Consider the following 47,847-nt stretch of genomic DNA (forward strand, 5'->3'; position numbering starts at 1 on the left):
TATGTGGTATTTGCATAACCATTTTGTGTGCGCAAGGCTCTGTGTCTTTGTTGCCATATAAAATCACCTTTCTTTTGTATATAATGCGGCTTGAACACCTACATTATACTTAAGCAAGGTGATTTTTTTGTATAACTTTCGTTGCCGCACCCGCATAGCGGGTGGTTTTATGATTCGCGACTACGTCGCGAACCAGTCTAAAGACAATAATAAAAACGACTACTTTCACAGGATCATACCTGATTCAGTAGTCGTTATTTATAAAGTATATTAGTTTAAAGCTTTACTATTGTCAGTCATCATCGTAAGATGCTATTTCATCAATAGGTTTGACTATAATTATACTTCTGTTTTTTTCAATTGGTCATTACCAACGCCTGTTTTTTGAAGAATCAATAGGATGATACTCATTGCCATGCCTACTACAGTCGCAAGGCCCATGCCTTTCAACACAACAGGACCTACAGCAAGTTCAGCACCGCTAAGGCCTACAACAAGGATAACAGATGTTAAGATCATGTTCACAGGATTTGTATAATCTACCTTGCGTTCTACAAGCATGCGCAAACCGGATGCTGCAATGATACCGAACAAGAGAATGGATACACCCCCCATAACCGGTACTGGGATAGCATGGATAAGAGCAGCTACTTTACCTACAAAGGAGATAATCATAGCAAGAACAGCAGCACCGCCGATAACCCATACACTGAAGCAACGGGTGATAGCGAGTACACCGATGTTTTCACCATATGTCGTATTTGGTGTAGCACCAAAGAAACCAGATAAAATATTCGCAAGACCATCACCGAGCAAAGAACGTTGTAAGCCTGGTTCTTTCATCAAGTCTTTGGATACGATGTTACTAGTTACAACCAAGTGACCTACATGTTCTGCAAATACTACAAAGAGTGCTGGCATAATCATGATGATTGCATTGATATCAAATACAGGCATGCCATAGAACTGCGGTAAGGAGAACCAAGGTGCAGCCTCTACGCTAGAGAAATCAACAACACCCATAAAGGCGGATAATATATAGCCGGAAACAACGCCAATCAAAACAGGGATAACTGCTAAGAAACCACGGAACACAACAGTACCAAGCAAGGTAACAACTAAGGAAAACATAGAAATAAATACAGCTTGGCTGTGGCTCATGCCCAAATCTTGATTACCAATAAGGCCAGACATGCTCATCGCTACTGGTGCCAATTCCAAACCAATAATAGCAACGATAGCACCCATGGCAGCCGGTGGGAATAACTTATCAATCCAACGCGTACCAATATAGCGAACTAGAACAGATAAAATCACAAAGGATAAACCAAATACAACGAAGGCACCTTTAGCTGCCTCATAACCGAGGCCGGCAGATAATACACCAGCTACAGGAGCAATGAAAGCAAAGCTAGAACCGAGGTATGCAGGGATTTTACCTTTACATACGAATAGGTATAGCAATGTACCGATACCATTCATAAATAAAGCTGTTGCAGGATCTACCTTTAACAAATATGGTACTAATACAGTAGAGCCAAACATAGCAAATAAATGTTGGAAACTAAGTGGCAACATACGCCCCCAAGACGGGCGCTCTTGAATATCAATATAATCCTTCATTTTTTCCTCTCACCACAATAACAACACTAGGTTCCAACGCTATACCCGGTATGATATAGCATTGGATTTTACACATATATGTTACTCTTATGAAACATAAGAATTACACATCAATTTTTAGGTCTCGGACGTCTACGCGTTGGTCTTCTAGGCTCTCTAGGTCTAAACGGACCAGGCATTTCAGTCTTGTCTGTTTCTTGAGTCGCCTTAGGTTTGAAGCGACTTTGTGTCTCTTCACGCAAGGATGGTAAATCCTCAGTCGTACCAACTTGTTTTACCCCTTCTACATTACGGCGACCAACACTAGCTAACAAGCCTATGGCCATAAAGTTCATTAACAATGAAGAACCGCCATAACTAATAAATGGCAAAGGCACACCTGTTACCGGCATAATACCGCAAACCATGGCAATGTTAAATAATGCTTGTCCACTGATGAGCAAGGTTATCCCCATCGCTAACCATTTGCCAAATTCATCGCGAGATCGATTAGCAATGCGGAATCCAAAGAATGTAAAAGCTGCCACCAAAAGAACTACAAAGACAGCTCCAACAAAGCCCATTTCTTGAGCCCACACGGCAAATGCAAAGTCTGTATGTGCTTCTGGCAAGTAAAAGTACTTAGATGTACCTTGCATAAAGCCTTCCCCAAGAATACCGCCAGAACCTACGGCCAAAAGGCCTTGCACCGTTTGATAGCCCATATCTTGAGCATGAGGCCAAGGGTCGAACCAAGACTGAATCCGTTCCCAACGATACGGTGACATACGAGCTGCAATAAAGCCTATCACACCAGCTACAGCAAAGGCACCACCAAAGAACTGACCATCAAAACCTGCTAAATAAATTAATATGAAGGAGAACCCAAAGATTAGCACAGTTGTCCCCATATCTGGTTGCAAGATTGTTAACACTGCAAAGATGATAGGCCAAACTAACATTGGCAACATATAACCTACGCGTTCACTCACATAACCTTGTAAGTTTGTGAGTGGATTATTATATCTTGATTTACCCCATTTTCTCATGGTACTCAATTTAGCGGATGTCCATATTATGGCAGCTAACTTGGCAAATTCCGACGGCTGTATCGATACAGGACCGATAACAATCCACCGACGCGCACCATTAATGACAGAGCCCGCCACAAGAACTAACACCATGCCTATTAGGGTTGCAATCATTATGCGTTGCAACATATGTGGCTTTTGTAGTTGTCTATAGTCATACCGATATAAAATAACACCTATTGCCATTGAAAGAAATAGGAAACCTATATGTTTTGAAAAGTACCCTAAAAGCCCTGTATTTTCGTAAATAGAGCTAATATAGGTGGCACTGAAGATATTCACACTACCTATAATCGTGATGAGCAATATAGGTAAGAGCATACCTTGTAAATCATTTTTAAAGAGTGAGCCCCACCGACTATCCCCCTTATTCGGTGTTTCCATGTTAAGCCTCCTTTTGTACTTTTGGCTTAATTGCTTCTAAGCGAAAAATAGGTTGCCCTTTAGCACTAAACTTTTCTTCATACTCAGTTTTTACATTTGGAAGGTCTGTACTATGTAAATCATAGGTTACATTTTTAAGTTCCCATCCGCATTCTTTGAATTCTTCAAGAGAGAACATAAATAAGCCTTCATTATCAGTTTTAAAGTGAACCTCACCACCGTCTTTTAAAAGACGAGCATAACGATCGAGGAATGTATGATATGTGAGGCGACGCTTAGCATGTTTTGCCTTAGGCCATGGGTCACAGAAGTTGATATAGAAGCGATCTACTTCACCTGGCGCAACAATCTCTTCAATACCAGCAATATCAAAGAGAGATACCTTAGCATTATCTCGTTCTGCTTCAAAAATCTTTTGTGCTGCGTAATAAATTACCCCAATTTGCACTTCAAATCCTACGAAGTTAGCATCTGGATACGCTTCGGCCATACCCGCAATAAAGCGTCCCTTACCTGTACCAAGCTCCATATATAATGGTCGTTCAGGATGTGCAAACAACTCACGCCATTTACCCTTATACTGCTCTTGACCAGATAAAATAATATGAGAGTCATATTCGTGGATAGCTTCATCAATCCACGGTTTCCTACGAAGGCGCATACTTTCTCCTTACATCTATATTAATTATTAATTATATCTATTATTACAGGTCATATACCTATCTTATTAATTATAGAAAAGGGGGCGTTAAACGTCAATTATATTTCCCTTTTCTACATATGATTTAGAACATAAAAAGACCTACCTCCGAAGAAGTAGGTCTAAATGATATTAGAAAATCAAAGTTTCAAGATTTTCAATTTGATATTTGCTGAGGCCAAGCTCAGATAAACTCTTTTCAGATGCAGCGAATAGATTATTTTTACCTACACGCGTACCTAAAGCTGCGGCAGCGACCAATTCACGGTCTAATTTACCTAGGCGAGAACGATTGCGATTTTGTGGTTTCGGCTTCTTCATACGGAACGTATTATATTGAACCCCTTCCTTAGCGTCCTCAGGCTTCTGCTTTGTTAAAGCAGCCCCATTAGTGCCATTCCCCAATAAAGCACTAAGTCCTGTTTGCTTAGGAACCATTTTTTCGTAATCAGCACCAAACTCAGGGCGCTCTTCACGCAATTGATCGAATGTAGCTAGAGCTGCATTCATTTGCTTCAAACCAGCAGCAGAGTAAAGTTGACGAATCGCAATACTCACCTCTTGCGGTGTCAACGTACCTCGCTCAATAGCAGAAGCGATTGTACTTTTCAACGCACCTTGATCACCGGACGCTGTATAGCGACCGATATCAACTAAGTCTTTTTGACGTGCATTGAGTTCTTTAGGCGTATATATATTTATCTCAGATATAGACGGCGCCTGCTTAGAAGGCTGTTCTCCCGCCCCATTAGCCTCAGACATATAGCCACCGGCGACGATGGCCACGGCTAATGTTAAGGTTAATACTTTTTTCAACGTCTTAGAATCTCCCTTTTCATTAATACTTACTTATATAATACTGTGATATTTCTGTACATTAACAACAAACTTGTTCTACTGTAATACATACTGTAGATAATATTATATAATACTTCATCTAATTTTTATAGTCCTATTCGAAAAAAATCTATAATCTTTTAACATTTTTTATATTTTTATAAAATATAACATTAAAATAATGCAGTAGAAATCGGAAATTCACTAGATTCCTACTGCATTTATAGAGAGAATTATTTATTTAATATTTTATCAAACTAAACGGATAAAATTTGTTTGGCATCAGCCACAATCTGTTCTAAAGAAACTCCATTGTCTCTTAACAGTTCAGTTGCATCATAACGATCGTGGAACTCTTTAGCAATACCTTCACCACGGCGAGTTACTTGAGATTTATGTAAAATACTGTAATCTGTCGTATCAACCACACCAGTAGATACAAACTCACCTACAGGAACACGAATGGCTACAGGATGATCCTGTTGATGTACGGCATATTCCGTCATAGCCAATAGTTCTTCATTATTGGTAGGTGCTAAATTGACGAGCTTGTGCCGTTAGATCTGTTAATTCAGTAAGGGATAAGCCTTTTAAATCGGCTGGAGATTTTATATCAATTAAGTTCATATGTGTTCCTTTCATTAGGTGTCATATAACAATACAACCTCTAGAATTTGTATTGTATTACTAACCGTGCTATACTGTATGTCCAGCATGTAATAAGTATAGAACTTAAAGTTAGGTTTAAGTCAAGCGAGAACGTAAAACTTAACTCTAACCTTAAAAATATACGTATATTATACGCTTAATACATTACTCCTGACACTAAATCTTTTACGAATTTAATATGAACCCAAAAGGAGGTCCTATGACATATACTGTTGGCGAAATCGCAAAAAAACTAAATGTTGCACCTTCTACATTACGTTATTATGATAAAGAAGGCTTATTGCCCTTCGTAGAACGTTCTGCTGGTGGTATTCGTGTATTCCATGACGAAGACATGGATTGGTTAGAATTGATTGAATGCATGAAGCATACAGGTATGCCTATTAAGGAAATAAAACATTTTATCGACTACTGCGTCGAAGGTGATAGTCGCATTAATGAAAGATTATCTATTATTAGAAATCAACGAGATCGCGTATTAGTAGAAATCGAACACCTACAAGCACGCTTGTCCATGCTAGAATTTAAAACATGGTTTTACGAACAAGCTAAGGCTAATGGAACTACTAGCTTTTATGAAAGCTTAACACCTGATGACGTTCCTGTAGAGTATCATAAATACTTTGAACGCAAATGGCGCGCTGATAAAGAAGCCGCTGAAAAAGGTGAATCACCTAAAAAATATAGAGCTGTATAACAAAGAGGAGCTATCCAACGGATAGCTCCTCTTTTACATTACAAAATGATTATAGAACCGCTTATATTAGCAACGCTAAGAGGCTCTAAGGTTTATTTATTGGGACTTTCAAATATAGTTCTATACCCCTTATCAGTGACAGCAACGATTTGCTCAATCTCCTCTGTAGGATCATCTGTAAACGTAAAGCTTTCACCGGCATCAAATGATGCACTTGTACCACAGGAAGAACTCAAATCGCGTGGCACCGGACGAAGTTCTATATTTGTTACCCCTTCAGGAGCCTCTCGTTTAAAACGAATGGCTCCAAAGTGAGAGTAAAACGTAGCAATATATTTCATAGTCACTCATTTCTAACTCAAGCATTGGCACGTTTTGTATTAACTACAGCAATAATAAATGCTACTACAAAACCAACAACTACAGCAATTTCACCATTTAATGTAGGGCCTGCACCAGAAGCGGCTAAGCCAAAATTATGAGCAAATGCTGCACCAGCCCCGAGGCCAAGTACTGTAACAGCAGAATCGGAATTACCTTCACCAGTCATAATTAATTGACGCAACGGACAACCGCCAAGCAATACGCTACAGAAACCAGCAAGCGCCATGCCTAGGAAGTTCCACAATCCATCTGTATGTGCAATCGGTTGGTTTTCAAAGCCAAGATGGAAATTACCAAAGCTAATATTTACAACGAATACACCAACGAGAACAGCTAAATAACCAAAGATAAGGATAGATTTTTTGAACAAGAATAAATCGCGGAAACCACCAACGGTACAAAGACGGCTAACTTGAGATAAGCCACCTACCACGAGGCCTGCCGCCAATGAAATTAACCAAGGTGCATGCATAGCACCAGGACCTTTTTGACTAAAGAAGATAAATGCTGGAGCCGCTACTACTAAAACTAGCAAACCAACTTGGATAGCAGGCATCATAGCGGACTCTAATTTACTCAATGCATAGGTACGCTGTAAAGAATAACCTTTTTTCAAGAATATAGTACCAAAGCCGATACCACCAGCAAAACCAGCAATGCCGAACAACGCATTTAAGTCACCGCCGCCAAGTCTTAAAATCATACGAATCGGACAGCCGAGGAACATCAAAGCACCAATCATAACAAAGAAGCCGAGAATAAATCGAATAATTGGAGAAGAACCACCTTTGCTTTGGTGTTCACCACGAATCATGGATAATAAATAAGCCCCTAAAATAAGACCGATAATTTCTGGGCGAATGTACTGTACCGGCGCAGCACGATGTAGACCTAGGCCACCGACAGTATCGCGAACAAAGCAAGCAATACAGAAGCCCATATTGCCCGGATTGCCAGCCAATACGAGGAAGCCTGCAATAGCGCCAATAATAAGGCCTGCAATAATTAAATTCCTTTTTTCATGAGACCCACTCATAATAAACTCCTTTCAAACAAACTACACTACAAATGTATGAGTATATACTCCTACCCTATCAAGCATATGACTCATGATATAATAACCATAAATACACCTTGTTATTCATGGAGATTACCTATGGACTATATCTATTTAGATAATGCAAGTACCACGTTTCCTAAAGCACCTAATGTGGCTAATGCCATGGCAAACTATATAACGAACTACGGTATTAATATTAACCGTGGCTCCTATGCTCTCGCCTACGATGTAGAGGATATTATCTATACAACAAGACACCGACTAAATACCTTATTCAACGGCCATGATCCATCGCATGTCATCTTTACGCAAAATGTGACGATGAGCTTAAATATGGTCATCAAGGGCCTATTGAAAGCAGGTGATCATGTACTCGTTAGCTCTATAGAGCACAATGCAGTTATGAGACCTCTTACCCAACTACTGGATAAGGGCATTACCTTTGATATTATTCCTTGTGATGTTACAGGCTCTATTGAAAAAGATGCCATTAAGTCTCTTATCCGTCCAAATACAGTGGCTATTATTACCAACCACGCATCTAATGTATGTGGTACCATACAGCCTATTGAATCAATAGGTGCTATCTGCAAGGCTCATAATCTACATTTCATTGTAGACGCAGCCCAAACAGCTGGTGTTATCCCTATTGATGTGAAAGCATATCATATAGATGCACTTTGCTTTACGGGTCATAAAGGCTTATTGGGACCACAAGGTATTGGTGGCATTATTTTAACCAAAGAAATGGCTCAAATCTTAACACCTCTTATCGCCGGCGGTACAGGCAGCTTTTCACATTTAGAAACGATGCCTACTAACATGCCCGACGCCTTTGAAGCAGGCACGTTAAATCTACCTGGCATTATCGGCCTCAATGAAGGAGTTTCCTACATCGAATCGATCGGCATGGAGAATATCCACAACCACGAACTAGCTTTGACAAAAGCCTTTCTCGAAGGTTTACACTCAATAACTGGAGTTAACATCATCGGCAAACAAGATATCCAAGATAGAACAGCCGTCGTATCCATCACAATTGATGATATGGATGCTGCCAGTATTGCATATGAACTAGAGTCAAAGTATCACATCATGACACGCGTCGGACTACACTGTGCCCCACGAGCACACCAAACGCTAGGTACCTATCCAGAAGGAACTGTGCGATTCTCCTTTGGCTATGCTAACACATATGAAGATGTGGAAACCGCATTATCTGCGCTACATAGAATCCTTAAAAATACTAAATAATACATAATCGTTAAGGCTATATACTCTGGTATATAGCCTTTTATGCTTCTACGCTTCACACAAACGACCAATAGCATCAGCTCTACAACGTTTACAGTGCGTCATCTGCGGCACATAGTGACCAATAAACTGACGCATATTGTCAATCTCTTCTGCAGTCGGTCCTCGATGGTTTTCAAAGGCTGTATCATGAACTGGAATCATAGCAATACAGTTCATCAAATCTACGCCCCATGCTTCTGCTTGTTTAGCGATAGCTGGTACATGGTCCATATTTACATCAGGTACTACTACAGTATTAATCTTAACGATGATGTTCTTTTCCTTTAATTTACGAATACTTTCAGCCTGACGTTCTAATAAGATACGGGCCCCATCAATCCCCTTATAGATGTTCCCATCATAGCGAACCATGGAATACACATGTTTAGCAATCTCTGGATCAATAGCATTAGCCGTAATCGTTACATGAGTAATCCCTAAATCAGCGATTTCATCGACATAATCAGGCACTGCCAAGCCATTACTAGATAAACAGAGCATGACGTGAGGGAAATCTTTTTTTACAAGACGGAATGTTTCAAGTGTCTTATCCGCATCACACATAGGATCTCCAGGTCCTGCAATGCCCACAACAGAAATATCCTTACGTGCATCAAATACCTTATGCACAAAGGCTGCTGCCTCTTGTGGCGTATAAACATGTTGCGTCACGCCCGGTCTATTTTCGTTAGCGCAATCGTACTTGCGATTACAATAATTACATTGAATATTACAATTCGGTGCAACTGGCAAATGTAAACGTCCCCAATTAGCGGCAGCATCCTTGTTGTAACATGGATGATTTTGTAGGAAACTTTGTCCTTGAACTTCTTTCATAATTAACCTTTCCGACCAAATCTAATAGCATCTTTATGGCATACATGCAAACAGTCACCACAGTTGGTGCAATTCATTTCATTTGGTCGTGTACCCATTTCACAAACACGTAGACACGCATCACAATCGTCACAATCACTAGTTTTATATACTTTAAAAATGGAAATTTTCCGTAATAATTCCATTACCCCACCAAATGGACATACAAAGCGACACCAAGCATTGGCGATGATAAGGGAACCAGCAATGATGGACACGACCGTTATAGTGCGAGCCGCCCAATACCATTCGGAGAACTGCATAGATAAAATGACTGCATTAAAATATTCATCGCTCGTCCGAATAGGAATCATAATACGGGGATTACCAAATTTGAAATACACAATAAGACCTAAAATTATAGTAGCTACCATGCCGAGTTGTAGGAATCGCATGTAATGTTTACGATTTCTTAAAGGCCCCATAGATATTTTTCCCAGCATTTGGTTAACCCATCCACTTGGACAGAACCAGCTACAAAATGCACGGCCAAAGAATACGACCATAATTGGCAGAATAATCCACCAAGCATAGAAATATGTCGTAATACGGCCCCAGCAGGTAATCATGGAGCAGCTTTCACAGTTAACAAACGGCACGATATAAGGGCATCGGAATATGCCATAGTACACCCATTTCCCCATAATGAAGAGGAAGATAAACTGTACAATACGACGCCAAAGGGTTAAATTTTTAGGCGCTTGCTTTCCAGATACACCAGAATTACCTTGAGTTCCACAGGTTGCAGATGACGGACAGTGATTACACATCTTTTACACCAAACCTTTCTATCAAATCGAGACCTCTCGCACTATGAACGGATGTGAACCCGTGATTTTCTAAGATTTGTTGTCCTTCTTGGGACCGTGTAAATTCAATATAATCGGCAGCCAATGCACGATCTTGTACATATTTCATTGTATTAATAGTGAAAGTAAGCGGTGCAGGTGGCACAAATTGTGCAGGTATGGAGAAGTACTCTATACGATCCTTGAACCGATCATGTGTGGTAAGGCGTTTTTCAATGATGGATACATCGGCTTTACCTTCTACGAGGTCACACATCATGGAAATTACACAAGCACTTTCAGCCATTAAGTTTTTCATGATACCATCTGTCAAACCAGATAATTTCATGATACCCTTTACAGATGCACTACCTGGTGGAGATGCGCCTAGCGGCAACATAACGCGTACACCAGGCTCGGCCATATCCTTCAAGTCCCGAATCCCTGCCGGATTCCCCTTAGGTGTAACGATAACGTAATCCGTAAAACATAATGGCTCAAAAGCAATACTTACGCCTTTTTTGCGCATATTTTTCGCTAGATCTAAACCACGAGCCCCAAAGACTTCTGTGCGACTCTTCTCAGCCAACAAGGATTTACCAATAGCCCCGGCAAAGGCACCCGTATACTGAATATTGTGCCCCGTGTGCATCGTATACACTTGGTTTAAATCAAGGAACGCTTCGGACAAACCGCCACATGTCCACACTTGTAATGAGTCAGACTGTGTTGGCTTGTAAGCCCCTCGTATAAACGACGGCACCGCTGATGCGGCTGCTAAAGCTAAAGCACCACCAATAAACTGGCGACGGGATATATCCTTTTTCAAAAATCCCATGTACTTACCACCTTTCACTGAACTTTACAGTACTAAGCATATACTCACATTATAGTATAAAAATCATAAGTTTCTCTGATGATATGTATAAGTTTGTTTAATTTGTTTATATCGATTAGTCATGTAAGTACTATGCTTAAAGGTATTATTATAAAATTTTAAGATATATTTCCATATCTATTTTATTGAATATTTATTCTATGCGTTAAATATGCTATTTTGTTAGGTTTAGTGAATCTAAAACTTCCTCTATGCATTCAGTGCATAGTAAATAAGAATAATCAGCTCTATAGACTATATTTAGACGCTTTACAGCACACATCACTCTTTAAGGTTTAAATTTGCTATAAGACAATATGGCCAAAAGAACGCAAAAAGGCGGTACAACCAAATGGTTGTACCGCCTTGATTCATCAATTATTCAGCAGTGAATGGCAATAAAGCAATTGCACGTGCACGTTTGATAGATGTAGTCAATTTGCGTTGATGTTTTGCGCAAGTACCGGAAATACGACGAGGTAAGATTTTGCCGCGTTCAGTCGTAAAACGACGAAGTTTAGCAACGTCTTTATAGTCGATTTGATCGATATGGTCTGCACAGAAAACGCATACTTTTCTTCTTGGCTTTCTGCCTCTATCTCTTCTCATTGCGAATCCTCCTTTTCGAATTAGTAGGAGTCCCTGACACTAGAACGGGATGTTTTCGTCATCGCCGCCTGTACTGAAACTATCAAAATTGGACCCACCTTCGAAAGAATTAGTATTCATATCAAGGGATTGGCCCACAAAGTTCGCTACTACTTCAGTAACGTACCGTTTTTGACCGTCCTGAGTCTCGTAAGAACGAGTTTGCAAACGACCTTCTACAAAGCAACGACTGCCTTTACGAAGATTGCCTGCCGCTTCACCAAGTTTACCCCAAGCAACGCAGTTGATGAAAGCAGTTTGTTCTTTCGTCTCATTTGTTGTGGAATCAATATAGGTGTTTGTAGCAGCTACTGTGAAAGTTGCTACAGCACGACCAGTTTTGGTATAGCGTACTTCAGGATCACGAGCTAAATTACCTAGAATTTGTACAGAGTTCATGTTTTCCTCCAGGCTTTAATTATGCTTCGTGTTTAACAATTAGATGTCTTAGGACTTCATCGTTGATTTTCAATACACGATCGATTTCTTTGATTTCAGCAGGTGCTGCTTCAAAGTTGATCAATACATAGAAACCGTCAGTGAATTTCTTCACAGCGTAAGCAAGACGACGCTTGCCCCAACGATCTACCTTTTCTACTGTGCCGCCTACACGAGCAATTAAAGCTTCTACTTTTTCAATAACAGCGTTAGTTGCTTCCTCTTCAGCTGGTTTCACAATAAACATGACTTCGTATTTGTTCATACAAAATCACCTCCTCTTTCGGACTAATGCCCCTATCGACACATAGGGGTAGGAAGTGCTTACCATCAATAAGCCTTACTATTATAACCTAAAAAAAGAATGAAAGCAAGAGTTCAATTTTAAACCCTTGCTTTCACTAATATTATATACGATTATATTTTTCATCCTCAGGAAAAGCGATAATGGCGCAAATAATAACAAATAATGTAATAACCCCCATCATAGGATCTGCCGTATCGTTTGGTAAGAAGGTAAGCATCAACGATGATACAATACCACTACCATATTGCATAGCCCCTAATAATGCTGCCCCAGAGCCAGCCATTCTACCTGCTCTATCTAAAGCTAATGCATTCGTTACAGCCGCAATGATGCCGTTCATAGAGAAGAATAAAAAACAACCAATAACGATTAACCACAGCGAATGGTAGCCTAAGACAATCAGGCCCATTACAACGGATACACAAATAGCAGCAAATAAGGTGGCAAATCTCAATAATCTATCGAGACGTATAGCACTTACAATGCGTCGATTGATGGCGCTTAATAACATGACACCAATAATATTAACAGAAAAGAGATAACCAAAGTACTCTTTTGGTACCTCATAGACATCAATATATACATAAGGCGAACCTGTTAAAAACGCATAGATAGCAATATAAAAGGAACTGACACATAGCGTATACTTCATAAAGCCTTTATTGCGCAATAAAATCCAATAATTATTATAGGTATGAGCTATAGACTTTTTACTACGTTTCTCTACAGGATGTGTTTCAGGAATGACTAATACGGCAACAAGCATTAAAATACCGATGGCAACAAGCAACCAAAATATGGAATGCCATGTATACCACACTAGTAAATGCCCTGCTAACATCGGCCCTGCAATAGGCGCTATAGCCATAACAATAGCCAAGGTAGATAGCATTTTTGCGGCCTCAGTCCGACCATATAAGTCACGAATCATAGCCCGTGACAACATGGGTCCTACACAGGCACCAAAAGCTTGGAAGACGCGCCAAGCTAGTAATTCCAGCATAGAGGAACTCAAGGCACAGCCTACTGAGCCTATGATAAATAAGACTATCCCTATAATTAGCGGCTTCTTACGACCAATTTTATCGCTAACAGCTCCCCAAAAAAGCTGAGCCAGCGCAAAACCTATTAAGAAACCAGTCAACGTTAATTCTGCATCACCATGGAGATCACGCCCCATCTCTGGCATGGCAGGCAAATAAATATCCGTCGACAACGATGTAAACGCCATCAAAGCACTTAATATAGAAGTAAAAAGCCATCCTTTATTGCTAATCGTCAGCATAAAGACACCACTTTCATATAAAATCGCACTATAATATGTATTTATTTAGATTATATCAAAAACAAAGTTAATCCTATATAGTTTTGATATTTTTCAATAAAAAAGCGTAGTAAAATACTACGCAAAAATTGGTATATAACCAAATGTCAATTCTATTTTTCCTAAAATTACATTGATATACTAATGCTAAGAGTCATCACGTGAGTTAGGCTCATCACCGAAAGGTGGTGATACTATGAGCAAATTCGAAAAGTACTACTTAATTCTTTTTGTAATTTCCATAGCAATATCACTCTTTGCACTATTCAAATAGTATAAAGACAAAAGCCTAACGCAACAGAGTATTCAAAATACTCGCACGCTAGGCAATCATAAGAAAACATTTATAAGATGAGTCTAACGCAACCACACGTTGATGGCTCTCTTTTTATTTATTATACAACATAAATGGAATTTCTTAAAGGAATTATATGATAAATGGCTCTTTATCATTAACGACATAAATATTTCTATTAGGTAGTATTCTCCTTAGTTTTTCAGGGGTATCAGTATGAACCGGAATAACAATATCAGAATCAACCATTTCTATGAACTGAACTAAATCGTCCTTTGAGACATGACCACTGGCATGACATATATAAGATGGATATGTATCTAACAATTCTTTCAATGCTAAATTCTCCTCAATATATCCTGTCCACATAGAATATATAATACGTACATCATCTTTAGGGAACTCTTTAATTTTAGAAATAAAATTTTCTGTCCCTCTTACTAAAGATACAAATCCATGATCCATATAGTATTTAGGATATGTCCCTTTATCAATAACTAATGGGCTATCATGTCTACGATACAAAGAACTTTCATAATATACATTATTAATCACAGTATCTAATATTCTTTTCTGATAAGCATCACAAATGAGTACTTTATCAGTTGGCATATTCTGCCAAATCCCCATAATACGGTCAATATTCGTAGAGGAACTCATAATAAAAACATATTTCCCATCTTGGATATATGAAGAAATATCGTCTAACACTGTGGCTTCAGATATACAATCATCTGCGTCTCTAGACAATGAGGTGCCCTCTGTAATTAATACATCAACCTCACCTATATAGGTGTTAACTAATTTGTCTAATACGTGATGGCGCAACCCATGCATCCGGAAATCACCTGTATATAAGACACGTTTACCTTCTGCTTCAATGACAAACATATAACTATCAGCAGCACTATGGTCGATAACAAGAGGTCTAATATGTATATTTCCAATAGTAAAAGCTTCGCCTCCACGAAATGTATTTGCACCTAATAATCTTAAGTATAAGTTTTTATCTTGATATTCAGCAGCTATCATAGCCACTTCTTTACTTAATTCTCCCATATAGAATGGGATTTCTGGAAGTACAGAGGTTAGTTGTCCTAAGTGATCCATATGATAATGAGAGATTATAATACCATCACAATCTGCTATCCCTTTTGTAACGCCGTCTATATCCAGATTTATAGGTGTATACTTTTCATCTAAACTTAATTCATTACCAAAATCCAGCATAATGCGAGTAGTTGCTGTACTAATTTCTATGGCACTACCACCAATTTGATGAGTACCACGATGGATAATTATATTCATACTTAACCTTTACGAGAAATAGTTAGCAATGTTTCTGCTCGATATAATCGATCAAATTTTCTAGACCAACCTTTTATATTTGTTGGATAAGAAGATTTACTATCTGTATCAGCACGTAATACAACAAATCGAATTTGTTTCAACTTAGGCTCTTGTTCTAAGATTCTGTCACACAAAGTTCGTAAAGAATTACGTTTATCGGAATTAAGTAAATCTTGACACTCTTTATGCTGCTGGCTTTCAACTGTTTTAGACGGATAATTTGCTTTCTTTGTTTTATCTGCTTTATCTTTATTCGGCAAATCTATCCGTAGCATTAAATTTAAGTTTTCTCCGCCATCGTCTTTAGCCCGAGACTTCTCATCAAATAAAATTACTAATTCAGCGTTCTTAGTATGTTTATAATCCTTTAATGCTCTCAATTCAGTTATACCGTTATGATCTTGAGCAGATTCTATCTGATTCAAATCAAATAATTTGTAATATGTATACGCCTCTAAAACACATCGCAGTAAAGTTTCATCGCTCCCAGATGGACGATATTTCAATTCAATTATTGAATAACATTTATCTTTGGAGTTATAACCTAAAAGATCTATTTTGCCATACGAATCACTTAAACTTGCTTTCAGCGGTGTTTGATAATCAAAAATATAACCTAAATCCTTAACGTCACGTTGATAGAATAATAGTTTTGCTAAGATTTCTTCTTTTCGATTACTGCTCTGCAACTTATTTATATCCACACTTTCAGAATGATTATGACCTGTATCAAAATGTTTAGGTCTTAAAGGTTCTAATTCGAGCCATGTTTTAATGTAACCTTTTGATACAAGTGTATCTGCAATAACTTCGCTATATCGAGTATTATTGACTTTTGATTTACCTGTTACATGCCCTTTGTAGTTAATAATAGGTGCTTTATAAAAGTTTGCCGCAAATTTTTGCACCTCTGTAAGCTTTACGTTCTTGTCTTTAGAGCCTTGTTTAACACTAAATATTGTTTCAAAGTCTTTTAATTTATCGCTCCTACTAATTTCTTTGCAAATATTGTTATAAAACTGCTTACAATCAGACATCTCTATTCTCCCTTATCAATAATTTCCCCAATATTAAGAATAACTAGCTTATATGTGATATCCGTTAGATTTATACTATAAATTAATTATATCAGCAAGAATTTTATGAGTAAATGATGAAACGCCCACCTCAAATCAATAATAACTAAAGTTAATGTAAATTTATTATGCTTTTACTATACTATTCACTACGAGTAATAAATTCCCCATATTATAATCTTTTATATTAAAAGTACTTATACTGTTTAGATTAAAGAAAAATTCTATAGAAAATCCTTGCGTCATTATTCTATATAATTTACTATATATAGAGAAATCTGATTATAAAAAGGAGTCATCATGGCTAATATTAATGAAAACTATTTAAACCTACAAGGTTCTTATTTATTTGCTAATATCGCTAAAAAGGTTGCAGATTATCAAGCAGCGCATCCAGATGCAGACATCATTCGTCTTGGTATCGGTGATGTTACATTACCACTTGTTCCAGCAATTATCGATGCTATGAGCAAAGCAGTTCAAGAAATGGGTAAAGCTGAAACATTCCGCGGTTATGGCCCTGAACAAGGTTATGACTTCTTACGTCAAGCTATTGTTGATGGCGACTACAAACCATTAGGTGTAGACATTGCGATTGACGAAGTATTCGTTTCCGATGGTGCAAAATCTGATGTTGGTAACATCCAAGAATTATTCAGCGAAGATAACATCATCGCTATTACTGATCCAGTGTACCCAGTATACTTAGACTCTAACGTTATGGGCGGTCGTACTGGCGAAGCAGTAGATGGTATCTTCCAAAAGGTTGTATACCTCCCTACTTACGCAGAAAACAACTTCTCTCCAGAATTCCCTTCTGAACGTGTAGATATCGTATATCTTTGCTCCCCTAACAATCCAACTGGTACTGTTTTGAGCCGTGCTCGTTTAGCAGAATGGATCAAATGGTGTAAAGATAATGATGCAATTTTGATGTTCGACTCTGCTTATGAAGCTTTCATCAGCACAGAAGACACTGTAAAATCCATCTACGAAATCGAAGGCGCTCGTGAAGTAGCTATCGAGTTCCGTTCCTTCTCCAAAACTGCAGGTTTCACTGGTACTCGTTGTGCTTACGCAGTTGTACCTAAAGAAGTGACTGGTAAAACTAAATCCGGCGAACGCCAAGCACTAAACCCTATGTGGAACCGTCGCCAATGCACTAAATTCAATGGTGTTCCTTACATCATCCAACGCGGTGCTGAAGCAGTATACACAAAAGAAGGCCGCGAACAAACTCGCGCTAACATTGCATACTACAAAGAAAACGCTCGTATTATCAAAGAAGGTCTTGAATCTATCGGCCTTACTGTATACGGCGGCGTTGACGCTCCATACATTTGGCTAAAAACTCCTGGTAATATGACTAGCTGGGAATTATTCGACATCTTGCTCGAACAAGTTCAAATCGTATCTACACCAGGCTCTGGCTTTGGTCCTCACGGCGAAGGCTACCTTCGTTTAACAGCTTTCGGTAGCCGTGAAAATACAATTCGCGCCGTTGAAAGAATTAAAACATTAAAATTCTAATAGGATTATTGCCATACGGTTTACCCGATATAGCACCAATCACTATAGAGACCAAAAGACCGATTGCCCTCTATAATCAGAGGTCAATCGGTCTTTTATATCTCTCATCAATTAATTCTATAGAAAAATATCAAATACCCTACTTTTATGCTATAATAAAAATGTTAATAATTAAATTTCTCAATTTATATAGGAGGCTAATATGAGCAAAATTCGTATTGGTATCGTTGGCTACGGCAACTTAGGTCGTGGCGTTGAAGCATCCGTAAAATTACAACCTGATATGGAGCTTGTTGGTGTATTCTCTCGCCGTAAAGGTTTAGAAACAGTTTCTGGTGTTCCTACATATACTATGGAAGATCTACCAAACTTCAAAGGTAAAATCGATGTTATGGTTCTTTGCGGTGGTTCTGCAACAGACCTTATCGAACAAACTCCAATGGTAACTAAATACTTTAACTGTATTGATTCCTTCGATACACATGCACGTATTCCTGAACATTTCGCAAATGTAGACAAAGTAGCTAAGGAAGCTAAAACTGCTACATTGATTTCTTGCGGTTGGGACCCAGGCATGTTCTCTTTACAACGTGTATATGCTGAAAGCATCTTACCTCAAGGCAAATCTTACACATTCTGGGGCCGTGGCGTTTCTCAAGGTCACTCCGATGCTATTCGTCGTATCGATGGTGTTCTTGACGCTCGTCAATACACTGTACCTAAAGAACAATACCTTGAAGCAATCCGCAATGGTGAAACTCCAGACGTTGATGGCTACAAAGGTCACCTTCGTGAGTGCTATGTAGTGGCTGCTCCTGATGCGGACAAAGCTAAAATTGAAAACGAAATCAAAACTATGGAAAACTACTTCGTAGGTTATGAAACTGTAGTAAACTTCATTTCTCAAGAAGAACTTGATCGCGACCATAAAGGGATTCCACATGGTGGCTTCGTTCTTCGCTCTGGTGAAAGCACTGACGGCACACGTCATGTTGTTGAGTATTCCTTAAAACTTGACTCCAACCCTGAATTCACTGGCTCTGCACTTGTTGCTTATGCACGTGGTATCTACCGCCTTTCTAAACACGGCGGCACAGGTTGCTACACAGTATTCGACATTCCACCAGCTTGGATTTCCACTCATTCTGCTGAAGAATTACGAGCTCACTCTCTATAAGACACAAAATAAAATCCCACACTAGTGTGTGGGATTTTATCTACTTCTATGGTATACTACTTAGAAGAAGTGAGGCGTAGATGTTTTCCGGCGTCAGCTCTCACATCTCTTACTAGTTTGAAAATGTGGCCTGACGACAAAAGGGTCCTTTTCAAAGCCCTGCTACATAAAAGCTAACCTGAGTTAGAAGTCAATTATCTTGCTGCTATGATAATGGTAGCAACTAACATACCAAAAGCTATCATTAAAGATAAAACTTCGTAGGTCTTCATGCTATCACCGCCAATCCTCGAGAAATTGGCAAGACCTGACACATCTAGAGGCCTCGACATCAATATATAATTTGTCGATTTCTATGTAAAGGGATTTAGTGACACTACTAGTCACCAATGTGACTAATGGTGTCACTTTTTTAGTACAAATTTATAGCATCTATATGATATAATATTTATTTGATAGAGTTTCTACGGAAGCTTTCACAAAGAACGAAATCAATTAGTTAATAAAAGGTGGTACCATGAGCACAAATTTAGAAGTAGGCATCGTAGGCCTTCCAAATGTTGGTAAAAGTACATTATTCAACGCCATTACTAAAGCGGGCGCTGAAGCTGCCAACTATCCATTCTGTACAATTGAGCCAAACGTAGGTGTCGTTGATGTTCCAGATAATCGTTTAGCGGTATTGGCTGAAATGTTTGGTTCTAAACGCATCCTTCCTGCTGCTATGCGCTTCGTAGATATTGCAGGCCTTGTAGAAGGTGCGTCCAAAGGCGAAGGTTTAGGTAATAAATTCCTTAGCCACATCCGCCAAGTAGATGCGATTGCACAAGTTATCCGTTGTTTCGATGACCCTAACATCACTCACGTTTCTGGCTCTATCGATCCAATTCGTGATATCGAAATCATCAACACTGAGCTCTGCCTTGCAGACCTTGAATCCGTGGAAAAACGTAAACAACGTATTGAAAAAATCGCTAAATCTGGTGACAAAGATGCGCGTGCTGAGTTACCATTACTAGAACGCATCATCGAAGGTCTAGGTGAAGCAAAACCAGTTCGTGCACAAGGTCTCGAAGAAGAAGAATTAGAAATGATCAAAGAGTTGACATTGCTTACAGCAAAACCATCTCTTTATGTAGCTAACATTTCTGAAGATGAAGTATCTGATTACTCTTCCAATGAATATGTAAAACGTGTTGAGGAATATGCGAAAAACGAAGGCGCTGGCATCGTTGTTGTTTCTGCTCGCATCGAATCTGAAATTGCTGAATTATCTGAAGAAGAATCTGCTGCATTCCTTGAAGATCTTGGCCTTGAAGAATCTGGCTTAACTAAACTTATCAAAGCAAGTTATGCACTCTTAGGTCTTATCAACTATTTCACTGCTGGTGAAATGGAAGCTCGTGCTTGGACAATTGTAAATGGCACAAAAGCGCCTCAAGCAGCTGGTAAAATTCACTCCGATATCGAAAAAGGCTTTATCCGTGCTGAAATCGTATCCTTCGATGACTTACAAGCTTGCGGTAGCCAAAATGCGGCTAAAGAAAAAGGCCTTGTACGCCTTGAAGGTAAAGACTACGTTATGAAAGACGGCGACGTTACACACTTCCGCTTCAACGTATAACACAAATTAATAACAAAAAACCAGTAAATCGATCGATTTACTGGTTTTTTTAATGCTACAAAATAGCTTTTATTTAATTTTATTTATCATCATTGCCCAATGCATTTTTAAGTCCACTAATAGCACCTTCTACAGCATCTTTAGCATCATCTGCAGTCTTTTTGATATCATTAACAACACTATCAGCAGCATCTTTTACTTTTGCTACTGTATTCTCAACAGCGCCTTCTGCTTGCATTTGTTTGTCATCAGTTAATTTACCTGCATTTTCTTTTACTGCACCTTTAACTTGATCTAATTTATCTTCTAATGCCATAATTGTGACTCCTTCCTATTTAATCAAAATATTCATAAATCCCATCAAAAATACAGTATTTATGAATACTTTAGAACTGTTGTATATTTATAATATAGCATTCAATTCTAAAGGTTAAATGAAGAATTTCGATTTAGTTCTCATATATGATCTACTCAACTACTGTTACAATTTCATCCATTGTACGACGTGTTTTATTACGATGTGGTTCTTCGTCTCGGTAACCAAAGGCAGCCATTACAGCAATGCCAAAGTGTTTAGTATCGAACAGGCCAAGTTCATCACCTAAGAGTGCGGTCATGTCATCTTGATTGAAGCCTTCTAATGGACAAGAATCTAAGCCTTCATACGCCGCCATAGTCATCATATTCGCCATAACGATATACGCTTGTTTAGAGGCCCAATCAAAGGCAGCCCGTTCAGACTCAAATGTTTTATAGTCACTTGTAGTAAATTGAGCATATTTCTCACGGTATGCTGCATCTACTTCTGCAGGTAATTGCTTAACTGTTTCTTGAATATAACGTACATAAGAGGAGTCAAACTCTAAGTCCACTTTTTTACGCGCCAAGAAAACTACTACATGACTAGCTTCAAGGCCTGCTAAAATCCCCCAACCATGAGCTTTCATTTTTTCCCGAATTTCTGGATTTTGAATCACCAACAATTGGTAAGCCTCAAAGCCAAGAGATGTAGGAGACAAACGTGCCGCATTAAGAATAGCATTCCAGTCTTCTTCAGAAATCTTCTTCGTGCTATCAAACTTTTTACATGCATAGCGATAGGTCATAGCATATTCTAAATCGTTACGATCCAATTTAGGGGCTGTTAATTTTACATTTTCTATTTCATACTTGCTCATATATACCTCCATAATGATAAAAAATATCATATATCTATGGTACCATAGTTAGCCGTTAAATTATATAAGAATCAAAATTTAATAAAAAACAAGAAAAAGCCTAGACGATGTCTAGGCTTTATATGGTACAGCCAGTTCACCTTTTTCATACCAAAAGAGGCCCGATGTACTGATCTTATGTTCTTTTAAAATAGTCTGAACCTGCTCTACAATACTTGGATCTATTTGTACAGATAACCCGCACATATCATACAGTTCTGGAGGTGTAGCCATCAATTGATGAGACACCTCTAATTCTGTTAATATCTTGTCTGCTTTATCACCAAAATAATAGGATGTAAAAACGACAAGTAATTTTTTATTTTCCAATGCCTCACCTCCTAACACAATCGATACGATTAGATTTCGTTCACCTAAACTATTAATGCTCGAAATAAAAAATCTAATCTAAGCCAATAACTCTAAATCAATATATCAAAATAAGCTGCTAACATTATAGCTTAACAATATTGTCACCAAGGATAGCATCTGTAATGGCATACATGTTCGTAATACTACCGACGCCAACGTTTTCTTTCACACCATAGAAATCGAGGCAAATCCCACAGGCTGCAATTTCAACACCTGCATCAGCTAACTTTTTAATATTTTCCAAATGAACAGAATCATTAGTTACCATCTTAACACTGCTATTAATGAAATAGATCTTAGATGGTTTCACATCTGCTTCTACCATACATACCCAGAAGGTTTTCATCAAGTTTCGACCGAGCTCTTCGCTACCTTCACCAAGATAATCCTTTGTCATCAAGATGACGCGGTTTCCATAGTTCATCGGTTCGCAATTCGCTTCTGTCACGGGATTCGCATTTGGCGTCATGGTGAGATAGAAATCCTTACCATCTTGGCGAATAGCCACACCATAACCACGAGACTTACCAAATTTTTCTACATTATCACGACTAACCTCATTATCTACAATAGTAGTAATGACAGCGCTTGGATTCGCATCGCTTACCTTCTTAGTTTCAATTACAGGTTTTGGACACAAGCTACCACGTACGTCTACAGTTAATTCATTTGTATTACTCATCATACACCTCTAAATTATATACATTATAAATCTTGTAAAAGTATCAACTAACAGCTAACAGCTAACAGCTAACAGCTAACAGCTAACAGCTAACAATAGTTTAATTCTATATCTATGCCAATAGTAGCGAAATTATTATTTATGATTTTATTCTGTGACGCGTACGGCCAGACCGCTGAAACTTTCAACAGCACCAATAATAGCAGCACAGTCGATGCCAGCCGCATGTAACGCCTCAACTAGTTGATCACCTTCACTGGCAGGAACAGAGAATAGTAAACCACCAGAGGTTTGTGGATCAAACAGAATATCCATCCATACTGGATCCAAAGTTTCATCAACTTGTACATCAGTTATGGCCTTGCGATTACCATACGATGCAGCAGGTACCAAGCCCATTTGAGCTGCTTCGATGACATCATCAAAGAGTGGAATGTCATATGCTTTAATATGAATGGTCACATCGGAAGCACTCGCCATTTCTACAGAATGCCCCATAAGGCTAAAGCCAGTTACATCCGTACATGCATGAACGGTAAAGTTATGTGCTACCTCTGCGCCTACACGATTTAATGTACTCATACTATTGACAGCTTGCTCGGTACCTACGGGGAACAAATCGCCTTTTAGAGCATTATTCATAATGCCTGTACCAATTCGCTTAGTTAATACTAGTACATCTCCTACTTGAGCGCCTTTATTTTTCCAAATTCGATTTGGATGCACTTGTCCTGTCACAGACATACCAAAGATAGGTTCTTTATTTTCAATGCTGTGGCCACCAACGATAGCCGCACCAGATTCAGCTACAATGGATCCTGCCCCATTTAATACATCTGTTAATACACCTTGTTCAACAAGAGGCACCGGGAACCCCACAATGTTCATAGCCGTTAACGGTATTCCGCCCATAGCATACACATCACTCAACGCATTAGCCGCAGCAATCTTCCCAAATAAAACAGGATCATTAACCATAGGCGTAAAGAAATCCAATGTTTGTACTAATGCTAATGTATCTGAAAGTTTATATACGCCTGCGTCATCAGCACCCGTCATATCTGCTAATACATGTTCATTAGTAACAGGAGTCACCGCTTTTAATACGCGATTTAATATATGAGGCCCAATCTTACATGCACAGCCCCCACTTGTTACGTAATCAGTGAGTCGTACCATACGTCCCCCTTATTCATTCTCTGGCAATCTAGACACGATTTTCTTAACTGCCTTTTCAAATTTTGGGCGCGGCATCAACAGTTGATGACCACAGCCATTACATACAATGAGGAAATCTGTGCCAATCCGTTTGACTTCCCATTCATCACTGCCGCAAGGATGTGACTTTTTCATCTTTACCACATCGCCTACGTAATATCTAACAAATGCCATAGCGCCTCCTTTTACAACGTTCAGTATTTATATACTTATTATACAAGAAATACAGAGTTCTATAAATATATCATAATTCTATAGTTATATAGTCATTTTATGGGTAGTTATTAGTACATTTAACGAAAAGGTTATCAATATCTAATCAATAATGATTTTTCATTTAGTTATCATTCTCAATATCAAAATCGGCTATTTTTACAAATCCTATACTATTCAGTCTTTAAGAAACCGCATTTTTACTACATTGATAATATTTATCATTTAGAAAATTTTCGAAATAAATTTTACAAAAACACTTGCATTTCTCATTTAGTATGTTACAATATAGTCAACAATGATTATTCGTTAAGTATACGGATAGCACATTGTATATAAAACTGTTAAGACGGCAAGTGCCGAAAAACACAAATCAGTAAGTACTATTTTAAAAGTTAGGCAAGTGTCTATTTAATCTAAGAATAAGTTTTCTTACTAAGGCGAAGTCGCCCACGAAAATTGTAGAATAAGTATTCTATTATTTGCATTCACAACCAAGTGGTTATGAATATATAGTTAAGTAACAAATTTGAAATTTATCGTAAGTACAAAGGAGTATTAAAATGGCAGAATTAAAAGGTTCTAACACTGAAAAAAATCTTCAAGCAGCATTCGCTGGCGAATCCCAAGCATTCCAAAAATATACTTTCTACGCAGCAGCAGCTCGTAAAGCTGGCATGAACGAAATCGCTGATTATTTCGAAGAAACAGCTCACAACGAATCTGCACATGCTAAATTGTGGTTCAAAGCTCTTCATGGTGGCGATGTATCTTCCGATATCGAAGCTAACCTTCGTGATGCAGCAGCTGGTGAAAACTACGAACACACTACAATGTACAAAGAATTCGCTGACGAAGCTGAAAAAGAAGGCTTTGCTAAAATCGCTTACCAAATGCGCGAAGTTGGTAAAATCGAAGCTCGTCATGAAGCTCGTTACCTTGCATTAGCAGCTCAAGTATCTGGTAACAAAGTATTCCGCAACGACGAACCAGTTGCTTGGATTTGTGCTAACTGCGGTTACATACATGTTGGTGAAGAAGCTCCAAAACTTTGCCCAGTATGTGCTCACCCACAAGCTTTCTTCCACCGTTTCGTGGAATCCATCTAATCTGTAAGTACGACACTAACTAAACTAACAACCTGTAAGTACAGATTTATATTAAACATACCTGTAAGTACAATATATTCTTACAGTAAGTACTAACAACTTCCTTAACAAAAAAGACGATGACTTAAGTCATCGTCTTTTTTTGTGTTCTATTTGCTATTAAGGTTGTGCTCTATCTACTAAATGCTTAAACTGTTGGGCTGCTTCATAAGGATTATCTGCATGGGCTATAGCAGATATGATGGCAACACCACAGGCTCCTGCTTCTAGTATAGGTTTTGCATTATCTAAGGTAATGCCCCCTATACCAACACATGGTAGTGTTAAGCCTTCTGCTTGAAGTTCACTAATTCGATTTGGTCCGCATGGTTCTTGTGCATCAGGTTTACTACTTGTGGCGTACATAGGACCTACACCTACACAATCAGCGTAGACTACAACCGTCTTATGTAATTCCTCTATAGAGTGAATAGAGATACCAACGGCCTTATGGCCTACAAGATTACGTACCTCTTCAAGGCGCATATCCTCCTGCCCTACATGAACGCCATCGGCATTAACTGCCACTGCTAGGTCTACATCATCATTGATAATATAGAGTACATTGTACTTCGCACAGATTTGTTGTAATTGTTGAGCTAATTCTAATTTCTGTTGTCCTTCTAAGGTGCCCATGCCCTTTTCTCTGAATTGGAAACAGGTCACACCACCTCGACAAGCCTCTTCTACGACACTTAGCAAGCGATTTTCATTAAGACCTACATCTTGAGTGCCACCAATAAAATATACTTGTAATTGATCTGGCACAACTACAGGACGTATACGGTTTTCAGCCATAAGCACCGCATCATCTAGTGTATATAAAGCATCCATAAATGCCGTACTAAAGCTACCAGGTTTTACACCGCTCACCTGTACTGCACTTTCACCGGCCAAGCCATAGTAAGCCAATGCATAAGCGAGAAATTCACCGATAGATACGCTATCTTTACATGGATAATAGGCACTAAAGAAGGCTGCTAGTACGGCGCCTAATAAACAGCCTGTGCCTGTCACAGCTGTCATGACAGAGTGTCCATGTGGTACTGCAAATACCCGAATTCCATCGGAAATATAATCCTCTTCTCCCGTTGTTACTACCGGGCAGTTAATAAGGCGTGCTAGACGATAGGCAATAACAGCACTATCCTCAACTTGCGCCCCATCTACACCTTTGCCGGTAGTAGAATTATTAGCCGTATCATCGGGACTTAAAGCATCATAAATAGCTTTGATTTCACTTTGGTTACCTCGTAATAAAGAGATATTACCAGTCTTAATTAAATCTAAGACTACCGACAATCGGTAAGCTCCCGCATGACACCCTACTGGATCTAGTACAACTGGCACCTCATGTGTCTTCGCTAGTTTTATGGCTTCTTTATAGTAACTAACCTTATCTGGCGTAAGCGTTCCAATATTGATGAGTAAAGCCGATGCATGAACGATGAGGTCTTTTAAATCTTCACTGCATTCGCTCATCACAGGCGATGCACCAATGGCTAGTAAACCATTGGCCGTAAAGGTACGTACCACATCATTAGTAATGCAAATAACAAGAGGATTTCTCTGACGCAAGGTCTCTAATATATTTAGTTCAGGCCAAGTTCGGCCTTTCATATAAGGGTTTTCATAGGTCATACAAATATCTCCTCTAGTTATCTTTTAATAGCTCATCCATCGTTTCAGGTCCATTCGCCAATAAACCATAGGCCATATGATTAACAGGGCCACAGCCGTGTCCTAGCGCTGGATTGTGCTTAATAGCAAGAGCGATATAATTCTTCGCAATACCAATGGCATCCATTACGTCACGCCCTTTAGCGAGCTCCGCCGTAATAACGGCAGAGAAGGTACAGCCCGTACCATGCGTGTGCACCGTATCGTATTTAGGGCTCGTCCACGTGCGTACACTACCATCTTTGGTGAAAGCATAATCTGTTGCATCTTCGCCGATGTGACCACCCTTAATGATTACCACTTTAGGGCCTAAGTCCTGTAAGATACGATTAGCCGCTGTTGTTATATCGCTTTCACAATTAATAGCCATGTCAGCTAAAACCTCAGCCTCACTGCGATTAGGGGTGATAACCGTAGCGGTAGGAATGAGTTTAGATTTTAAGAAATTCACAGCCTCATCTGCTACAAGTCGGTCACCGCTGGTGGCAATCATAACAGGATCCATTACGTACGGAATATCCTTGCTCACATAAGGATAAATGAGGTCCATCATTTCCGGTAAAGCAATCATGCCCGTCTTAACAGCTTGAGGAGGAATGTCAGAATACACATCGTGTAACTGTTTCTCTATGCTTTCTAAGGATAGATGTTCTACGTGGTGAACGCCCGTTGTATTTTGGGCTACTACAGAGGTAACAATAGCCATACCGTATACATTTCGGCTTTGGAAGGATTTCAAATCAGCCATAATGCCAGCACCACCGCTCGGGTCAGTACCAGCAATTGTTAGTGCAGTATGTAGTTTCATTATGCCTCCTTGTGTAATAGATGACGACGAGATAAGATTTGTAATACTACGAAGCCTATGCAAGCACCTGCCACAGAGCTCATGGAGAAGGATGTAATCAAGGTCAATAACGCCAACGGTTTCCCTAATAGGAAGTTAGCAATGGGATAGCTCACAAGAGCACCAATGAGACCTGTACCGATGATCTCACCTAGAGCTGCTGCCCAGATGGCATTGTATTTCTTATATAAATACGCAGATAGCCAAGCGCCAATCATGCTACCAGGAAAGGCCAATGGAGAGCCTAGTGCTAATACATTACGTAAACAAGATGTACTAAAAGCAGCGCCTACGGAAAATCTCGGCCCAACTATAACGGCTAAGATCACATTAATCATATGTTGAAACGGAAAAATACGAGCCGGCCCAACGGGAATAGATGTTGTGGATAACACGACACCTAAGGCTACACATATGCTAGCAATAATCAGTTTTTTCATAATACCTCCAAATATATAAAAACGAGACCACTCCAAATGGAATGGTCTCGTAATAGTTTAGTATTATGTTTCACTCCACTTCCCTACGCCAGTATTATCCGGATCAGGTCTAGGGTTTTGAATGGTCAATCTCAGCAAAAGCACCCCTAGTGGCAATATATTTTTATACTCTAGTTATAACATTATTATACAATCCATGCAACAAAAGAATTGACGGTTCACTTATAGACGCCTATAATAAAGCCATAACGGGGTGCTCACACGAGTGGGCTGAGAGTAAGCTAATGCTTTAACCCATAACCTGATTTGGATAATGCCAACGTAGGGAACATAGAGGATTAATAGCCGAGTTCCTGTGAACTCGGCTTTTTCTATGACTTCCTGGCTAGGAGGACGTATGAAAGACACACACATTACACAACCACAGTTCGCCATGATATGGTTTGGTGCCGCGCTATCCATAGCGGAGATTATGACGGGAACCTATCTGGCCCCCTTAGGGCTCACCCAAGGTTTATATGCCATCATACTGGGGCATATCATCGGCGGTATATTGCTCTTTGGAGCTGGCCTCATTGGTGGACGCTTGCGACAAGGCAGTATGAATACTACCGCTTTCAGCTTTGGCCGACTAGGGGCTAAAGGCTTTGCCTTTTTAAATATGCTACAACTCATTGGATGGACTAGCATCATGATCTACGATGCGATGCTCGCCTTACAAGAGCTAGCACCCCTATCGCCTATGATTTGGACCACAGCCATCGGAGCTCTCGTTATTCTATGGCTTTTCATCGGCCTCCACAATACAGGCTATATTCAAGCCATCGTATCTGTTCTATTGCTAGGTCTCACCCTCTACATGGGCGCTCACATGATAGCTCAATGGCCTAGTGAAAGTAGCCTTATAGCTAGTGGAAATATGAGTTTTATAGCAGCTCTTGAACTATCTATTGCTATGCCATTATCTTGGTTGCCTCTCATCAGCGATTATACTCGTGAAAGTAAAAATCCTTTCTCCGCATCACTAACAAGTGCTGCAGTTTACACAGTAACAAGTATTGTTATGTATACCTTAGGTCTTAGCGCCGCTATCTTTGGCGGTGGCGACTCCATCATTACCATCATGATGAACGCAGGCCTCGGCCTTGCAGGACTTATCGTTATTATCTTCTCTACCGTTACTACAACCTTTATGGACGCTTACTCTGCAGGCGTATCTAGTACGACGATCTATAGCGGAGCCTCCAGTAAAGGCGTAGCCGTTATCGTAACTATCGTCGGCACCATTGCGGCTATCCTATATCCAATGGATGATATTACAGACTTCCTATACCTCATTGGATCTGTATTTGCTCCAATGATTGCCATCCTATTAGCTGATTATTTTATCAATCATCAACAAGTACAAACACTATCGGCTTATCTAGTAAGAGGTCTCATTTGGGCTGTATCCGTTGGCTTATACCACTATATGTTACATAGTGAAAGCACTATCGGTGCTACACTACCATCCTTTGCTATGGCATTTATCGTTACCGCTATTGTGGGATTTATAAGTAAAACAGCGCATGCATCAACAGAAATTAAGTAACATTAGCAAATAACATCTATTATAAACGTACTAATTCAATACTAAAGATAAGGCTAAATACACTGCTATCAACTATCTAAAAAGAAAACACCTTCACAATCCACTAGTAGGATTATGAAGGTGTTTTTTATTATCTTAAATTTTACAGTTATTCAGATATCGTAATGAGCCCGTTTTCACAGGTCCAATGTCTATCCCCTACAGCTTCTACTTCGCTTTCATCATGTGTCACCCATACGCAAGGTACATCCCATTCTCGAATGATGGAAACGAGGTCTTCACGCACTTGTTTTCGTAAGTTCCAATCAAGTGCAGATAAAGGCTCATCAAGGAGCAGAATAGTCGGTTTTGAGTAGAGCGCACGGCCTAGTGCAACCCGCTGTTGCTCACCACCAGATAAGCTACCAGCCTTGGTATTACGATATTTCTCCAAACCCAAACGTTGTAACAATGTATCACACATGTCAGGGGTGCCTCGTTTGCTATAGGTAATATTATGTTCTACAGACAAATGAGGAAATACAATATTGCCTTGCGGCATATAGCCTACTTGCCGTTTTTGAGCAGGCACCCATATCTTTTTACCTCGATCAACCCACGTCGTATCATCATATTGAATACTACCAGTGGTTGGTTTTACGAGCCCTGCAATACATTTGATAAAGGTACTTTTACCACTACCAGATTGACCAGTCAGAACAGTAATTCCAGAAGGAAGCACCCCATCAGCTTTCACAGTCACAGAAGGTCTAGCTACAGTAAAGGAAAATGTAATCATAGAACCTCCTAGTTATTCTCTGTATGGCGGAACAAGGACCCCTTCGTAATGAGGTGAATGCCGCTCAACAATGCCAATGTAAGTACACAAATATATACAACAAGCTCAAAGGCATCCATGTACTGCCCTGCCTCTACGTAGGAGTAAATAGCTAACGGCATAGTACGGGTTACCTTCGGAATATTACCAGCGATTAAGATGGTAGCACCAAATTCCCCCATGGCACGGCAGAACGCCAAGATGCTACCTGTTAAAATACCTTTCCACGCAAGAGGCACAGATATGGTAAAGAATATACGCAATTCTGAAGCGCCCAATGTACGCGCTACATCCTCCATATTATGATCGACGGACTGCAAGGCAGAGCGCACTGTTTGATAAAATAGGGGGAATGCAATGACTGAAGATGCAACGACTGCACCAGAAGCGGCAAAAACTACACTCATACCGTGAGCTTCGAGCCACGCACCAAAAGCATATCCTGGAGTAAATACCATGAGAAGAGCAAAGCCCACAACTACAGGTGGCAACACAAGAGGCAACGTAATTAGAGCATCTAAAATAGCCATACCGCCCCACTTACAGCGGTTCATCCAATAACAAGCGCCTAAGCCTATAACAATAACGATGATAAGAGCAATGCTCGCCACCCACAGAGATAGCCAAAATGGACTCATAGTACGCCCCCTTTCTATCAATAAGACTAAAATCAGTAATAATAAAAATACATCTAGTTTTAAAATGATTTACTTATTTGCATCATATAGCATGTAAAAATGTATGTCTAACATATTCATAATAATATCTATATTGTATCATAAGAAAACGCTAGCCCTGAAAGCTAGCGTTTTACCCTTATTTAGAAGTGGAGAAACCGTATTTCTCTAATACTTTTTGGCCTTCTGGACTCATTACGTATTGGTAAAAGTCTTTTGCCAATGCGTTGTCGTATTTTTTAATGATACCAATTGGATAGATAACTGGATCATGAGAATCAGCAGGTGTTACTGCAGAAATTTGAACTGCATCGCCTGCCGCAATAGCATCAGTTTTGTAGATGAAGCCTGCATCACCAGCACCTTGGCTAACGGAAGCCGTTACAGCTTTTACGTCTTTAGCATATACTACATTTGGTTCAACTTGTTCCCAAACACCTAATTTTGTTAATACTTGTTTACCATAATTACCAGCTGGCACTGTTTCAGGATTACCTAAAACGATACGTTTAACAGAAGCAATTTGATTTAATTCAATTTTAGGTTGGCCTTTTGGAACTACAAGAACTAATTCATTAGTTACAAATGGTTTAACATCTGTTACAAGGTCTTTGTCTTGCAACATTTTCATATTCTTTTCGTCAGCAGAGATGAATAAGCTAGCTGGTGCGCCTTGTTCAATTTGTTGGCGCAATGTGCCAGAACCAGCAAAGTTAATAGCAATTTGGTCGTCTGATAAGTTATGACTCTTTTTGTAGGACTCTGCCAATTCAGTAAGAGCACCTTTCAAGCTCGCTGCCGCTTGTACAGTAATCTTTTCAGATGTGCTTGGTTTAGCAGAATCTGCTGCTTTGTTTGTGTCACTACCACACCCCACTAACAAGGCCAGCATGAAAACGCTCATTAATACTAATAGAATTCGTTTCATAATTCCTCCTGTGCATCCCTTTGGACTCCACACTGTGAAAGCTATGGTTACTCACCGTAGAGACACGTTCAAAGAACAAACTAAATATACAATATATTCACATTATACTATATATTTGTTAATTAATATGTATGTAAAAACTCACATTTTGCATATATATTTCTGATGAATACCATAAGAAATCATAATGGATAAAACTTTTAAGCCCCGAACAATACATACTATGGTATGATAATACTATACATTAAATCCATACTAAATTAATAAGAAACTCTAGGTGAGATAATGAATATATTCGAGCTAATAGGACATATATTTATGAACTCTATGATTCCTATTTTTATACTGATAGGCGTAGGGTTTATATTGGATAGAAAATTTAAACTAGATTTATATACGCTGAGTAAACTAAACTTCTACATATTATTGCCTACCTTTGTATTTAGGGCTATGTATGAAGCTAAATTTACATCAGGTACGTTAGAAATCGTATTTTGTGCACTAGTTGTACTCATACTGAACTCTATCCTTTCAGGTGTAGTCGGCAAAATACAAGGTTATGATGTAGCAAAAATCGCCACATTAAAGAACTGCGTTATGTTCAACAACGTTGGCAATATGGGCATCGCCCTTGCCATCTTTGTATTTACTAATGTGCCTTACGTCATCGATGGCGCAACCCCCTATGCTGATTTAGGTCTTGTCAGCGTCGTATCTATTATGATTATACAGACCATTACGAGTAATACCTATGGCTTCTACCAAGCTGGCGCTGGGCGATTAAGCACAAAAGATGCGTTAAGCGTAGTCTTCCATATGCCTATGGTATATGCTATACCGCTTGCATTACTTTGCCAGCTCTTACCATTTGATTTACACGGTCTATTCTTCTTTGCCCCTCTTAAAATCTTTGCTAATGCCTTTGTAGGCGTTGCTATGATCGCTTTAGGGGTGCAGATTAACAGAACGCCATTAAACTTCTTTAAGGCGGATGTTATGCTCGCTACATCCTTACGTCTCGTCGTAAGTCCTCTCATTGCTGCAGTTATTACTATATTATTTATAATGTTCTATGGTCCTATGCACCCGATTGCAGCGCAAACGATTGTCATCACCTATAGCGTACCAACAGCCATCAATATGGCCCTTATTGCTATCGAGATGAAAAACAATCCAGAATACGCTACGCAAATTGTAATGGGTACAACCATACTATCAGCAGTAACTATGCCACTATTTATTACGATAGCCTATTACCTCTTCCCTTTATATTAATACTAGTATACCTATACAAAAAGGAGCCGTATAAACGGCTCCTTTTCTTATATTTTTATAGTATAAATCGTTAGAGGTTATATATCATATATGTTTTGTACATTCCTAGTTAAACTAGACAAGTAGTATATAGTAAGAATATATAACTATTGATGAGATACGTGTTCCATACCCATTCTTACGAGACCTTCTACGTGATCATCGTTTAGAGAGTAGTATGCAGTTTTCCCATCCTTGCGATAGGTCACAAGACGGGCTTGACGCAATACACGTAATTGATGAGAGATAGCAGATTGTCCCATCCCCATTGTTTCCGCAATGTGATTTACACACATTTCGTTTTCTAATAATAATTCTACTATTTTAAGGCGTGTAGGGTCACCCAGGATTTTAAACAGTTCTGCTAGCTTTAGCAATGATTCTTGTTTGTCGCTCATATAGTCCCCCATTTTATAAACCATTATCTATGTTTATTTATTGTTCTCATGTAACTTAATTTCGTTCTTATTTGTAAACCTAAATGGCATACATACAAATATTATATCATTTTTACGCTATAAAAAAGAGACTTTGTTACAACAAAGTCTCTTTTTGTATCATATCTGTACAGGATATGAATTATTTAATGATCAATACAGGGCAAGTGGAGTGACTAGTTACATAGCTACTTACGCTACCCATGAATAAGCCTTTCAATGGGCCAAGGCCACGGCTACCCATTACGATAAGGTCAGCATTATATTTTTTAGCTACTGCTAATAATGCAGGACCAGGGGAACCAACTTCGAATACGCTTTTAACTTTTACGCCTGTAGGAATTTCTTTTACTACATCGTTAAGAATTTCTTTACCAGTTTCTTCCATATCTTCTGCAATTTGTTCAGATACGTAACCACCGGAAATTGGTGTTTGATCGAAATTGGAAATAGCAGACACGATATTTGCAACGTGAACAATAATCAATTCAGCATGGTTGCGGTCCGCTACAGCGAGAGCATGTTCCAACGCACGTTTAGCATTTTCAGAACCATCAGTAGGTACGACAATAGTTTTGTAGGTAACCATAATAACCCCTCCTATTTCTAATCCCTCAAAGGGGATATGATCAAAGATCGTTTAGCCTATAGTATTATATTCTAGACCATCAAGGAAAACTCCTCTTTTTCTAGAGGATTTCTTTTATTATAGCACAAATTATACAGATTTATACAAATAAAAGAATATTATGTGTATATTATAAAACTTGTGATGATTGGTTAGTATTCAATGTAGTAGTCAATTTGAATCCATCCAGCACATCGATGAGCTCCGGTGTGCTAAGGCTAGTTCCTGCTGGGCCAATCATACGAGCCACGGCTACATTGCCTTCATTACCTAAGATAATAGTAGCGGCAAAGGATACTGGTGCAGCTGCAGATGTATCAGCCGTATTAGGATTCTTCATATGACCTGCCAAGTAGAACATTACATTACCATCGATAATATGTGTTTCATAACGAGTAATGGTTGCCTTATTCACCTCAACCAATTGTTTAAGGTAATAATCACCTAGCATTTGTTTGCCCATCATTGTAGGCATGCCTGTGCTAACCGCTTGTACGGGGATTGTAAAGGATTCAATATCAAGGCGCACATTATGCTTAGCGAAAGCAATTTTACCCTTTTCATTTAGACGGGTAAAACCTTTTGGATAGGCAAATTTAATACCTTCAGCTACGCTGATATCACTTGTGCCAGAGATAAACTGCTTAACACCTTTGATTGTACTAGAACCAGACTTATTTAGTAATTCAAAGGATGGAATTGTATGTTCCATCAAGCCTTGTTCCATAAATTCCCCTTGAATAGGAGCATAGGTGCTCGCCAAATTGTAGCGATGCGTTGGATCCTTATCCATGATGAATTCCGCTTCAAATACAGATTGAACAGGCTCTGTAGATGTCATTTCAGCATACGATTTTGGTGTTGTCTTATCCCAACGTGCTGATATAGCCCCTTTCTTGTTAAAGAAGCCCCCAACGATATCGTTATTTTCAAAGACATTACTATGCTGACGCCAGATGCTCAAGTACTCTTCATCAGACATGCCCTTGATTGGCACACCATACCAAGTCGTATTCCATTCCTTTTGAGATACCCCGTCTTGCGGTGTATTATTGCGTTTTGTGAAAGACACAGTATAGGAATCATCTTGTGTTGGACCTGCTAGGTTGAAAGAATAGCCTTGAATATGCTCACTTTCACTACGCACATCCATATCTAGCTTAACACCATCGGCTACACGCCATGGAATCGTAAAGGTATAGCCATTTTTATAGTCCTTAACTACTGTGTTCATCGTAGTCGCATACGATTTATACTGATCTGGCAAAATAGAGGCAGAGTCTTTTTGGGAATCTACGATTGCCATCGGAGTTCCAGGTGTGCCTTGCAAGCCTTCTGCCATAATAGAGGTCGTGCTCATAGCCATGACAGCTAACGTAGCAGCAATAAAACGTAACTTCATAAGACCTCCTATAACATGTTCTCCAAGAACGCTTTCGTTCTATCGTTCTGTGGATTGTTGAAAATTTGTTCTGGTGTACCTTCCTCTTGGATAACACCATCCGCCATAAAGATGACACGATCAGATACTTCACGAGCAAAGTTCATTTCATGAGTTACGATAATCATCGTCATATGATCATCAGCCAACTGTTTAATAGTCTTAAGAACCTCACCAGTTAATTCTGGGTCAAGGGCAGATGTAGGCTCATCAAAGAGCATGATTTCAGGATTCATCGCCAATGCGCGAGCGATGGCCACGCGTTGTTGTTGACCGCCAGACAAACGGGATGGATACATATCGCGCTTTTCCCATAAGCCAACTTTATTAAGTAATCGCTCTGCAATCGGTAAAATTTCATCATCTTTCATACCTTTTACCATGCGCGGCGCGATCATAATGTTATCAAGCACCGTCATATGAGGGAATAAATTGAAAGATTGGAATACCATGCCCATGCGTAATAATAAGTCATGTTGTGTTTCTTGGCTAGCATAGTTTACAGTGCCATTAGCATCTGTACTAGCAAGGACAGTACCATCTACAGTAATAGAACCACCATCAATGGTTTCCAATTGACCTAAGCAGCGTAAAAATGTAGATTTACCAGACCCAGATGGGCCGATGATAGAAACGATTTCCCCTCTATCCATTTTGAGCGATACATCGCGCAATACAGTTTGATTGTTAAAGCGTTTTTCAATACGCTCCATATTTACAAATGTCATAAGTACCTCTTACATCGTCGTATAAATAAATAGCTGTAATTTCAAATCGGCTATAGCCCTTAAAAACAACTAAGTCCATATCTACGACACACTACTACAGAATAGATTAATCTTCATATACAGCAAATCGTCTTTCTAAGTAGTTGAAGATATTTGTCAAAATAAAGGTAAAGATCAAGTAGAACAAAGCTGCCACTAAGAAGGCAGAGATATCAAAGTCACGTTGTACGATAGATTTTGTAATACGCAAGATATCATTCATAGCCAATACGTATACAAGAGACGTATCTTTCAACAAGTTAATTGTTTCGTTCGCAAGCGGAGGCAATACGCGTTTAAACATTTGTGGCAAGATGATTTTACGCATTGTTTGAGCATAAGTAAAACCAAGAACCTTTGCCCCTTCGTACTGACCACGAGAAATGGATTGAATACCACCACGGAAAATTTCACATAAATACGCTGCGTAGTTCAACACGAATGTAAGTACTGCAGCTGTAGCATCATCCATTTGGACTGCTCCATCTGTAATGATAGGCAATGCATAATATACGAATAAAATTTGTAACATTAATGGTGTGCCGCGCATCAAATATACGAAGGCTTCAACAATTTTGTCGAGCACTGTAAATTTTGATAGACGTACCAAAGCAAGTAAGATACCGCCAGGGATGGATAAAATCCATACAATACAGAATAGCGATACGGTTACCTTTAAACCATCAGCGATGGTTGGGATAATCTGCAATAAATAATCTAACATGGAATACTCCTTCAAAACACGACTAGAGAAGAGGCATCTGGCCTCTTCTCTAGTGTACATTTCGTTCTTTAATTATCTGTTGTACATACTGACCATAGTACTATTAGTATATCACGAATTGTACTATTTAGCATCGCTCTTATCTAGGTCTGCGCTAGAGCCCAACCATTTTTCAACGATTTTATCAGCAGTACCATCTTTTTTCATGTCCGCTAAGATACCATTGATTTTATCACGTAATGCAGTGTCATCTTTACGGAAACCAACAGCGAAGTTGTCAACACCGTAATCAGTACCGTCTACGATTTTGTATTTACCAGGTTCTTTTGTCATGAGGTAACGAGCGATAACACCATCGGCGATAACTGCATCAACACGACCAATACCAAGATCCATGAAAGCACTTACGAAGTCAGCATAAGATTTTGTTTCTTTCACAGTTTTACCGCTTGGATCATTTTGTAATGCAGATTCACCAGTACTAGCTTGTTGAACACCTACTACTTTACCTGCTAAATCAGCTTTGGATTTGATGGAGTCATCATCATTACGAACAACGATGTATTGTTTATCCTTCATGTATGGATTGGAGAACAAAATATTTTTCTCACGTTCAGGAGATACTGTTAAGCCATTCCATAAAGCGTCGATTTTTTTAGATTTCAACTCGGCTTCTTTACTGGACCAGTCGATAGCTTTGAACTCTACCTCCATACCAGCGCGTTTAGCTGCTTCTTTAGCCATATCGATATCTAAACCTACGATTTCGCCTTTATCATCTTTAAAGCCCATTGGAGGGAAGCTATCATCTAAGCCGATAACGATTTTTTTAGGTAATTCTGTATTAGCAGTTTTAGTATCGCTACCACAACCCGTTACAAATACCATCATAGATACTGCTGCAAGGCCAACGGCCATCATTTTTTTCCAATTCATAACTATCCTCCACGGTGTGTTACACCTTTAACTACTTGCTATTATATGCTGTACAGAACTCACCTCTGCACCCGATGATTGTATTATACTTTAGTTCGTTAAAGTTGTAAATAGCTAATTTGATGAATTTTTGGATTTTCTTAATTTCTTAATATTACATATCATCTATTGTAAGGATAAAGCATTTGTATAACCTATATTTTAAAGATTTGAATGCTTATTAATAGCTTCAATCATGGCCATTTTATCTTTATCCCCTACCTGCGCGAGGTCTAAGGGTATGACATAAATACCACCATGACCATTCATAGCCTGCAATTCACGCCAACCTTCGGTAAACCCAATAATATGCTCGTAATCTACAAAGACAAAATATTCATCCCCATGAAAAAGACTGTGAAAGTATTCTATAAAAGAAAAAGGCCTACGTTTCAACACGAGGCCCTTTTCACAGATAAAAGCTTGACTTTCACCTAATCTATGAAGGGTCCACAATATAAGGAGTAACAACAGATAATACAATATACGCTCAGCCCAATCGGACGGCAAATATTTCACAATTAACACGCACACCAATAGACCGACGATGCGTCCAGTCCACTGGATTCCACGATGTATTTCTAAGCTCTGTTGTACGGCACCTGATGAAAAGCGTTCCATTGCCTCTTGTTTCGTCATGGCTTACCTCACAAATTGAAAGTCTACTATATGATTTTATTTACGGCACAAGCCCATAGCTTGCTCAACTTTACGGTACATTTGACTTGCTTTAGCATGAGCCTTAGCAGCACCTTCATCGAGAATTACATCGAGTTCAGGGCTTGCAATCAATTCATTGTAGCGTTGTTGGATTGGCTCAAGAGTTGCCACTAATAGGTCTGCAATATCGGATTTAAATACGCCATAACCTTTACCTGCATACATTTCTTCGATAGCTTCATAGCTGTCTTTTGTGATAGCACGGTAAATGCCCATCAAGTTAGAAATGCCCGGTTTGTTTTCTTTATCGTAACGCACTGCATTATCAGAGTCAGTTTGAGCGCGTTTCAATTTTTTCACAATCAAATCTGGTGCATCCAAAAGGCGAATAGTAGCATTTTGGTTATCATCAGATTTACTCATTTTCTTAGTAGGCTCTTGTAAGCTCATAACGCGAGCACCACCTTCGCCTACCTTGATATCAGGTACTACGAAAGTTTCACCAAATCTACGGTTAAAACGCTCTGCCAAATTACGAGTCAATTCAAGATGTTGCTTTTGGTCTTCACCTACAGGAACATAGTTTGTACCATATAACAAGATATCTGCCGCCATCAATGGTGGGTACGTAAGCAATGCTGTAGGAATAGAGTCACCTTGCTTTTGAGACTTATCTTTGTACTGCGTCATACGCTCTAATTCGCCAACATAGCTGATAGATTGCATAACCCAACCGAGTTTAACGTGCTCAGGTACTTCGGATTGTACGAACAATGTTACCTTTTTAGGATCCAGGCCAACCGCTAGGTACAACGCAGCCAAATTACGAGTATTTTGGAATAACTCTTTTGGATCTTGCGGTACAGTGATTGCATGTTGGTTAACGATACAATAATAACATTCGTCAGTATCTTGATAGTCTAAGAAATTACGTAAAGCCCCCAAATAGTTACCAAGTGTTAACTCACCACTTGGTTGGATGCCGGAAAATATAACTGCCATAATAGTCTCCCTATATTGAAATAAACCAACAGTGCCGAAGCACTGTTGGTTATATATATTATTCTACGGTTACAGATTTAGCTAAGTTACGTGGTTTATCTACATCTGCGCCGCGTGTAATCGCTGCATAGTATGCTAATAATTGCAATGGTACAACAGCGAGAATTGGGGCGATGAATTTATTCGCACGAGGAACATAGATTGTATGGTCTACGTGTTTAGATAATTCTTCGTCACCTTTCATGCCGATACCGATTACAACCGCTTCACGAGCTTTTACTTCGCGGATGTTGCTGATCATCTTATCGTACACATCCTTTTGTGTAGCCAATGCGATAACAGGTACGCCTTCTTCAATAAGAGCTAATGTACCATGTTTCAATTCGCCACCAGCATATGCTTCAGCATGGATGTAAGAAATTTCTTTCAATTTCAAAGCACCTTCCATTGCTACTGCATAGTCGATAGCACGGCCCAAGAAGAACGCATCAGATTTGAAGCCATAATGTTTTGCAAAGGCTTTCATATCTTCGTCTACTTCAAAGATTTCATGAATCAATGTAGGCAAGTTTTTAACACCGCTAAGGATTTCTTCACCTAACGCTGGATCCATTTTGCCATTTAATTGGCCAAGGTATACAGCGAACAATAAGCCAGCTACTAATTGAGTAGTGTAAGCTTTTGTGGACGCTACAGAGATTTCAGGGCCTGCCCATGTGTAAACAGTATTGTCTGCTTCACGGGAGATACTGGAACCTACTACGTTAGTAATCGCCAAGGATTTAGCACCATGGCGTTTTGCCTCTTTCAACGCAGCTAATGTATCAGATGTTTCACCAGATTGGCTGATAACAATACATAATGTTTTGTCATCAGTCAATGGATTGCTGTAACGGTACTCGGATGCGATTTCCACACTTACAGGAATGCGCGCTAAGTTTTCAATATATTGTTTTGTTACAAGACCTGCATGGTATGCTGTACCACATGCAACGATAAGGATTTTATTGAAAGCTGCTACATCTTCAGCAGTCCAATTCAATTCATCAAAGATAGCTGTTTTACCATCTTCAGAGATATGTGTACCGAAAGTATCGCGTACAGCTTTAGGTTGATCATGAATTTCTTTCAACATGAAGTGTTCATAACCGCCTTTTTCTGCTGCTTCCGCATTCCAGTTAACATGGAATACTTCTTTATCAACAGGGTTGCCTTCACGGTCAAATACAGATACATTATCACGAGTTACGATAGCTAATTCACCATCGCTCAAAATGTATGTATCGCGTGTGTAGTTAATAATAGCTGGAATATCAGATGCTACAAAGTTTTCGCCTTTGCCAAGACCGATAACCAATGGATTTTCTTTTTTAGTACAAATGATTTTATCTGGCTCATCAGCACAGATGATTTCAAGAGCATACGCACCATCAACACGAGCTAGCATGCGACGTACTGTGCCTACGAAATCGCCATCATACATATCTTCTAATAAATGAGCTACTACTTCTGTATCAGTTTCAGATTTGAAATGGTAACCTTTTTCAATGAGCTCTTCTTTTAAAGGCATGTAATTTTCAATAATACCGTTGTGTACAACAGCAAATTTACCATCTTCAGATGCATGAGGATGGGCGTTCATATCAGATGGACGACCATGAGTAGCCCAACGAGTATGACCAATACCTATAGTCCCTTCATTAGGATCTGCTTTTACAATCGCCTCAAGATTAGCAAGACGGCCAACCTTCTTTTGAATTTTAATAACATTTTTAGGGCCGATAACAGCAATACCTGCAGAGTCATAACCACGGTATTCTAACTTCGCCATACCGTCCAACAAGAAATCAGATGCTTGATTAAAGCCAATGTATCCTACGATACCGCACATAAGTATATCCTCCTATAACTGGGGGCATTCTAGCCCCAGCCAAAAACTAAGGCTAACAAATTACTATTCTAACTTAACAATCTAAGTTAATGTTCAAATTATGTATCAAATAGTATTTGAATACAATTCATTCAGATACACTTTGTCCCCATCGTTACCGATGGGCTTTTTAGTATCTGTTACGACATGAATATGCCGGAAGAGCATCCGCTGATGATTCGATTACTCTTCACCTCGTCTACCCTAACGACTGCCTTCGCGGGTACTTGCGCTATTCGCCTTTACGAATTAGGGAACTCCTTTCTATAAGATACGGCAGATCTTAATAGTATACATCATATACCAATCTATATTATACGTGATAAGTAATGGTGAAAGCAAGATATCCTCATCGACATATCTAAACATCACGGTTAATATTTGTTTATAAATCCCATGTATCATTCATACTATTTTCACAGATAATTACTATACTTCTTGCAATCTTAATTTTACACAATTCGATTTTATCGCGCAATAAATATTTGGAGGTTATTATATATGACACATTCACGTAATTATAAAACTTTAAGACGTTTCATCGTTCCAGCTTTAGCGGGCGGCGCCCTCGCAGCACTAGCCTTTGCCCCTACATTTGGTGCAGAACCAGTACATTCTAATGTTCCACCACAAAACATATTTGCCCCTAAGGCTGATGCACCTAACGCTAATATGCCTAAAAATGATGTACCTAGACCAGATGATGTAAAGACAGGAGAAATTAACGAACCAACGCCTCATAAGGAAGCTGATCCTAGTACTTTCACAGGCACATCTGTTATTAGTGAAAATAAAACATTAGAACACCAACGATTCGACAATACTACAAGCGATCAAAATGCTTTCATCGGAAAAAACAAAGCCACTATCACCATCGATAGCAGCGTATTTAATAAACAGGGTAACACCACAAATGATGACAACAGTAATTTCCGCGGACAAAATGCAGTAGTGCTCGGCATCGAAGGCAGTCAAACGAGCATTAAAAATAGTAATATTACATCTAATAGTATTGGCTCTAATGCGGTATTTGCCACTGGCGAAGGCTCTGTTATTAATATAGAAAATACAAATATTCACACTAAGGGCGACTCCTCTCGCGGCTTAGATGCGACCTACAAAGGCACTGTAAATGGTAAAAATTTAACCATCACCACTGAAGGGGCTCACTCTGCTACGCTTGCTACAGACCGTGGCGAAGGCACCATTAATGCAGAAGCAGCCAAGCTAACAACCTATGGTGCGGGTAGCCCTGTTATCTACTCCACCGGCAATATTACAGCAAACAGTATCAACGGCGTAGCTAACAAAAGTGAAATAGGCGTCGTAGAAGGTAAAAACTCCATTACCCTTACGAACTCTAATGTTACAGGCTACCACGATAATGGCTTCATGCTTTACCAAAGTTTCTCCGGTGATGCTGAAAGCGGTATTGCTCGTTTAAAAGCGGAAAATAACACACTTACAACTCATGGTACAGGTGCGTTCATCTATGTAAATAACACCACAGCCGAAGCGGACCTTACAGGCAACACGATTGTAACGCCAAATACTACGACGCTGGTGAAAGCAGCAGCAGACTCCCGCTGGGGCAAAGATGGTGAAAATGGTGGTCACCTCACACTTCGCGCATCCAACCAAGAACTTAACGGTAACATCGTAGCCGACTCCATCAGCACTGTCGCACTAGATATGACTAATGGATCTAGCCTCGTAGGCGCTGTAAACACAGACAACACCGCTAAAGAAGTTACACTAAAACTCAGTAAAGACTCTACCTGGACACTCACAGGCGACAGCTATGTAAAATCCTTAACAAACGAAGACACAACAAACAGTAACATTCACTTAAATGGATACAAACTCGTTGTGGCTGATAAATAATAATAAAAGGACTGCAATCTAAATACTGAAATTCCGTATTTAGATTACAGTCCTTTCTTATGTATTAATTATTTTTAATACATAAACAATTAGATTTGTTGTTCAGATATAATATTTTTTACATCATCAATGTCTTTTTTATTTAACTTGGTTTTATCACCATTCTTCAACAGGAATTTAACTGAACACATTTTATATAAAATAGTAACTAATAGAACCATATGTTCAATCTTATTCTGTTCTTCTACTGTATAATCACTCCATAAAGTTTTAACCTCAACTAGATCTTTTAACCAATCTAATAAGCTAAAATATTTATCAGAAATTCTATTTAATACAGTTAAATAACCTGTTGCAGCACCCTCTATTTCTTTTAATAATTCAACTGCTTCTTCTATTAAAGCTTTCGCTTTATTATATTCACGTCTAGCTTCTTCTACATTTTCTTGTGCCTTATTACCTGCATGATTAATAAATAAGCCACCAACCATTAAACCTACACCTAATGTCGCACCAGATAAAAGAGCACTACCTAGTGCAACACCGCCTCCACCAGCTGCTAAACTACCACCACCTATAGCGGCAAGAGTAGCATTAGTAGCAGCAGCCCCGGACAAACTACCAATAGCAGTACCTGTTGACGCAACACCGAAAGCACTAATAGCAGCTGATGTTGCACCTCCTGCTGCAAGACCACCCGCAGTCCCCATAGAGGACCCTGCAATCAACGCCTTCAAGGCTTCCGCACCAACAGATACTTCTTTTAATCGTTCTATAGTTAACGGTTTAATCTCTTTATCCCCAATTTTTGTTGTAGCAAAATCCGGTTTATCAATGATTTTTTCCATACAACTACTAAACTCGTCAAAAGAAGCCATTACTTCAACTTCTTTTTTCCCAAGAGCATCCATTGATAATTGTGTTGCTTCTTCTTGTTCCTTTAGCATATTTTGATTGGATTTATGACGGCGCTCAATACGTTCTATATCTTCTTTTGCCTCTTTTATTTTCTTTGCACCAGAAACCCCCTTAGCAACCCCAGTCGCACCTGCAACAACAGCAATAGCTCCAACAATTAATGGTAATGGCATATTAACTCCCCTTTTCATTTTTTAAAAACTTACATGCCTGATAGTTTAACTCATAAAACTCTTTTAGAGTCATAGAGTCTTTATAATAATGTTCGTACATAGCATCTACTCTACAAATCAGTGGACGTCTATTATATATTGAACATTTATTATCTTTTAGATATTTACACTTCCCAGTATCATCAGCCAAAAAGCTATACAACTTAGAGGTATAAACCTTTTCACAACATTTCCCACATTGACTACATCTAAACATTATTTAAATACCAATTTACTTTTTTTATTACTCATAAAACTTGAAAAATCACCTTGCCACGGAAGATTAATATTTATTTCAGACATCAGATTTTTTAATTGATCATTAATCATACCATAATTATTACCTTCTAAAAGCTCTAAAACCCTATTATACTTCTCAGTTTCATGAATAACTGTTTTTACATCAACTTGTAAAAGTTTAGCCACATAAGCTTCATACATAGCTACCTGTTCTTTCATATATTCTACATATTCACCAAATGGGTTTATATCAAGTTGCTTTATAAATTCATATATTTTTTTTGCTATATCCCATTTATCGATAAAGTAAATTAATGTACAACTAATTATGCCTGAAACAAATACCTCAATAAATGTAACTAATAGCTCACCAACTAAGGGGATACCAGATAATGTAGGAGCTAAATAAGTACCAATTAAAGATCCCACAATAGCCGATGCTGAAGTAGCTAACACCACTAGAATCGCATGTATTTTATCTTGCCAACTCTTGTGTTCCTCAAAAAACAGTATTTTAATAGCTTTAACAAGTGCTCCACTAGCATGTCTCAATATTTTTATCGACCCCTCTAATAAAGTCTTAACTATATTAGTGAGCGTTGTCATTAATGAAGCAATTACCCCCGAAATTAAACCTTCCTTTAATTTCGATATAACCTCTTTATATTTTGATTTTGCTTTAATAAACCCTTCTTTTATCCCCTCAAGGATATCAGAAAAAAAACCTTTTAATGAATTTGATGTACATAAAGAGAGACGTTCTTTTATCGAAAACCATACTTCTATCAGTACAAAGCCAATAACTTGTTTAACTGCTGTTTTCCCACCAAGTGATAAGGCTGCTTTTGTTGTATCCATTGTAAATTTAGAACTAGTATAATAATCCTTGTTCAACTTATTGGTCATAGACTGTTTAGATTGCTGATATAACTTTTTAACTTCATCAGGTTTCAGCTTTTCTAACTCTTTATATTTTTTTAACTGCTTCTGCTCTTTTTTTGTTAAAGAACCTTTCCCCTCTAATTCTTTAATCCGACTTTGTCTCATCCCTTTAGTATTCTTCCAATCTGTTAAAAATTGATCTACAGTTTTTGCTCCTTTGGATCGATTGACTGAGCTATATGTCGGAACTAAATTATCATCAGAATTTGCTAATGTAACTGGATCTAAAGATGTCGCATAAACAGCTGCATTATCATGAACAACTTTAGCTGATATAATATGATCTAAATCATGAGAGTCATAGAGTTTTTCTTTAGTATACGCATCTTTAATCCCAGATGTCCGTCTTTGTTTACTATATTCTCTATTTTTCGCTATATATTGTTTATCACTATGATACTTATGAGAATCGTAATTACCTCTATTTTCATATTTATTGCGAGTATCAGTATTTTTAATACTCATTTTCTCATTTTTACCAACTTGTTCTAAGTTATGAATAGTGTCTACATCTCCACCATATTGATCTTGAATAATAAAATCCAAGCCAAACGTTTGTAATAAAGAATCTAGAATTACACGCTCATATTCTTGAAAAATAGATTTTTTAGTATCTTTACTATCTGAAACAATCATATTTGAATCCAATTCTCCAAGAAACCGTGTTGTCATAATACTCTCCTGTATTTTAAAAACTTACACAAATTCATGATATCTTCATGAGTATTTCATGAGTAAATTATAAGTCATGAATTTACACTAGTCAACAAAAACCTAATTATTAGAAGCTCTCAATAATGAAATAACAATAAAAAAGCTCATACTATTCATAACTTATGTAGTGACCCCAAAAAGTTAGACTTTTATTTCCGAGTAACCTAAACTGGTTGCTCGGAATTTTTTTATGCTGCAG

General features: G+C 38.8%; 50 protein-coding genes and 2 riboswitches. Of the genes, 9 read left to right on the plus strand and 41 right to left on the minus strand.

What is annotated here, in order from left to right:
• Nucleotides 1-339: 339 nt before the first annotated feature.
• The 5 genes from uraA to LKD20_RS07730 all read right to left on the minus strand — a co-directional run bounded on the left by uraA (nucleotide 340) and on the right by LKD20_RS07730 (nucleotide 5,120).
• Nucleotides 340-1,623, minus strand: a complete 1,284-nt coding sequence (uraA, locus tag LKD20_RS07710; RefSeq protein ID WP_105094708.1) for a uracil permease — start codon at nucleotides 1,621-1,623, stop codon at nucleotides 340-342.
• 110 nt (nucleotides 1,624-1,733) lie between these two features.
• Nucleotides 1,734-3,077 carry an FtsW/RodA/SpoVE family cell cycle protein gene (locus LKD20_RS07715; RefSeq protein WP_227721372.1) on the minus strand — a complete coding sequence of 448 codons (1,344 nt, stop codon included), beginning with the start codon at nucleotides 3,075-3,077 and terminating at the stop codon, nucleotides 1,734-1,736.
• A gap of 1 nt (nucleotide 3,078) precedes the next feature.
• A complete protein-coding gene (trmB, locus tag LKD20_RS07720) occupies nucleotides 3,079-3,738 on the minus strand; it encodes a tRNA (guanosine(46)-N7)-methyltransferase TrmB (protein ID WP_105085248.1) in 660 nt (219 codons plus the stop codon).
• 171 nt (nucleotides 3,739-3,909) lie between these two features.
• Nucleotides 3,910-4,593, minus strand: a complete 684-nt coding sequence (locus tag LKD20_RS07725) for a carboxymuconolactone decarboxylase family protein (RefSeq protein WP_119207215.1) — start codon at nucleotides 4,591-4,593, stop codon at nucleotides 3,910-3,912.
• Nucleotides 4,594-4,871: 278 nt separating this feature from the next.
• Nucleotides 4,872-5,120, minus strand: a complete 249-nt coding sequence (locus LKD20_RS07730) for a hypothetical protein (protein WP_227721373.1) — start codon at nucleotides 5,118-5,120, stop codon at nucleotides 4,872-4,874.
• 362 nt (nucleotides 5,121-5,482) lie between these two features.
• On the opposite strand from LKD20_RS07730, the gene LKD20_RS07735 reads away from it, so the two are divergent.
• Nucleotides 5,483-5,980, plus strand: a complete 498-nt coding sequence (locus LKD20_RS07735) for a MerR family transcriptional regulator (protein ID WP_227721374.1) — start codon at nucleotides 5,483-5,485, stop codon at nucleotides 5,978-5,980.
• A 92-nt stretch (nucleotides 5,981-6,072) separates the two neighbouring features.
• On the opposite strand, the gene LKD20_RS07740 is transcribed toward LKD20_RS07735, so the two are convergent.
• A complete protein-coding gene (locus LKD20_RS07740; RefSeq protein ID WP_105094705.1) occupies nucleotides 6,073-6,321 on the minus strand; it encodes a putative Se/S carrier protein in 249 nt (82 codons plus the stop codon).
• A 17-nt stretch (nucleotides 6,322-6,338) separates the two neighbouring features.
• Complete coding sequence (gene yedE / locus LKD20_RS07745) at nucleotides 6,339-7,400, minus strand: YedE family putative selenium transporter (protein WP_227721375.1); 1,062 nt, start codon at nucleotides 7,398-7,400, stop codon at nucleotides 6,339-6,341.
• A gap of 120 nt (nucleotides 7,401-7,520) precedes the next feature.
• On the opposite strand from yedE, the gene LKD20_RS07750 reads away from it, so the two are divergent.
• Nucleotides 7,521-8,678 (plus strand): aminotransferase class V-fold PLP-dependent enzyme, encoded by a 1,158-nt coding sequence (locus LKD20_RS07750; protein ID WP_227721376.1) that lies wholly within the window; start codon nucleotides 7,521-7,523, stop codon nucleotides 8,676-8,678.
• A 48-nt stretch (nucleotides 8,679-8,726) separates the two neighbouring features.
• Here LKD20_RS07750 and nifB read toward each other — a convergent pair whose 3' ends face one another.
• The 9 genes from nifB to LKD20_RS07795 all read right to left on the minus strand — a co-directional run bounded on the left by nifB (nucleotide 8,727) and on the right by LKD20_RS07795 (nucleotide 16,660).
• Nucleotides 8,727-9,557: a nitrogenase cofactor biosynthesis protein NifB gene (gene nifB, locus LKD20_RS07755; protein WP_227721377.1), complete on the minus strand. Its 831-nt coding sequence runs from the start codon at nucleotides 9,555-9,557 to the stop codon at nucleotides 8,727-8,729.
• A 2-nt stretch (nucleotides 9,558-9,559) separates the two neighbouring features.
• Complete coding sequence (locus LKD20_RS07760) at nucleotides 9,560-10,366, minus strand: 4Fe-4S binding protein (protein WP_227721378.1); 807 nt, start codon at nucleotides 10,364-10,366, stop codon at nucleotides 9,560-9,562.
• Nucleotides 10,359-11,222 carry a substrate-binding domain-containing protein gene (locus LKD20_RS07765; protein ID WP_227721379.1) on the minus strand — a complete coding sequence of 288 codons (864 nt, stop codon included), beginning with the start codon at nucleotides 11,220-11,222 and terminating at the stop codon, nucleotides 10,359-10,361. Before LKD20_RS07765 ends, LKD20_RS07760 begins: the two co-directional genes overlap by 8 nt.
• Nucleotides 11,223-11,639: 417 nt before the next feature.
• Entirely contained in the window at nucleotides 11,640-11,870 is a 231-nt protein-coding gene (gene rpsR / locus LKD20_RS07770; protein WP_004693795.1) for a 30S ribosomal protein S18, read from the minus strand.
• 39 nt (nucleotides 11,871-11,909) lie between these two features.
• Nucleotides 11,910-12,308: a single-stranded DNA-binding protein gene (locus tag LKD20_RS07775; RefSeq protein WP_004693797.1), complete on the minus strand. Its 399-nt coding sequence runs from the start codon at nucleotides 12,306-12,308 to the stop codon at nucleotides 11,910-11,912.
• 19 nt (nucleotides 12,309-12,327) lie between these two features.
• On the minus strand, nucleotides 12,328-12,612 hold the full coding sequence (gene rpsF, locus LKD20_RS07780) for a 30S ribosomal protein S6 (RefSeq protein ID WP_004693799.1): 285 nt from the start codon (nucleotides 12,610-12,612) through the stop codon (nucleotides 12,328-12,330).
• Nucleotides 12,613-12,754: 142 nt separating this feature from the next.
• Entirely contained in the window at nucleotides 12,755-13,939 is a 1,185-nt protein-coding gene (locus LKD20_RS07785; RefSeq protein WP_227721380.1) for a multidrug effflux MFS transporter, read from the minus strand.
• A gap of 466 nt (nucleotides 13,940-14,405) precedes the next feature.
• Nucleotides 14,406-15,581, minus strand: a complete 1,176-nt coding sequence (locus LKD20_RS07790; protein ID WP_227721381.1) for an MBL fold metallo-hydrolase — start codon at nucleotides 15,579-15,581, stop codon at nucleotides 14,406-14,408.
• 2 nt (nucleotides 15,582-15,583) lie between these two features.
• A complete protein-coding gene (locus LKD20_RS07795; RefSeq protein ID WP_227721382.1) occupies nucleotides 15,584-16,660 on the minus strand; it encodes a hypothetical protein in 1,077 nt (358 codons plus the stop codon).
• 339 nt (nucleotides 16,661-16,999) lie between these two features.
• Between LKD20_RS07795 and LKD20_RS07800 the strand changes: the two genes are divergently transcribed.
• Complete coding sequence (locus tag LKD20_RS07800) at nucleotides 17,000-18,229, plus strand: LL-diaminopimelate aminotransferase (protein ID WP_005387804.1); 1,230 nt, start codon at nucleotides 17,000-17,002, stop codon at nucleotides 18,227-18,229.
• Nucleotides 18,230-18,431: 202 nt separating this feature from the next.
• Nucleotides 18,432-19,406, plus strand: coding sequence for a diaminopimelate dehydrogenase (locus LKD20_RS07805; RefSeq protein WP_227721383.1), 975 nt, complete (start codon nucleotides 18,432-18,434; stop codon nucleotides 19,404-19,406).
• Nucleotides 19,407-19,600: 194 nt separating this feature from the next.
• On the opposite strand, the gene LKD20_RS09610 is transcribed toward LKD20_RS07805, so the two are convergent.
• Nucleotides 19,601-19,738: a putative holin-like toxin gene (locus LKD20_RS09610; protein ID WP_222847350.1), complete on the minus strand. Its 138-nt coding sequence runs from the start codon at nucleotides 19,736-19,738 to the stop codon at nucleotides 19,601-19,603.
• Nucleotides 19,739-19,923: 185 nt separating this feature from the next.
• On the opposite strand from LKD20_RS09610, the gene ychF reads away from it, so the two are divergent.
• Nucleotides 19,924-21,030, plus strand: coding sequence for a redox-regulated ATPase YchF (ychF, locus tag LKD20_RS07815; protein WP_008602886.1), 1,107 nt, complete (start codon nucleotides 19,924-19,926; stop codon nucleotides 21,028-21,030).
• A gap of 79 nt (nucleotides 21,031-21,109) precedes the next feature.
• Here the strand turns inward: ychF and LKD20_RS07820 are convergent, their stop codons facing one another.
• The 6 genes from LKD20_RS07820 to LKD20_RS07845 form a co-directional block, all read right to left on the minus strand.
• Nucleotides 21,110-21,346: a CsbD family protein gene (locus LKD20_RS07820; RefSeq protein WP_060923838.1), complete on the minus strand. Its 237-nt coding sequence runs from the start codon at nucleotides 21,344-21,346 to the stop codon at nucleotides 21,110-21,112.
• Nucleotides 21,347-21,497: 151 nt separating this feature from the next.
• Nucleotides 21,498-22,208, minus strand: coding sequence for an NAD(P)H-dependent oxidoreductase (locus LKD20_RS07825; RefSeq protein WP_227721384.1), 711 nt, complete (start codon nucleotides 22,206-22,208; stop codon nucleotides 21,498-21,500).
• A gap of 111 nt (nucleotides 22,209-22,319) precedes the next feature.
• A complete protein-coding gene (locus tag LKD20_RS07830) occupies nucleotides 22,320-22,577 on the minus strand; it encodes a putative Se/S carrier protein (RefSeq protein WP_227721385.1) in 258 nt (85 codons plus the stop codon).
• Between the two features lie 124 nt (nucleotides 22,578-22,701).
• Nucleotides 22,702-23,301, minus strand: coding sequence for a sulfurtransferase-like selenium metabolism protein YedF (gene yedF / locus LKD20_RS07835; RefSeq protein WP_227721386.1), 600 nt, complete (start codon nucleotides 23,299-23,301; stop codon nucleotides 22,702-22,704).
• A gap of 147 nt (nucleotides 23,302-23,448) precedes the next feature.
• Nucleotides 23,449-24,480 (minus strand): selenide, water dikinase SelD, encoded by a 1,032-nt coding sequence (selD, locus tag LKD20_RS07840; protein WP_227721387.1) that lies wholly within the window; start codon nucleotides 24,478-24,480, stop codon nucleotides 23,449-23,451.
• A 9-nt stretch (nucleotides 24,481-24,489) separates the two neighbouring features.
• Complete coding sequence (locus LKD20_RS07845; protein WP_004693828.1) at nucleotides 24,490-24,693, minus strand: DUF951 domain-containing protein; 204 nt, start codon at nucleotides 24,691-24,693, stop codon at nucleotides 24,490-24,492.
• A gap of 602 nt (nucleotides 24,694-25,295) precedes the next feature.
• On the opposite strand from LKD20_RS07845, the gene rbr reads away from it, so the two are divergent.
• Nucleotides 25,296-25,841, plus strand: coding sequence for a rubrerythrin (rbr, locus tag LKD20_RS07850; protein ID WP_227721388.1), 546 nt, complete (start codon nucleotides 25,296-25,298; stop codon nucleotides 25,839-25,841).
• A 159-nt stretch (nucleotides 25,842-26,000) separates the two neighbouring features.
• Here rbr and thiM read toward each other — a convergent pair whose 3' ends face one another.
• From thiM to thiW, 3 genes are read right to left on the minus strand one after another with little or no spacing between them, the layout of a single operon-like run.
• Entirely contained in the window at nucleotides 26,001-27,521 is a 1,521-nt protein-coding gene (gene thiM / locus LKD20_RS07855) for a hydroxyethylthiazole kinase (RefSeq protein WP_227721389.1), read from the minus strand.
• Nucleotides 27,522-27,534: 13 nt separating this feature from the next.
• Nucleotides 27,535-28,368 (minus strand): bifunctional hydroxymethylpyrimidine kinase/phosphomethylpyrimidine kinase, encoded by an 834-nt coding sequence (gene thiD / locus LKD20_RS07860; protein WP_227721390.1) that lies wholly within the window; start codon nucleotides 28,366-28,368, stop codon nucleotides 27,535-27,537.
• Nucleotides 28,368-28,847 (minus strand): energy coupling factor transporter S component ThiW, encoded by a 480-nt coding sequence (gene thiW, locus LKD20_RS07865; RefSeq protein WP_119209090.1) that lies wholly within the window; start codon nucleotides 28,845-28,847, stop codon nucleotides 28,368-28,370. The genes thiD and thiW overlap by 1 nt, the downstream gene beginning before the upstream one ends.
• A gap of 63 nt (nucleotides 28,848-28,910) precedes the next feature.
• A riboswitch (TPP riboswitch) is annotated at nucleotides 28,911-29,005 on the minus strand.
• 81 nt (nucleotides 29,006-29,086) lie between these two features.
• A riboswitch (TPP riboswitch) is annotated at nucleotides 29,087-29,192 on the plus strand.
• A gap of 52 nt (nucleotides 29,193-29,244) precedes the next feature.
• On the opposite strand from thiW, the gene cytX reads away from it, so the two are divergent.
• A complete protein-coding gene (gene cytX / locus LKD20_RS07870; RefSeq protein ID WP_227721391.1) occupies nucleotides 29,245-30,438 on the plus strand; it encodes a putative hydroxymethylpyrimidine transporter CytX in 1,194 nt (397 codons plus the stop codon).
• Between the two features lie 148 nt (nucleotides 30,439-30,586).
• Here cytX and LKD20_RS07875 read toward each other — a convergent pair whose 3' ends face one another.
• The 3 genes from LKD20_RS07875 to modA form a co-directional block, all read right to left on the minus strand.
• Nucleotides 30,587-31,216 (minus strand): ATP-binding cassette domain-containing protein, encoded by a 630-nt coding sequence (locus LKD20_RS07875; protein ID WP_227721392.1) that lies wholly within the window; start codon nucleotides 31,214-31,216, stop codon nucleotides 30,587-30,589.
• Nucleotides 31,217-31,224: 8 nt separating this feature from the next.
• Nucleotides 31,225-31,893: a molybdate ABC transporter permease subunit gene (gene modB / locus LKD20_RS07880; protein ID WP_227721393.1), complete on the minus strand. Its 669-nt coding sequence runs from the start codon at nucleotides 31,891-31,893 to the stop codon at nucleotides 31,225-31,227.
• 178 nt (nucleotides 31,894-32,071) lie between these two features.
• On the minus strand, nucleotides 32,072-32,860 hold the full coding sequence (gene modA / locus LKD20_RS07885) for a molybdate ABC transporter substrate-binding protein (RefSeq protein WP_227721394.1): 789 nt from the start codon (nucleotides 32,858-32,860) through the stop codon (nucleotides 32,072-32,074).
• 285 nt (nucleotides 32,861-33,145) lie between these two features.
• On the opposite strand from modA, the gene LKD20_RS07890 reads away from it, so the two are divergent.
• Nucleotides 33,146-34,135 carry an AEC family transporter gene (locus LKD20_RS07890; RefSeq protein ID WP_005387771.1) on the plus strand — a complete coding sequence of 330 codons (990 nt, stop codon included), beginning with the start codon at nucleotides 33,146-33,148 and terminating at the stop codon, nucleotides 34,133-34,135.
• A gap of 146 nt (nucleotides 34,136-34,281) precedes the next feature.
• Here the strand turns inward: LKD20_RS07890 and LKD20_RS07895 are convergent, their stop codons facing one another.
• The 9 genes from LKD20_RS07895 to glmS form a co-directional block, all read right to left on the minus strand.
• Nucleotides 34,282-34,572, minus strand: a complete 291-nt coding sequence (locus tag LKD20_RS07895) for an ArsR/SmtB family transcription factor (protein WP_227721395.1) — start codon at nucleotides 34,570-34,572, stop codon at nucleotides 34,282-34,284.
• A gap of 181 nt (nucleotides 34,573-34,753) precedes the next feature.
• Nucleotides 34,754-35,200: a universal stress protein gene (locus LKD20_RS07900; RefSeq protein WP_060923852.1), complete on the minus strand. Its 447-nt coding sequence runs from the start codon at nucleotides 35,198-35,200 to the stop codon at nucleotides 34,754-34,756.
• 169 nt (nucleotides 35,201-35,369) lie between these two features.
• The gene (locus LKD20_RS07905) at nucleotides 35,370-36,641 is read right to left on the minus strand and encodes a hypothetical protein (RefSeq protein ID WP_227721396.1); all 1,272 of its coding nucleotides are present in this window, start codon (nucleotides 36,639-36,641) and stop codon (nucleotides 35,370-35,372) included.
• Nucleotides 36,642-36,649: 8 nt separating this feature from the next.
• Nucleotides 36,650-37,408: an amino acid ABC transporter ATP-binding protein gene (locus LKD20_RS07910; protein WP_005387765.1), complete on the minus strand. Its 759-nt coding sequence runs from the start codon at nucleotides 37,406-37,408 to the stop codon at nucleotides 36,650-36,652.
• Between the two features lie 106 nt (nucleotides 37,409-37,514).
• Nucleotides 37,515-38,171 carry an amino acid ABC transporter permease gene (locus LKD20_RS07915; RefSeq protein WP_005387763.1) on the minus strand — a complete coding sequence of 219 codons (657 nt, stop codon included), beginning with the start codon at nucleotides 38,169-38,171 and terminating at the stop codon, nucleotides 37,515-37,517.
• Nucleotides 38,172-38,294: 123 nt separating this feature from the next.
• Nucleotides 38,295-39,107 (minus strand): amino acid ABC transporter substrate-binding protein, encoded by an 813-nt coding sequence (locus tag LKD20_RS07920; RefSeq protein WP_119206567.1) that lies wholly within the window; start codon nucleotides 39,105-39,107, stop codon nucleotides 38,295-38,297.
• A 201-nt stretch (nucleotides 39,108-39,308) separates the two neighbouring features.
• On the minus strand, nucleotides 39,309-39,785 hold the full coding sequence (locus LKD20_RS07925; protein ID WP_227721397.1) for a hypothetical protein: 477 nt from the start codon (nucleotides 39,783-39,785) through the stop codon (nucleotides 39,309-39,311).
• Between the two features lie 36 nt (nucleotides 39,786-39,821).
• Nucleotides 39,822-40,808, minus strand: a complete 987-nt coding sequence (trpS, locus tag LKD20_RS07930; protein ID WP_119206565.1) for a tryptophan--tRNA ligase — start codon at nucleotides 40,806-40,808, stop codon at nucleotides 39,822-39,824.
• Between the two features lie 58 nt (nucleotides 40,809-40,866).
• Nucleotides 40,867-42,699, minus strand: coding sequence for a glutamine--fructose-6-phosphate transaminase (isomerizing) (gene glmS, locus LKD20_RS07935; protein ID WP_227721398.1), 1,833 nt, complete (start codon nucleotides 42,697-42,699; stop codon nucleotides 40,867-40,869).
• Nucleotides 42,700-43,239: 540 nt separating this feature from the next.
• Between glmS and LKD20_RS07940 the strand changes: the two genes are divergently transcribed.
• Nucleotides 43,240-44,622: a hypothetical protein gene (locus LKD20_RS07940; RefSeq protein WP_227721399.1), complete on the plus strand. Its 1,383-nt coding sequence runs from the start codon at nucleotides 43,240-43,242 to the stop codon at nucleotides 44,620-44,622.
• A gap of 89 nt (nucleotides 44,623-44,711) precedes the next feature.
• Here the strand turns inward: LKD20_RS07940 and LKD20_RS07945 are convergent, their stop codons facing one another.
• The 3 genes from LKD20_RS07945 to LKD20_RS07950 are packed head-to-tail and all read right to left on the minus strand — an operon-like array spanning nucleotide 44,712 to nucleotide 47,606.
• Nucleotides 44,712-45,713, minus strand: coding sequence for a hypothetical protein (locus LKD20_RS07945; protein ID WP_227721400.1), 1,002 nt, complete (start codon nucleotides 45,711-45,713; stop codon nucleotides 44,712-44,714).
• Between the two features lies 1 nt (nucleotide 45,714).
• Nucleotides 45,715-45,969 (minus strand): YkgJ family cysteine cluster protein, encoded by a 255-nt coding sequence (locus LKD20_RS09615; RefSeq protein ID WP_369127365.1) that lies wholly within the window; start codon nucleotides 45,967-45,969, stop codon nucleotides 45,715-45,717.
• Nucleotides 45,969-47,606 carry a hypothetical protein gene (locus LKD20_RS07950; RefSeq protein WP_227721401.1) on the minus strand — a complete coding sequence of 546 codons (1,638 nt, stop codon included), beginning with the start codon at nucleotides 47,604-47,606 and terminating at the stop codon, nucleotides 45,969-45,971. The genes LKD20_RS09615 and LKD20_RS07950 overlap by 1 nt, the downstream gene beginning before the upstream one ends.
• Between the last annotated feature and the right edge of the window lie 241 nt (nucleotides 47,607-47,847).

The sequence above is a fragment of the Veillonella fallax genome (assembly GCF_020687175.1).
GTDB classification, from domain to species: Bacteria; Bacillota; Negativicutes; order Veillonellales; family Veillonellaceae; genus Veillonella; species Veillonella fallax.

Excerpts from the sequence above, each read along its gene's own strand:
- uraA (WP_105094708.1), bottom strand. The coding sequence starts at position 1,623 with ATGAAGGATTATATTGATATTCAAGAGCGCCCGTCTTGGGGGCGTATG.
- LKD20_RS07715 (WP_227721372.1), bottom strand. The coding sequence starts at position 3,077 with ATGGAAACACCGAATAAGGGGGATAGTCGGTGGGGCTCACTCTTTAAA.
- trmB (WP_105085248.1), bottom strand. The coding sequence starts at position 3,738 with ATGCGCCTTCGTAGGAAACCGTGGATTGATGAAGCTATCCACGAATAT.
- LKD20_RS07730 (WP_227721373.1), bottom strand. The coding sequence starts at position 5,120 with ATGACGGAATATGCCGTACATCAACAGGATCATCCTGTAGCCATTCGT.
- LKD20_RS07735 (WP_227721374.1), top strand. The coding sequence starts at position 5,483 with ATGACATATACTGTTGGCGAAATCGCAAAAAAACTAAATGTTGCACCT.
- LKD20_RS07740 (WP_105094705.1), bottom strand. The coding sequence starts at position 6,321 with ATGAAATATATTGCTACGTTTTACTCTCACTTTGGAGCCATTCGTTTT.
- yedE (WP_227721375.1), bottom strand. The coding sequence starts at position 7,400 with ATGAGTGGGTCTCATGAAAAAAGGAATTTAATTATTGCAGGCCTTATT.
- LKD20_RS07750 (WP_227721376.1), top strand. The coding sequence starts at position 7,521 with ATGGACTATATCTATTTAGATAATGCAAGTACCACGTTTCCTAAAGCA.
- nifB (WP_227721377.1), bottom strand. The coding sequence starts at position 9,557 with ATGAAAGAAGTTCAAGGACAAAGTTTCCTACAAAATCATCCATGTTAC.
- LKD20_RS07760 (WP_227721378.1), bottom strand. The coding sequence starts at position 10,366 with ATGTGTAATCACTGTCCGTCATCTGCAACCTGTGGAACTCAAGGTAAT.
- LKD20_RS07765 (WP_227721379.1), bottom strand. The coding sequence starts at position 11,222 with ATGGGATTTTTGAAAAAGGATATATCCCGTCGCCAGTTTATTGGTGGT.
- rpsR (WP_004693795.1), bottom strand. The coding sequence starts at position 11,870 with ATGAGAAGAGATAGAGGCAGAAAGCCAAGAAGAAAAGTATGCGTTTTC.
- LKD20_RS07775 (WP_004693797.1), bottom strand. The coding sequence starts at position 12,308 with ATGAACTCTGTACAAATTCTAGGTAATTTAGCTCGTGATCCTGAAGTA.
- rpsF (WP_004693799.1), bottom strand. The coding sequence starts at position 12,612 with ATGAACAAATACGAAGTCATGTTTATTGTGAAACCAGCTGAAGAGGAA.
- LKD20_RS07785 (WP_227721380.1), bottom strand. The coding sequence starts at position 13,939 with ATGCTGACGATTAGCAATAAAGGATGGCTTTTTACTTCTATATTAAGT.
- LKD20_RS07790 (WP_227721381.1), bottom strand. The coding sequence starts at position 15,581 with ATGAATATAATTATCCATCGTGGTACTCATCAAATTGGTGGTAGTGCC.
- LKD20_RS07795 (WP_227721382.1), bottom strand. The coding sequence starts at position 16,660 with ATGTCTGATTGTAAGCAGTTTTATAACAATATTTGCAAAGAAATTAGT.
- LKD20_RS07800 (WP_005387804.1), top strand. The coding sequence starts at position 17,000 with ATGGCTAATATTAATGAAAACTATTTAAACCTACAAGGTTCTTATTTA.
- LKD20_RS07805 (WP_227721383.1), top strand. The coding sequence starts at position 18,432 with ATGAGCAAAATTCGTATTGGTATCGTTGGCTACGGCAACTTAGGTCGT.
- LKD20_RS09610 (WP_222847350.1), bottom strand. The coding sequence starts at position 19,738 with ATGTCGAGGCCTCTAGATGTGTCAGGTCTTGCCAATTTCTCGAGGATT.
- ychF (WP_008602886.1), top strand. The coding sequence starts at position 19,924 with ATGAGCACAAATTTAGAAGTAGGCATCGTAGGCCTTCCAAATGTTGGT.
- LKD20_RS07820 (WP_060923838.1), bottom strand. The coding sequence starts at position 21,346 with ATGGCATTAGAAGATAAATTAGATCAAGTTAAAGGTGCAGTAAAAGAA.
- LKD20_RS07825 (WP_227721384.1), bottom strand. The coding sequence starts at position 22,208 with ATGAGCAAGTATGAAATAGAAAATGTAAAATTAACAGCCCCTAAATTG.
- yedF (WP_227721386.1), bottom strand. The coding sequence starts at position 23,301 with ATGAGTAATACAAATGAATTAACTGTAGACGTACGTGGTAGCTTGTGT.
- selD (WP_227721387.1), bottom strand. The coding sequence starts at position 24,480 with ATGGTACGACTCACTGATTACGTAACAAGTGGGGGCTGTGCATGTAAG.
- LKD20_RS07845 (WP_004693828.1), bottom strand. The coding sequence starts at position 24,693 with ATGGCATTTGTTAGATATTACGTAGGCGATGTGGTAAAGATGAAAAAG.
- rbr (WP_227721388.1), top strand. The coding sequence starts at position 25,296 with ATGGCAGAATTAAAAGGTTCTAACACTGAAAAAAATCTTCAAGCAGCA.
- thiM (WP_227721389.1), bottom strand. The coding sequence starts at position 27,521 with ATGACCTATGAAAACCCTTATATGAAAGGCCGAACTTGGCCTGAACTA.
- thiD (WP_227721390.1), bottom strand. The coding sequence starts at position 28,368 with ATGAAACTACATACTGCACTAACAATTGCTGGTACTGACCCGAGCGGT.
- thiW (WP_119209090.1), bottom strand. The coding sequence starts at position 28,847 with ATGAAAAAACTGATTATTGCTAGCATATGTGTAGCCTTAGGTGTCGTG.
- cytX (WP_227721391.1), top strand. The coding sequence starts at position 29,245 with ATGAAAGACACACACATTACACAACCACAGTTCGCCATGATATGGTTT.
- LKD20_RS07875 (WP_227721392.1), bottom strand. The coding sequence starts at position 31,216 with ATGATTACATTTTCCTTTACTGTAGCTAGACCTTCTGTGACTGTGAAA.
- modB (WP_227721393.1), bottom strand. The coding sequence starts at position 31,893 with ATGAGTCCATTTTGGCTATCTCTGTGGGTGGCGAGCATTGCTCTTATC.
- modA (WP_227721394.1), bottom strand. The coding sequence starts at position 32,860 with ATGAAACGAATTCTATTAGTATTAATGAGCGTTTTCATGCTGGCCTTG.
- LKD20_RS07890 (WP_005387771.1), top strand. The coding sequence starts at position 33,146 with ATGAATATATTCGAGCTAATAGGACATATATTTATGAACTCTATGATT.
- LKD20_RS07895 (WP_227721395.1), bottom strand. The coding sequence starts at position 34,572 with ATGAGCGACAAACAAGAATCATTGCTAAAGCTAGCAGAACTGTTTAAA.
- LKD20_RS07900 (WP_060923852.1), bottom strand. The coding sequence starts at position 35,200 with ATGGTTACCTACAAAACTATTGTCGTACCTACTGATGGTTCTGAAAAT.
- LKD20_RS07905 (WP_227721396.1), bottom strand. The coding sequence starts at position 36,641 with ATGAAGTTACGTTTTATTGCTGCTACGTTAGCTGTCATGGCTATGAGC.
- LKD20_RS07910 (WP_005387765.1), bottom strand. The coding sequence starts at position 37,408 with ATGACATTTGTAAATATGGAGCGTATTGAAAAACGCTTTAACAATCAA.
- LKD20_RS07915 (WP_005387763.1), bottom strand. The coding sequence starts at position 38,171 with ATGTTAGATTATTTATTGCAGATTATCCCAACCATCGCTGATGGTTTA.
- LKD20_RS07920 (WP_119206567.1), bottom strand. The coding sequence starts at position 39,107 with ATGAATTGGAAAAAAATGATGGCCGTTGGCCTTGCAGCAGTATCTATG.
- LKD20_RS07925 (WP_227721397.1), bottom strand. The coding sequence starts at position 39,785 with ATGACGAAACAAGAGGCAATGGAACGCTTTTCATCAGGTGCCGTACAA.
- trpS (WP_119206565.1), bottom strand. The coding sequence starts at position 40,808 with ATGGCAGTTATATTTTCCGGCATCCAACCAAGTGGTGAGTTAACACTT.
- glmS (WP_227721398.1), bottom strand. The coding sequence starts at position 42,699 with ATGTGCGGTATCGTAGGATACATTGGCTTTAATCAAGCATCTGATTTC.
- LKD20_RS07940 (WP_227721399.1), top strand. The coding sequence starts at position 43,240 with ATGACACATTCACGTAATTATAAAACTTTAAGACGTTTCATCGTTCCA.
- LKD20_RS07945 (WP_227721400.1), bottom strand. The coding sequence starts at position 45,713 with ATGCCATTACCATTAATTGTTGGAGCTATTGCTGTTGTTGCAGGTGCG.
- LKD20_RS09615 (WP_369127365.1), bottom strand. The coding sequence starts at position 45,969 with ATGTTTAGATGTAGTCAATGTGGGAAATGTTGTGAAAAGGTTTATACC.
- LKD20_RS07950 (WP_227721401.1), bottom strand. The coding sequence starts at position 47,606 with ATGACAACACGGTTTCTTGGAGAATTGGATTCAAATATGATTGTTTCA.